This window comes from Longimicrobium sp. (assembly GCF_036399935.1).
In the GTDB taxonomy this organism is placed as follows: domain Bacteria; phylum Gemmatimonadota; class Gemmatimonadetes; order Longimicrobiales; family Longimicrobiaceae; genus Longimicrobium.
Window position 1 is genome coordinate 57,672 of record NZ_DASWMD010000007.1, and the last position, 57,671, is coordinate 115,342.

A 57,671-nucleotide genomic window follows, 5' to 3' on the forward strand; every position below is an offset into this window, starting at 1 on the left:
ACCGGCCGGTGACCAGCTGCAGCCGCCCCCCGAACCAGGCGAGCCGCCGCCCGGCTTCGAAGAACCCCTCCCCGGCGCGGCCCCGGCGCAGCAGCGAAGAGCCCAGGAACAGGTTTGAAAGAATGTGTCCTTCCTGGTGCTTGAGCGCATCCCACGCCACGTTCCAGGGCCCGGGGCTGCAGTACGCCTCCAGCACCTCGCCGGGTACCGCCTCGCGAACCTCGGGAACGGTGCGCAGCAGGCCCTGGCCGAAGTCGGCCACCAGGAACTCCATCCGCCTCTGCCGCGACTCGTACTCGCGCGAGCCGCGGCGGTCGCGCGTGCCCGCGCCCTGCGGCTCCTGCAGCGCCGCCGCGAGCACCAGTTCGCTGCTGCCGCTATGCTGGATCGCGTTGCAGACGAACTCGCGCACGATCCCGGAGAGCGCCTGCGTGAGCTCGATTCCCGCCGCGTCCACGTTCACGCCCAGCTCCCGCAGCCGGCTGACCATCTGGTCGGACACGTTCTCCAGCACGCGGCTGGTGCGCACCGCGCAATCCCCCTCGCCCAGCGCATGCGGGTCGATGGGCGGGACGGGGAGGATGCACGTCCACGTGCGGTCGGGTGCGGGCTCTCGTTCCGCACCGCCGTTCACGCCCGGCGCGGAGGGGGCTCCGCCGTCCGTCGCGTCCGCACGGGGTGCGCAGAACGCCCCGAGGTGCAGCGCATCGAACCGCTGCGCGGCGGGGGACTCCGCTGCCAGCCGCAGCTTCACCTGCGACCGGCGGAGCATGGATTCCAGGGAAAGGAACCGCCCGACGAAGAAGAGGTCGGCGGCCTGCAGGGCGGGATCGACGACGATGACGCTGCCGGCGCGGCACTCCCCGCTCTGCACTGCGTTTTCCACCTTCTGCTGGAACGTGCTCCAGCCTTCGAAACCGTACGACGGCGTTGTCGATTCCATCAGCCGGAAAGGCAGCGCAAGGGGGATCGAGGCCGCGAACTCCAAGGGGAGGGAGTGGGTAACAAACGGCTCAAACCGTATGTCGTCAACCCTTCGGCCGATCTTCGATTCCGCACCGTGGCGATGGAGCGGAACGCGGTCTTTTCCAGAGGACTGTCGTGAAGCGGTGGCTATCCGGCTACGCGGGCACGCGGCGCGGGCGCCGGGGCCAAGCCCTCGGTGAAGCCGGCGTCGAATCCCGCCCGTACGCCCTGCCGCAGCGCCGCGGCGGCGTGGGGATCGAAGCTTGCCGGGACCGGGTGGTGCTCACGATCGTCTTCCACGATGGCAATTCACCAGGATGCAGCCCACATGAAGCTGTATACGCACCTGAACTTCGGGGGAAACTGCGAGGAGGCGTTCCGCTTTTACGAGGAGCACCTCGACGGGCGGATCACGGCGATGATCAGGGTGCGCGACCTTCCCGCCCACATTCCCGGCCCGCCGGGCTCGCGTGACGCGGTGATCCACGCGCGCCTGAGCGTCGCCGGCGTCGAGCTCATCGGGAACGACGTGCCGCCCGAGCATTTCCAGCCCGTACGCAGTTCTTACCTGTATCTTTCGCTCGATTCCATCGAGCTCGCGGAGCGCGCCTACGCGGCGCTCGCGGAGGGCGGACAGGTCAGCATGCCCCTCGGCGAGACGTTCTTCGCTCCACGATTCGCGCAGCTCCGCGACCGGTTCGGCACCCTGTGGACCATCCTCTACCCGCGCCCGGCATGACCGGGCAGTGCGGACGGTCGCGGAGGTGCTGGACGGAATACCTCGGAAACAGGGGGGATGATGGCCAAACACCGCATCTTTACGACGAGCGTCGCCAGCGTCTACCCCCACTACGTCGCGAAGGCGGAGAAGAAAGGACGTACCAAGCCGGAGGTCGATGAAATCATCCGCTGGCTGACGGGGTACAGCCAGGATGCGTTCGAGGCGCAGCTGGCAGAACGCACGGACTTCGAAACCTTCTTCGCGGAAGCTCCGCGGATGAATCCCGCGCGGGCCTCGATCAAGGGTGTCGTTTGCGGTGTCCGGGTGGAAGACATCGAAGAGCCGACCATGCGGGAAATCCGCTACCTCGACAAGCTGATCGACGAGTTGGCGAAGGGCAAAGCGATGGAGAAGATCCTGCGGAACCCATAGCCGCGTACGGGACGCATCTCCCGGAGGGCATTCGTCAGCGCAACTCCCGACGCATCAGCACCCGGGGGAAGCCGTTGAGCACGGACGTGGTGTCGCTCACCTTCTGGAACCCCACCTTCTCGAACAGGGCGCGCGTGCCGACGTACGCCATAGTGAGGTCGACCTTCGCGCCCTGGTTGTCGACGGGGTATCCCTCGATGGCGGCCGCCCCCCGCGACCGCGCGAACTCGACGGCACCCTGCAGCAGGGGATGGGAGATTCCGCGCCCCCGGTGCCCTGGGCGGACGCGGATGCACCAGACGGCCCACACGTCGGCGTCCGCGCCGCCGACATGGGGGATCGTGCGGCTGTTCGCGAAGGTCGTCTCGCGGCGCGGCGCGACCGCCGCCCACCCGACGACCTCGTCCCCATCGTAGGCCAGCACGCCGATGGGCCCCTGCTCCATGAGCGCGGCGACCCGCTCGCCGCGCGCGGGGCCCTTCAGCGCGACGTTCTCCTTCGACGGAATGCGGTAGCTCAGGCACCAGCAGACGTCGGCGTCCGGCCGCTTCGGCCCCACCATCGTCGCGACGTCCTCGAACACGGTCGCCGGGCGAACCACGATCGCCATGAGCCTCTCCGCGGAATGAGGATGAGTGAAGCCCCGCCTGGACGGGTGGCGGTGCGCGGAGAATGTAGCGGCCAGCGCGGGGCGTGCGTCAAGCGAACACAAGGGGCGCGGGGGATGATCTCCCCTGCGCCCTGTCCATTTACATCGGTGCCGTGCTGGCCAGGCTCGGCTGATCCGGGACGGGCAGGGAATCCGCGTGCATGGCACCGATGGGGATCCCGCCAGCCGGGCCGTCCTCAACGAGCACCACCAGGCGGTGATGGCGCACACGCCCGGGGCCGGCGGAGAATCTCCGCCGGCCCCGGGTTTGGTTCAGGTGAATGCTGCACGACGGCAGCCACACCCGCCCCGTCTTACCATGAAAACAGGGTGCCGCTGTAGTTCTTGCAGCCGCCGAACGGGGTGCACAGGGTAATCTCGTAGGTTACCTGCTCCGCCTGGAAGTCCGCGGTCAGCGTAACCTCTGCCTTGAATCCCCCGAGCGAGCCCCCGAGCGTCACGGATGGCTGCTGCGCGTTGAGGACGCCGCTTCCGATGTTGACGCCGAGCAGCGTCACGTTGTAGGTGACCTGGGGAACGCTGGAATCGACGCAGTACTGGATGGTGATCGGGCCCAGCGAGAAGGAGTTGCAATACTGCTGCATGGCCTCGGGCGCCAGGTGGCCCTCCGGCAGGTGGACCAACGCGTCCACGGGTGCGCTGTTGACGGGCATTGGACGATCCTCCGCAATCAGGTGGCCGCGAGTGTGTACGTGACCTTGGCATCGTTGCCGCCGTCGGACGTGGCGGCGCAGCTGAACGCCGTGTTCGGGGTGACCGTTGCGGTGAACACGTTACTACCGATGTAGGGATTGTCGAAGTACGTGGAGACCGACTGGCCCTGCCCCTGCCCGATGTTGTACGCCACGGTTCCCTCGACGCCGGTGAGCGTCCCGTGGCTGTGTGCTTCCCACTCGCCCTGCGAGTTGGGACCGATCGTGCCGGGGGGCTGCGTTGCCCACTCGCCATGGACCAGTTCGGTCGCCTTCAGTGTCAGCACCAGGTTGGTGGTGTTGACGAAAATGGCTTTCACGCTGCGCGCTGACATGGGTTCTCTCCCTCTGATGACGTGAGCGGCGCCGAGGAGTTTCCCCGGCCGCCGCATCAAGCTTGGCGGACGGCCGTCATTCCACCGTCACCCCGCCATCATCCCGCGATCATTCCGCGCCGTTGCTCGCGATGCCGACCGCAACAAGTCGCTCGGGACGTGCTTCCGCGGCCATCCCGTCGTCGTGGGGGACGGGCGGGCTTGCCCCGCTTCCCGCCACGCACCCAGATTCCGCCGGACCATCACGCATGCTTTCAGTCGTTATCTGGGTGATCATCGATGCCCCCTCCTCCCTTTCGGCTGACGGCGCTCGGGGACCCCTATCTTTCCGGACCCGCGGGACCCGTGCAGGGACGCGCCGCGCACAAGAAGCGCATCGCCCTGCTGACGGTGCTCGCGGTCGCGCGGGGGCGCCCCGTGGGCCGCGAGCGGTTGCTCGGGCTGTTGTGGCCCGACCTCGCCCCGGATGCGGCTCGCCACAACCTTTCCGAGTCGCTGTACGTGCTGCGGAAGGAACTGGGAGAGGAAGTGGTGGGAGCGGGACCGGCGGGCGACGTGACGCTGAACCTCGACGTGGTTGCCGCGGACGTGGCCGAGCTCGGGGACGCGCTGGAGGCGGGAGACGGCGAGGGTGCGGCGCGCCTGTATCGGGGTCCGCTTCTGGACGGCTTCTATCTGCCCGATGCGCCGGAGTTCGAGCGCTGGACGGAGAGCGAGCGGGACCGCCTCGCGCGCGCGGTCGGGCAGGTGCTGGAGGGACTGGCCGAAGAAGCCGAGGGCGCGGGGAATGCCGTTTCCGCGGTCGGCTGGTGGCGGCGCCTCGCTGCCCAGGACCCTTTCAATTCGCGAGTGGCGCTCCGCCTCGTCACCGCGCTGGACGCGGCGGGAGAGCGTCCCGAGGCGCTTCGCGCTGCCCGGACGCACGCGGTGTTCCTGCGGCAGGAGTTGGGGGCGGAGCCCGATCCAGCGCTGCAGCTGCTGGTCGAGCGGCTTTCCGCGCCGGCACCGCCCCATGCACCCGCCCGCGCGCCCGAGCCGGAGCTGGTCGCCACGGACGTGGCCGCACCCGACGCGCCGGAGCCTCCGCGCGACGCGGGTCTCCCCCCCGTTCCACCGGGCCCCGGCCCCACGGCGCCGGAGGCCGGCGTGGCTCCCCGTCGCGAATCCGCGCCGGCCGTCCGCACCCGGTGGCGGAGCGCGCCCCCGCGCGTCAGGCTCGCGGCCGCCGGCGTGGGGCTGCTCCTCGGCGTGCTCGTCTCTGGCCTGCGGGCTCCCGAGTCCATGGCCCCGGAGCAGGAAGAGCTAGCCGGCGACCCGCGGCGGGTGGCGGTCCTCTCCCTCGAAGACCTGAGCCCCGGCGGCGAGCTCCGGACGCTGGCGACCGGGATCACCGACCGGCTGATCGCGGAGCTGAGCCGCGTGCCCGCGCTGGAGGTGCAGTCGCGCTCGGCGGTGGAGCCCTATCGCAATCGTACGGCGAGGTTCCCCGACCTGGTGGCCGACCTGCGCGTGGGAAGCGTGGTGGAGGGGACGCTGCAGCGCTCCGGCGACAGCGTATGGGTTTCCGTCAGCCTGGTCGATGCCGGCACCGGGCGCCGCCTGGAAACGGTCGAGGTGGGGCGGCCGCTCGGAGACGCCGTGGCACTCCAGCGCGACGTGGCCGTCGAGGTCACGAACGCGCTGCGACGGCGCGTGGGAACCGAAGTCAGGCGAAGGGCCCCCGAGCAGGGCGGGAACGCCGAGGCACGTGCCCTGGTGCGACGCGCCGGGCAGCTGCGGGACGACGCGGGGCTGGTGGCCGGCTCCGGTGACGAAATGGACGTGCGGGGCGCCCTGGACCTCCTCGCACGGGCCGATTCGCTGCTGGAACGGGCGGAGGCCGCCGACCGGGGGTGGAGCCGGCCCACCGTGGAGCGGGGGTGGATCGATCTCGCGCGCGCCCAGCTGGGGCAGGGAGTGGGGCTGGAGCGCCGGCACGCCACGGCGATCGGCCGCGCCGAGAGGGTACTGGCGCGGAGGGCGGCCGACCCGGAGGCGCTCGAACTGCGCGGCACGGCGGTGTTCCGGCAGGCGTTGGAAACGCCCGACACGGCGGTCCAGCGGGCTCGGCTGGAGGCGGCCGAGCACGACCTTCGCGCCGCCGTCGAGGCGCGGCCGTCGCTGGCGCGGGGGTGGGCCACCCTCAGCCTCGTGCTTCGCGTTCGCGGGCGGCTGGCCGAGAGCGACCTGGCCGCGCGGCGGGCGCTGCTCGAGGACGCCTACCTGGACGACGCGGCAGACATCCGGTACCGCCTGTTCTTCAGCGCGCTTTCGCTGGGCGACCACGCGCGCGCACGAGCCGAATGCGCGCAGGGAGCCCGGCAGTTCCCGGCGGACTGGCGGTTCGTGGAGTGCCGGCTCTCGCTGCTGCGCTACGACCGTTCACGTCCCCCGGACGCGGCGGCCGCATGGCGGCTGGTGGCGGAGCTGGACCGGCTCGATCCGCCCGGCGCCGCGCGGCGCTTCCGCCGCCCGTACAGCCCGGTGTACCGCAGGATGGCCGCGGCGGCCGTGTCGGCACGGGCGGGGGACGCAGACAGCGCCCGCGCGGTGGTCGCGCGGGCGCGAAAGGAGGTCGCGGGCAACGCCGACCTGGCGCTCTCGCTGGACTACGACGAGGCGTGGGTACGCCTGATGCTCGGCGACACGGCCGGCGCCCGCGGCCTGCTTCGGCGGGTGGAGCGCGGCCGCCCCGCGCTGGCGCCGTACCTGGCCCGCGATCCGGTGGCGGCCGCGGTCGGCAGGCGCCCGTAGCTGCCGCCGCTCACCGCTTGGCCGCGCCCTCCACGCGCCCGCTCTGCCGGATCAGGAACAGGTGTGGCAGGCCTTCATTCGCCAGCGTCACGTACTCCGAACCCGGCAGGTGAGCGATCGCGAAGGCCGGATCGGGCTCCGATCCGTCTTGCGCGGCAGGCTTGAGCACGGTCAGCAGTGTCTGGACGACGACGTCTGCCTGGTCGCCGTACACGGAGGCGTAGTAGGGGATCATGAACTTCTCCACCGCCGACTGGCTCCAGAACACGGCATCCGCCGCGTACGTCCCGGCGGGAATCATCTGCCCCGCCGGGACCTCCAGGTTCAGCAGGTCCACCGGGTTCGACTCGCTGCCGATGGTCGCGACCTCCACGGACGGCGACGAGCCGTAGTCCACCTTTGCAATGGGGAAGATTGCACAATCTTCACACGTCGGCTTCGCATCGTGCACCCTGATCACCAGTTGCCCGTCCTCCGGCCCCACCGTGATCCAGATGTCCTTGTACCGGTAGGCACTGGCGGTTTCGGCGACGCGCCGAAGGATGTCGTAGTTGATGTCGGGCATGGTCATGATCACGCGCTCGCATTCAGGGTGAACGACAGACCGCCGCGGCCGACCCTCCGGGCAGGCGGGATGCGCCGGAATCTCGCAAGTAGCACGCCCCTGAATCCGCCATTGTTTGCGGTGGGCGCCGCCTGCTCCGTGAGATCGTTCTGCGTGCGCGCCAGCCGAGCCGGACTGGCAACGATCTCACCTCGGCCCCGACGACCTCGTGAAGGGTACCGCCGCGGCGGGTGATGATGCACGTGTCCGCGGACAATGCCGCCAGCATGGAGAGCCCGGAGATCGTCATCGAGGATGATCCAGCCCAGTGCTCTTCCGTAGCAGGCTCGTTCCCTGCATCTTTCCCGCGTCCGGATCCCGAACCCGGGCCTGGACGGGAACCCGCCGAAGGGACCCCCCGCCATCACGTGCTCTCGCGCGCCGGCGTAACCACCACCATCCACGCCATGCTCCCCCAGCCCCTCGTGGTGCAGGTGAACGGGAGCGACGGCCGTCTCCTGGCGAACGCCTGCGCCGGGTCCTTCTCCACCGCCATATTCGAGCGATCGGGCCTGCCGGCGGCGCTGGTGCCGCCTGCCGCCGTGAGGGCCCCCTGGTTCCCGTGAACGGCGCCGACCAGCCGTCGGGCGCGGAACGCCGGCGCGCGCAGCTTCCCGAAAAGGACGTGCTGACGGTGCGCTGGCTGGCCATCCTGGGGGCGGTGGCGGTGGTCGGGTTCGGATACGTGTACCGCGTGGTGCTGCCGCACGCGCACGACCCCTGGAGCTACCGCTTCGGCGTCGCCGGGGTGTGCCTGGTGGTGGCGGGGATGTCGTTCGTCCCGGGGCGGCCCGGGTTCATTCCCGCCGTCTACACCCTGTTCGGCGTCATCACGGCGTGGGTGGTGGTGCTGCTGGGGATGAACGACTTCGCGCCGGAGTACGCGCTGGGGCTGGTGGTCATCGCCGCCATCATCAGCGCCGTCCTTCGCAGCACCCGCGCGCTGGCGGCCTACGGCGCGGCGACCATGGCGGGGGTGGCGGTGGCGGCCGCGCGCATCCCCGAGCCGCGGGTGAGCCCGCTGCTCTTCGGCAGCTACCTGGTGGTGATCCTGGTGCTGTTCTACATCGTCGTCCGCAACCGGCTGCGGGCCGAGCGCGAGATCGCCGCCAGCGAGGAGCGCTACGCCCTGGCGGCGCAGGGGGCGCACGACGGCCTGTGGGATTGGGACCTGCGCCGCGGCGCGCTGTACCTGTCCCCGCGCTGGAAGGAGATCGTGGGGTGCGCGGACGGCGAGATCGGCTCCGACCCGGCGGGGTGGTTCGACCGCATCCATCCCGACGACCGCGCGCGGGTGGACGCCGACCTCTTTCGCCGCGGCCAGGGGGCCGGCGGCCTGTTCGAGAGCGAGCACCGGGTGCGGCACAGCGACGGCGGCTGGAGGTGGGTGCTGGTGCGCGGCGTGTGGGTGACGGACTCGCGCGGCGCCATCGTGCGGATGGCGGGGTCGCAGACCGACATCAGCCAGCGCAAGCACTTCGAGGAGCAGCTGCTGCACGACGCCCTGCACGATTCGCTGACGGGGCTGCCCAACCGCGCGCTCTTCCTGGACCGGCTGGAGCGGGCCATCGCCCACACGCACCGCCATCCGGAGCGCCAGTTTGCCGTCATCTTCCTGGACCTGGACCGCTTCAAGGTCATCAACGACCGCGTGGGCCACCTGGCGGCGGACCGGGTGCTGCAGGAGGTGGCCGGGCGGCTGCTGCGCTGCCTGCGCGCGGGAGACAGCGTGGGCCGGCTGGGCGGCGACGAGTTCGCGCTGCTGCTGGAAGACACCGACAACCCGGCCGTGGCCGCGCAGCGGGTGCAGCACGAGCTGCAGGCGCCCTTCGAGGTGGCCGGCCAGCAGCTGCTGGTGACGGCCAGCCTGGGGATCGCCATCAGCTCCACCGGGTTTTCGCGTCCCGTAGACGTGCTGCGCGACGCCGACGCGGCGATGTACCGCGCCAAGGCCCGCGGGCGGGCGCGGGTGGAGATCGCCGACGCGGAGCTGCACGCGCACTCGCTGTCGCAGCTCGAGCTGGAGAGCCAGCTCCGCGAGGCGGTGGAGAACGGGGAGCTGCGGCTGCACTTTCAGCCCATCGTGGTGATGGAGTCGCGCGAGCTGGTGGGGTTCGAGGCGCTCCTGCGCTGGCAGCATCCCGGGCGCGGCCTGATCGGGCCCGAGGAGTTCATCCCGCTGGCCGAGCAGACGGGGATGATCATGCCCGTGGGCGGCTGGGCGCTGCGCGAGGGGTGCCGGCAGATGCGGGAGTGGCGAGGCGCGTACCCCGAGGCGCACCGGCTGTGGCTGAGCGTGAACCTGAGCAGCCGGCAGTTCCTGCACCCGCAGCTGGTGCAGGAGATCCACGGCGTGCTGGCCGAAACGGGCTTTCCGCCCGACCGGCTGCGGCTGGAGATCACGGAAAGCGTGATCATGGACGACCCCGCCACCGTCACCCAGGTGCTGCAGCGGCTGCGCGAGTCGGGGATCCGGATGGCGCTGGACGACTTCGGGACGGGGTACTCGTCGCTGGCCTACCTGCACCGGCTGCCGCTGGACACGCTCAAGATCGACCGCTCGTTCGTGCACCAGATGCACACCGATCCCGCCCTGCAGGCGGTGATCCAGACGGTGATCTCGCTCAGCGACTCGCTGCGGCTCGACACCGTGGCGGAGGGGGTGGAGACGGACGAGGACGCCCGCGCGCTGCACCGCATGGGCTGCCGCCTGGGCCAGGGCTTTCTCTTCTCCCGACCCCTTCCCCCCGCCGACGCCGGCCGCATTCTCGCCGCCCTCCCCGCCGTCCTCGCCGCCCGCTGAGCCCAGAGCAGTCTTCTGATCGATACTCCTGCGCAACCTCAGGCAACGGCCCGAGGTACGTCGAATCCTGTTCGAGTCCGGGGCCAGGCGGCAGGTACCCGTTGCTGGACTGTGTCTGTCGATGCCGGTAGTCGGTGATCGTGGTTCGAGCCGTGATGCGCGACGCCCTAGTGGATCATCGACTTTGACCCAAGCGCGGGCCACTACGGCGGGCGCATCGTGTTCGAATGCACCCCGCCCGACTTGGTGGCGGCGCGTCCACGCTCACCGGCAAGCGCCCGGCGCCATGCGTTAGGGCCCGGCCGGAGGCTGTCGCAACTCGCTGAGCAGTCGGTGCTTTTGAGCCTAACCCTGCGCGCACTCAGGTAGAACATTGCCCCGCAGTTCGCTGGTTCCTCTGCCGGCGGCGGTAGGACGCCCCTCAAACGACGCGTTCACGCGGGTGTCGAAGATACGCTGACTTCAGTTTGCGCAGCCGCCGAGTTCAAAGTACATCCGCGTGCCCCGCCGCATCTTGGCAAGGTATTAGAACTGACATCTATCGGATGCTTAGCTGCAGCTTGTCCTCGGGAAGCTTGTCTGGCGAATCTCCGGGATGGACTCGCAAGACTAGGCAGTGTGGTAGTAGCAATAGAGCGAACTCACGGATTTGGTGATCATGATCTGTCAACAGTTCCGCGACCTCTTCCTTCGAGATCTGTGCTCCGAGCACCTCACAGACTGCCGCTCTGGATCTCGCATCGTTGTACAGCCAAGCGAAATCACGCAGTGTGATCTTCGACCACTGCTCCCTCTGGAGTCGAAAGACGATATCCCACTTCGTCACCGGGCAAGGCGTGTTTCCGGCTTGGGTGATCGCCTGCATTTGTTGCTGTGTTACTGCAAAGGCACGCATCAGTTCTTTACGTGGGCTGGTAATTTATGTGCGCCCGACGTACACGGGCCTGCTGGAGCCGATCCGCAGGCGATGACGGCGCGGCGCGCGGGGGCAGCGGCGGATGGCTGCACCCTGGCGGGGATGCCGCCGAGGCGTTGCGAACGTTGATTATGGACAACTCGTTGGGGAAAGGGAATGCCGGGGCGGGACGAGGGCCTGCAGAGAGCGGCGACGTAGAGGGTGATAAATCGAAACGGCGGGGCGAAACGAATCCGTTCGCTTCGCCTCGGCGCGCATCCCGCATTTCCACGAATTTATCATCAAAAAGGTTGGGGAACTCCCCATCCAGCGTCTCCACCAAGCACATACCTGCCGCTGCGGACCAGCCGATGGTGCGGATGATCACAAGGTCATACCCGTGCCTGCGCAATTTAGTTAGCGAACGTACGCACGGCTGAGGGTAACGCACCTGTATTCGACTCTTGATGAAATTTCCTTCCTGCTGCTCACTCACAACACCGAATGGCCCACCACCGACGGCTCATTCTCGCTGCGAATGCCAATTAGTACAATCAGCGCTCGTGCAAGAGTCTTGTGACGTAACTATACCGGCCACATATTATCGAGGGACCGAGCTGTCCTTCGGCGATCCGCCACCCGGAGTTGTAGCGACAAGGCATGGCCGTCTGCATACCCTTATCTGTCCGGGTCAGGTTTCTGTTAGGCCGCATCTTCATCGTTCATCCCTTTTTTACCGATGGAGCCCACGAATGGCGTACACCCAGAAGATTGGTGCCAACAATCCCGGTGTGATTCTATTACTTGTGGATCAGTCTGGCTCCATGAGTGATGATTTCCAGGGGCATGGGCCGAAGTCGGCGGCGGCCGCCCTCGCGGTTAACCGGGTGATATACGAGATCCAGGAAGCTAGCCAGGCAGGCGAGTACATCAAGGATCGATGCATGGTGGGCGTGATCGGCTACGGTGCGCGCGTAGTGCCCATTGCTGCAGGGATGATTTCGGAGTTAGCGGCCCAGCCCAAGCGGGTGGAGCAACTGCAGAAAAAGATCGGCGACGGGGCCGGCGGGCTGGTGGAGATCCAAATCGAGATGCCAGTGTGGGTAGATCCGGTCTCCGAGAACGGCACGCCGATGGCCGAGGCGTTCGGCGTTGCGCACGATCTACTGCTCAAGTCATGGATCCCGGCGCACCCGGACTCCTTTCCCCCGGTGGTGATCAACATCACCGACGGCGAGCCGAACGATATGGACGCCGCGCGGGCGCAGGCGAGGCGGCTCATGCAACTGCGCACCAGCGACGGCAACCTGCTGCTGTTTAACGCGCACATCTCCAGCAAGCACTCCGTGGAGGCCCGCCTGCCCCACTCGCCCACGCAGTTGCCCGACAAATACGCCAACTTCCTTTTCGACATCTCCAGCCCACTCCCCGACACGCTGATGGGGGAGGCGGAGAAGGTCGGATTCTCGCCGCAGACCGGCGCGCGCGCGTACGTTTTTAACGCGGGCCCTGAAACCCTCATCAAGTTGCTCACGTTCGGCTCTTCCGCAATGCGCTGAACCCCCATCGGCAGGAGCCCGGAATATGCTGAGCGTGGTTGGCCGTTCACAGGCGGAACCCCGGGATCGCGGGCGATCACACGCTGGCGCCGTGTCCCTGTACTTCGGCGTTCGGTTGGCAGCCAAGGCCGGGGAAAGCCCGCATGACTGCCAAGACGCGTGGTGGGTGAACCCCGCGGAGATGCGCGTAGCCGTATCAGACGGTGCGGCGCGGTCGCTCTTTCCGCGCGAATGGGCATGGCTGCTGGTGCGCGCCTTCTGCGGGGGTGAGAACGGCGCGGCGCGCCTGCCCACCACCGCAGCGGAGTGGCAACGCTGGCTAGATGGCCCACGCAGGCAGTGGTTGGGGCAGGTGCGGGAACGGATCGAGCGCTCTCCGAATCGACTGCTGCTTCACAACCGCCTCGTGCAACGACATCCCGCCGCGGCCACGCTAGCCGGGTTGGTGCTCACCCCCACGCTACAGGAAGTGCGATGGGAGAGCACCACGCTGGGCGATACTTGCATCCTGCACTTCTTCGGCCGCACTGTCGTGTCCCACCCGGTGTCCCAGTCGGTTCAGTTCGACAGCCACCCCCTTGCGCTGCTTAGCGTTTCGGACCCGAGCCGCGAGCGCGTTCCCTCGGTGCGCTATGGCGTCGCGGCCCCGGGCGATCTGCTAGTGCTTGCCACCGACGCCTTGGCCAAGTACCTGCTGGTGCAACACGAAGGCGGCAGGGACGTGCGCCGGATGGTGCTGGAGTGGATGGCGGACGAGAACGACGCATTGTTCGAATCCCGGCTGGCTCGCGCCCGCGACTATCGCGCGGCGGGCGGCGGTGTCAGCCCGCTGTACCTGGAAGACGACGACATCACCTTGATGGTGATCTCTGTCGGTGATCGGCAGCCAGGCCTTCATCCGCTCGAGCAGGCAGTACCTCCGCCCATTCCAACCGCTAGCCCCGACTTGGCGGGCGAGGTGGCCGTCGCAAGGCATGAGGTGGGCGGCTTCTCGGACGACTGGCTCGCCACCCGGCCTGGAGCGGACCTGCTGGGGGGTCAGACCGCCGAGGTCCCCGCAACGCTGCCAGCGATCCACTCGCATTTCGCCGCCGCCGCCGTTCGGGATGAGTGGACGGAGATCCAAGGTTCGCTCCGAACGCCGCCGACCGCACACTCGGAGAAAACCGACTCGGTCGCTGACGGAGGGCAGGGGGAGTTCGAATCTGCAGGGGCGCATGGCGACCATGCGCGCCTAATCTGGCCACGATCGCGCTGGGGCGCGTTCATGCGCGTGTGGCTCAGGCGCCTAGCTTGGCGGTGGCTACTGCGGTTCACCTACAAGCGGGTGCTCGTCGCTCTCGGCTTGAGTTTGGCCAGCAACGTATACTTGCTGGAGCAGGCTCGCGAGCAGGATCAGGAACAGCCGCGCGTAAGGTCGCGCGCCGACCACGCGGACAATGACCCGGTTCAGGATACTGACTTAGAGCGGCCCTCCAATCCCCCGCGTCTCGTACCCGGAACCATGTTGTTCTCCGCGCCGGGGGAGAAGACCGGGATCTTCAAAGTAGGGAATGACAGCTTGGCTGCTCACCCGCGCTCCGTTAAGAATGGGTGGGCCGAGATCACGTTGGAGGGGTGGGTCGCAAGGGCGGATTCGCTGGGAAAGGACAGCGTGGAGATCACTACTGCCGTGCGGTTGCGCGAGGATCCGTCAACAAGCCTGGGGCGCTCCTTGGGAACGCTGCAGCCAGGAGCCCGGCTGGAGAAGCTGGGGGAGCGCGACAAATGGTACCATGTGCGGCTGCGCAGCTTCGTGCGGCTTTGATGGCAACGAGCCGCCGACATACCGAGAAGGACTGAGCAATGGCGCCGCGTATTTATCCATCCCTCCAAGACTACAACATCGCTGTCGAGCACCTGCCCCGCTTTGCTCGCGAGCAGCGGTTGCTTCACTGCATACCGCGTCGATCGACAGGGGGCAAGCTGGTAGCCTATAGCGGGGGGTATTCGAGGGTGTACGCGGTCGATCTGGGCGGCCGCACGTATGCACTGCGCTGCTGGACGGCGGATGTAGGCGACGCGCGCGAGCGGTATCGGCACATCAGCGCCCATTTCCGCGCCAACCCGCTGCCGTACTTCGTGGAATTTGAGTACCTCGAAAATGCGCTCGTCTCCAAGAACGAGTGCTTTCCCGTTCTATGGATGGAGTGGGCGCACGGGTTGCGCCTACGCGACTTCATCGCACAGAATGTGGGCAACCCCACCGCGATGCATACGGTGGCGGAATCGTTTCGGGAAATGGTCGCCGACCTGCACGCGCGGCAGATCTCGCATGGCGACTTACAGGACGAGAACATCATAGTGCAGACGGCGGGCGCGCCGGGCGGCACGCGGCTGCGCCTTATCGACTACGATAGCGTGTACGTACCTTCGCTGCAGGGATATCCGGACCAGATCATCGGGGTGAGCAACTACCAGCACCCTCGGCGCAATGCGCTGCGCGTGGCCAGCCAGTGCGCTGACTACTTCTCGGAATTGGTGATCTACTTGTCGTTGCTGGCCTACGCGGGGAATCCCTCCCTCTGGGATCCCGCGCGTGACAAACAATTGCTCTTCACCGAGCACGATTTTGCGGCGCCGAACAAGTCCGCGGCTCTCCAGAAATTACAGTTTATGTCTGGGAGCGTGGTGCCGCTTTCCAAGCTCTTGGCGGCTTGGTGTCGCGAGCCTGATGTATCGCGGCTGCAGCCGCTGGAGGAAGTGCTCGCGGACGTGGTGGCCTCGCCCGCGTTCCCGGCCGATTTCTTGGTTCCGCGCGCGGCAGCCTCACGCGCCGGCACCGCTGCGCCTCCGGACCCGTTTCCCTCGGACTTCCTGCAGCCCCCGCCGCCGCGGTCCGCTACGGCGGCCTCGGGAACGGCCGACATCATCACCATCGACTGGAACCAGTTCTTTGCCCAACCAGGGCTCGTACCCGTACAGTCCGCGAAGCCTGCTCAGCCCGTGCAGGCGTCTAGGCCCGCACTGGCGCAGTGGGACGAGTTCTTCAGCACACCCCCGGCTCTCCCGGTGGCGCGTCCGGCTCCTTCCCCGACCCGGTTAGCCCCGCCGTCTGCGGCCCCTCCCGCGCCCCCTCCTCCTGCGGTCACGGCCAGCAGCAGCTCCCCAACGGTGGTGATTGCCATTGTTATTCTAGCGGTGCTGCTCCTCTTGGCCTTCCTGGTCCTCAGAAACACTGACCTGTTTAGCGGGAGCGCCGGATGATTCCTACTGCCCCTTCCCAGGCTGACCGCGCGGCTCAACCCATTTTGCTGCCGCCATCGGAGCCCGGCTCCACGGGCGGGCCCTCCCCTTCCGCGTAGCGCGGCGGGGCTGGCACCGCGCCCGCCACCTCGCGCGCATACGCGTCCTCCTGCGGGCGCGTATCCGAACCCTCTTCACGAGCGGAGGGCTGTTCGCGTGAAGCTTCGCCGCGCGCGTCTCTTGCCGTCATCCACTGCCCATGTAACTGGGCAAAGGCGCGGAGCAGATCACCCTTGCCGCCAGGGAATCCGAGCACCATCCGGCCGTCTTCCGTCTGGGCCCACATTGAGATGGCTTGATGCACCACGCCGGGCTCACTGATCTCGTGAAGGTGCTGGTAGTCCTCGGCGCCGAAGCCGTTCGCCTGGCCGGGTTCGGCCGTCCACTCCACCACTTGGGCCGGCAGGGCCACCGCAATGTGCGGATGGCTCAGCACCACCTCGCTCAACCAGCTCTTTGCGCGTTCACGGTCGCCGTAGCGAGCCCACAGCAGGTACTGCAGTGGGGCATCCGCTGGCGGGTGGAGCGTACCTTCCAGCCGGTCCTGTGCGCGTTGCGCCAACACCCGCCCGATCGCGTCGTGATGGCCGGAGTCATCTGAGAGCAGGCGCATGGCCCGGAACACGGCAGCCCCCATGGAGAACGGCTCCGCGAAGCGTGCCAAATCGGCGGCGAAGTTCGTTCGCCCTGTCTGGTGCACTCGGGCGATGAGGGCGCTGAACAGAGCTGGGGTACCAGGATCAGCGCCGCACGCTGCTCCGGCGTGGGTCGCGATTGCCCGGGCAATCTGCGATGCCGCCTGCCCGGGTAGGTGGTGGCGCATAAGCCGCGCGTGGAACTCGCGAGACCCCACGCTCGCCAGCACCGTGGTTAAACGCGGGCCCAAGGCCTCGGCCGCGTGCTCATAAGCCAGCCCTACCAATTCTTTAATGTCTTGGTCGCTGATGTCACCAGGGAGCAGGGTGTAAGTAAAGCAGCGGTCAAAGTACGGTTCACAGCATACTCGCTGTTCCCGGATCCATCGTGGCTGGTCGGATGCGGGGAGCTCGCCTCGTGCCAAGGCGCTCAACTGCGGGAACAGCGTGCGTAGTAGCCACTCCGCCTCCTCGCGCTCTGCCGGGGCGAGCGCACGCAACCGAATCCCGATCCCAGCCTCGAATCGGCGGCTCTGGCGGTCTATTTCACTGACTCCCGCCACGTCCGGGAGTTCGATCAGGAACTCGCGCGAGGTCCTGACGGCGTCGTAGATGGATGGATAGCAGATCCGCATCCCCTCCACGAGCACTTGGTCAACCGTGTTCACCTCGCCGTGCAGCGCGGGGACTGAGAACTTAACCAAGTTCAGGAAGCGGTGAGCGATGCGCGGATTGGACAAGGCGGAGCCAAAGCCCTGCCGCGCCTTTTCCTCCAGTTCTGCGGCCTCAGCGGGGGAGAGTTGCGTTCCTGCGTCCCCCAATGCGCGGTGGATCGCGGCCAAGCAGTGCTTCTGTAGCCGCTTGCGGTTCATCGCCGGCAGGTGCAGCGGCACCTGGACAATTTTTTCCAAGAAGCGCGTGCCCGCGTGGCGTGAATCGTACGCCTTGCCCAAGGCTCGTGACACCAGGCGCGGGTCAAAGGCCAGGACAAAGGTGGTATGGTGAAAGTCTGCAGTCAGCTTCACCAGCCGGAAGACGGCGCGGATCTCTGCCTTTTCCAGCCTGTCAAGGTCATCCATCAGGACTACCACGTGCTGGCCACGGCTCTCAAGGGCTGCATCGATGCGACGCTTTTCACGGTCTAGGTCCGGCGCTGAAAGCCGGCGTGAGAAGCGTCGAAGAGCGTGCCCTGGGCTTATTTCCAGGCCGCCACCCCCGGCCGCGCTACCGAACACTGCGGTGACAAGGAGAGAGAGGAACTCTAGAACGCGTGCGAAGCTCCTGCGCAGTCGACTGCGGTACGGCGGATCCAGTTGCTGCGCAAAGTGCTCGAAGAAGCTCCTCAGCAGCGCCTCTTCACCATTGAACCGCCACGGATTGAATCGCACCACGACCATCTCGGGCCTTTGTCGGAGCCGGTGCTCAATAAAATTCAGGACAGTAGTCTTGCCATCGCCCCAAGCTCCGTACAGACCCAAGACCACGCTGCCCTTACCTGTGCGCCCCCGGATACGTTCAACGACCCGCCCGGCAAACTCGTCGCGCTGGTAGTGGTCTGCACGAGGATGCGTGATGGGATCGTCGTGGGAAAGAAGTAGGTCTTCTGGCCGGCCGCGCGAGATCGCCGATTTCCACGGCTCCGTGCCGGTTTCGTGAAGTTGTACCATGGCAGGGTCTCCTATCAAACGACGCCCATTTAAAGCCGCATTCACCTATATTATAGAGTCCTATCGATTTGAACGGAAGGAATTTCGTTTGGCAACCCAACGCACGTGGGAACTTCGCCGGAACGTTGGCTGGATCGCTCGTCTTCGCGAGCGCAGAGCAGCGATGTTCAAATGAGTTCAGGCTGTGTTGCGTTTCTCCGCCTGTATACCGGGGGGTTGGCCACGTCCGCCCTGAAGGCTTGGCGCGGCCGGCCTCGTGGCGTCACGGAGGGATGGCGCAGCAATTGTAAGCGTGCCGTCGCTGCTGCGCTGCCACTGTCCAGAAGTCGGGGGCAGCGGCTCAGGCGTGAAGCATGCCACCCGCTGATCCGCGACCACCCGCGCAGACTACTCACCGATGTTCAGCCGGAGTTCCTGGGGTCCCGTGAACGTGAGTGGAGCGATGCGAACGTAGATAGGAATTGTCGGTGGCGGTCCGGCGGCCTTTGTGCCGCGCGCCTGTTGCACGCCGCGATTGGAGTCTGATGAGCGTGTCCACCCGGGTGAGTCACTCGTCGTGACTTGTGTGTTTACCCCGGCCGCAGCTCCGGTTCTGCGGGGCGACGGAGGCTGAGGAGTGCCTGCCCGGCTACTGGGTTTGGGAGTCGCCCGCGGCAACACCCTCGGCTACCCCCCGGTCCGGTGGCGCGCCGCTGAATACCCGATTGAGGTGCGGTAGGGCGGCCTGGCCCAGTCGCTGGCACGGCACGTTTCCGAGCCCTTCCGCGCGTACGGGACCGAGCGCGAGGCGCTGGACGCGCTGTGCGTCCGGGCAAGCCCCGCGGGAATTGGGGCCACCCGCTGATCGGCACGACCCGGAGAGTGGCGCCGCGGGGCTGGCTCTGCGCACCTGCCGGGCAGCGATCCGCTAGGGTGCGCGGGGGATCGGAACGTTGGACCAGGCGGGCGGGGCAAAGACGTGGCCCGCGCCCACTCCCACCGCGCCGCCGAACAGGGCACCGACACCCGCTCCGGCGGGAGCCACGAGCACCCCCCAGCCGCCCCGCGAGGCCAGGACCCCGCCGAGCAGCAGCCCCCCGCCGACGGCCCCTACCGCGCCGCCGATGCGCCTTCCGCGGGCGCGGTCCGGGCCCAGGCTCACCTGCAGGCGGGTGAGCTCCGCCCGCGACAGGCGCGGCGGTGCATCCCCGCCGCGCAGGGAGAGGGAATCGGTGTCGAAGTCCGTCAGGCGTGCCCGGGTGAGGGGACGGCCGGCGGTGGCGAAGCGCACCACGGCCCCCCGGCCAGGCTGCACCGTGCCGCCGGGAAGGCCCCGCGAAACGTCCAGCGGCTCGGGCGCACGCGGCGGCCCCTCGCGCGCGTACATCACGCCGCCCACGGTCGAGAGAAAGATCAGCGTGGTCATGAACGTGGGCACGAACTCCTCGTCTCCCGCCACGGAGCCCAGCCCGGCCCCGGCGCTGACCCCCACGACCAGGAAGGCGTACCTGAACAGCCTGCCCCGCGGCGAGCCTGGCACCTCCAGGCGCGCGATGGAGCCCGCCGGCACCTGCGCCAGCCCCATTCCGGGCGAGACGATCCGCAGCGTGTCGCCCCGCGCGGCGACGATGATGCCGGGAACCCCCGCTTCTTGCCCGTCGCGCAGGTACAGCGTGACGGGTGAGCCGCTGGTGAGCGGGCGCGGTTCGTCCTGCGCCTGGGCGGCGGCGGGAGCGGCCGCCAGGAGGGCGGCCCAGAGCAGCAGGTACATCATGGCCAGGGGCCCGGGGTGAGTGGATGCGCCTCCGCCGACGCGATCACGGGCTCGGCTCCCGTCGCAGGTAGACCGCGCGCAGCTCGGGGGGAAACCTCTCGATGGCGTAGCGCAGCATCGTCCGGGGCATGGTGCGGTGGTGCCGGCGGAGGAAGGTCTCTTCGGTGGCGCGGTCGCGGTTGCCCACCTCGCGCAGCATCCATCCGACGGCCTTGTGGATCAGGTCGTGCCGGTCGTCCACCAGCATCCCCGCGATCCGCAGCGTGGTGCCGAAATCGTCATGGCGGGTGAAGTGCTGCGTTGCGAGGATGGCGATCCGCCGCTCCCACAGCGAGTCGGACCGCGCCAGCTCCTCCAGCACCGTGCGGTCCCCCGCCTGCAGGTGCGCGCCGACCACGTGCGGCGCGGACGAATACACCAGGTCCCAGTTATTGATGTACTCGGTGTTCGCCAGGTACAGCCGGTAGATGGCCTCGCGCGTATCCTCGCCGCCGCGGGGGTAGGCGTCCGCGAGCAGCAGGCAGGCGAGCAGCCGCGCCTCGTGCCAGGGGGAGCGCAGCAGCTCCGCCGTGCGCTCCAGCGGCAGGCCGCGGTACTCGCGGACCAGCCCGCGCAGCACGGGCACGCGAATGCCGAGAAACCGGTCGCCCTCCGCGTACTCGCCCGGCCCGGTGCGGAAGTAGCCTGCGACGAACCGCGCATGCTCGGGATCGCCCAGCGCCTGGAGGCGCGCGGCGATCTCATCCGCGGTGGCGGTCGGGTTCGTCTTCACGGGTGGTGCTTACTGGAATTGGGAGCGAAACGCGTCGAGGTCGGCTCGCAGCGCCGCGACCTCGGCACGGAGTTCTTCGACGGTACGCTCCAGCGCGGCGACCCGGTCGTCCTCCGGACCGGCACGGCGGGTGGAGACGGGCCGCTCTTCCTCCGCCGCGGACCCCTCGGCCTGCGCCGGCTCGCCGGCGAGAAGGTGCGCGTAGCGGACCTCCTTCTGCCCCGGGCGTCGGGCGAGGCGCGCGACGAGGGGCTCCGGCTCCCGCGCGATCAGCGAGTCCAGCAGGTTCTCGAGGTCGGCCAGGTCGGCGAACGGGTGCAGCCGCTCGGTGCGCGCGTACAGCTCCCCCGGCGTCTGCGGCCCGCGCAGCATGAGCACGCCCAGCACGGCGAGCTCGGGCCGTACGAGCCTCAGCTCTTCGTCCAGCCGGTGCTCGAACTTGGTCACCCGCGAACCCGCCCGCTGAATCTGCCGCAGCAGCCCCCGGCGGCGGAGGGCGACCGTCGCCGGGACCAGCGCGTCCTCGTCCAGCCGCATCACGGGTTCGCGGTTGGTCGTCTGGTTGCACGCCGCCAGGAGGGCGTTCAGGGATAGCGGGTAGTTGTCGGGCGTCGTGACCTCCTTCTCCAGGAGCGAGCCGAGGATACGCACTTCTACGTCTGTCAGCGGGGGATGCACGGCGGGGTTCTCCTCCGGTCGATCAGCGGGTATCGCGCGACCGCCGGGCGCACTCGCCGGCACGAGGGTCTACGCTGGATGGATCTCCGGCAGGATTGCGGGGATCGTGCCGAAGCCGGCTGGCTGCCGTTGCATCGAATCCCCTTACCAGGACGGGTCCCCTCGCGTAGGCGAGAGGACCCGTTCTCCGCTGGGCCGGGATGGGTGATCCGCCGTGCGTCAGGCCGCCGAGGCCGTCCTCGCCGGGGCAAGGGGAGCGGCGAGGGCGTCGGCCAGCCAGGCGGGGCGCGTGGTGCCGGCCTCTTCCATGATCTCCACCGCTTCGTCGCCCTCGATGGTCTCGCGCTCCAGCAGGGCCACGGCCAGCGCGGCCAGCGGCTCGCGATTGGCCTGGACGACCTCGCGGGTGCGGGCGTACAGCCGCTCCAGGATTCCCTTGACCTCGCGGTCCATCCGCGCGTGGGCTTCGGGGCTGAGGCTTCCCGCCTCGCCGTCGTGGACGAGCAGGCCGGTGTCGTCGCCCATCCCCAGCTGGTACACCATCTTGCGTGCGATGCCGTTCACCTGCTGAAGGTCGTTCTGCGCGCCGCTGGTGATGGCCAGCGGGCCGAACACCAGCTCCTCGGCCGCGCGCCCCGCCAGCCCCTTCATGATCAGCGCCTCCAGGTAGCTGCGCCGGTACAGGAAGCGGTCGTCGGAGGGCGAGAAGTAGGCGACGCCCATGGCCTGCCCGCGCGGCTGGATGGTCACCTTGTGAAGCCCGTCCTCGGGGGCGCACAGCACGCCCACCAGGGCGTGGCCGGCCTCGTGGTACGCCACCGTGCACCGCTCCTGGTCCATCGCGCGGAATCCCTTGCGCTCCTTGCCCAGCAGCAGCCGGTCGCGCGCGGCGTCCACGTGCGCCCAACGGACGGAAGGCTCCTGCTCGCGCGCGGCGGCGATGGCCGCTTCGTTCAGCAGGTTGGCCAGCTCGGCGCCGGTTGACCCGGGGGTCAGCCGCGCCAGGCGCCCCAGGTCCACTTCCTCATGGAGGGGAATGCCGCGCCGTCCGACGTGGAGCTTCAGGATCTCCTCGCGCCCGCCGGAGGTGGGCGGGCTGACGGTGATCATGCGGTCGAAGCGGCCGGGACGCTTCAGCGCCTCGTCCAGGTCGTCCGGTCGGTTCGTGGCGGCGATGACGACCACGCCCGCCAGCGGGTCGAAGCCGTCCATCTCCACCAGCAGCTGGTTGAGCGTGCGGTCGTCCTCGTTGTGGCTGCGGTTGCGCCCGCGCTTGCCGCCCAGCGCGTCGATCTCGTCGATGAAGATCACCCCACCCTTCTTCCGCGCCCGCTTGAACAGCGTCTTGATGCGGTGCGCGCCCATGCCCACCAGGAAGCCGGTGACTTCGGAGCCGGAGATGGAAAAGAAGGGCACGCCCGCCTCGCCCGCCACGGCACGCGCCAGCAGCGTCTTGCCCGTCCCCGGCGGCCCCACCAGGAGCGCGCCCTTGGGGATCCGCGCGCCCAGCCGGGCGAAGCGCTCGGGGGCGCGAAGGAAGTCCACCATCTCGCGCAGCTCGTCGGCCGCGCCCTGCGTGCCCGCCACGTCGTCGAACGTCACGTCCGACGCGCCGGTGCCGCCCAGCTCCTCGCCGGCGCCCTGGTGGAACTGGCGGAACAGGAACCATCCCGCGCCCACCAGGAGCGCCAGCGTCAGCAGCCCGCGCAGCACGCTCTCGGGCGTGGCGCGGGTGGGCGGGGAGGCGAGGGTGAGCTCGACCCCCGCGGCCTCGGCGCGCGCGGCCAGCCCGTCGATCTCCTCCACCGGGAAGGCCACGGCGAAGTCGGGCTTGGCGCCGTTGGCCCCGCCCGCCGCGCCGGCCCACTCGCCCAGGATCACGTCGCCGGGGCGCACGGTGAGGGCCGACACCTTCTTCTGCGTGACGGCGCTGAGCAGCTCGGTGTAGGCGATGCGCGGCAGCTCCGGCGCGCGCACGGCCCACCAGGCCCAGACGGCGACGGCGGCGAGCACCAGCACGGCCATGCCGATGCCCGCCCGCATCAGCCAGGCGGGAACGCGGGGAGAGACGCCGCCCGGGGCCGGCTTGCCCGTGGCGGTGCCCGCGGAGCCGGCCGGCTGCTTGGAGGTGTGTTTTTCGCCGAGTGACGACATGCCGCCGAAACTGCTGAAAGAGAAAAACGCCGCCGAGATGCTCCCGCCGGCGAAGGTGTCACGAATGATTGAACCCGCGCCCCGCCCCGGGGTTCCGGGTGCCGCAAACGGCGGCGGGGCAGCGGGTTGTAAACTAATGAATTTGGCTCTCGCGGGGGAGTGCCGGCGGGGAGCGCCGCGGGGCTGCGCGGCGCGGCCGGCTACTGGTTTCGCGTGCAGCCCAGGCGGGGCGGCGGGGGATCCCCCTTCCCGCGGCGCCAGCGGCGGCAGGCGGGCAGGTCGTCCGCGGGATGGGGCGTGGCCATCAGGCCGTCCGTCGCGGGGGTGATGGCGATTCCCTGGCCGGTCCGGTACGGGGGCCAGGGGTCGCCGGGCGCCACCCACGCCCGGTGCACGCGGCCGGAGGAGTCTCGCGCGGTCAGGGAGTAGTTCGACGTCCGGGAGCCCTCGCGGCGGCCGGGCGCGAGCGCGACGGAGGGCCAGGAGGGTCGCGCGGTGCCGCCGGCGGCGCGCACCGTATCCACCGGCACCCACTCCACGCGGCGGTAGCGGTAGAAGGGGACGTACACCGGCACGGTGCGGTACACCGGCTGGCGTTCGCTGACGGTCTCGTACGTGGTGTCCGTGCGCGTGACCGGCACCCGCACCGTCTCGCGGCGGCGGCTGGGCACGTACCTGGTGTCCATGCACTCCTTGTCCTCGAAGTAGCCGTTCCCCAGGTCGCGCGTGCCGCACACGGTCGTGGAGGTGACGTGCTCGCCTCCGTCCTCCACCCAGCGCTGCTCGTTCCGGTGGCCGACCACGACCTCCGAATACCGGGGCACCTGGCGCGACACCATTTCGTACCGCTCCAGCTCCTGCGTCTGCCCATCCACCACCCGCGCCGTGTCGACCTCCACGGCGCTGTCCGCCAGCGTGCGGCCGGAGTCCGGCACCAGCCGCCGTTCCTCCACCACCACCCCGTGCTCCCACGCCACGGACTCCACCACGGCGGGAATCAGCTCGGGCGGGCGCTGCCGCGGCTTCCACTCGTCGGCGACCGCGGCCACGAACCAAACCAGGACCCCCGCGGCCACGACCAACGCGCGCAGCCCGGGGCGCCACCACCCGGATCCTTGGGCGCGCAGACGCGGGGGCGAGGGGGCGGACGGAGTGCCCCGCGGGACGAGCGGGGACGCGGTCGCATCCGCCCGCGGCGCGCCGCATCCCCCGCACGACGTCAGTCCCGCACGGTTGGTGGCGGCGCACTGCGTGCAGGCCCAGTCCGGGCCGGACCGGGCCTCGGCCAGCCGCGCGGGGTCGGTGATGGCGGGGGCGCCGTCGGCAAGGTAGAACCGGGTGCCGGCCGGGCGCGGCCTGCCGCAGCCGGGGCAGTCCACGTGGCGGCCGTAGATGGCGCGGGAGCCACAGCTGGTGCAATCCCAGCGACCTTCTCGAATGGCCATGGCGACGACGGGGAGGGGGTCCAGCAGGGGGGCGGGCGTGGTGCCCGGAACGGCGCAGAAAAGGAAGGTGCGCACAAACGCCGGAACAGGCAAGAGCCATGGCCCGGGAGTCGCGTTGACACGCCCACGGGCGCCATCTATGTTGCCGCCACAGCCGGCCCGGCATGGACGATCCGTCGCGGGGCGGCCCCCAAAACTCGTACTCTGGCCTGGACATGATAGACAAGATCACCGTCGTCGGCGCCGGCAACGTGGGCGCCACCGCCGCCCAGCGCGTCGCCGAAAAGGAGCTCGCGCGCCACGTGGTGCTCATCGACATCGCCGAGGGCATTCCGCAGGGCAAGGGGCTCGACCAGTGGGAGAGTGCCCCCATCGAGCTCTTCGACACCCGCGTGACGGGCAGCAACGGCTACGAGGAGTCGGCCGGGTCGGGCATCTACATCGTCACCGCCGGCATCGCCCGCAAGCCGGGGATGAGCCGCGACGACCTGCTGAACACCAACGCCGGCATCGTCCGCTCGGTCTGCGAGAACATCGCCCGCGTGTCGCCCGACGCCATCATCATCATGGTCAGCAACCCGCTGGACGTGATGTGCTACGTGGCCATGGAAGCGTCCGGGTTTCCCCGCGAGCGCATCATCGGCATGGCGGGCGTGCTGGATACGGCGCGCTACCGCTCGTTCCTGGCGGAGGCGATCGACGTCAGCGTCGAGGACATCCAGGCGATGGTGCTGGGCGGCCACGGCGACACCATGGTGCCGCTGATCAGCTACACGACGGTGAGCGGCATTCCCATCACGCAGCTGATCGACCGCGAGAAGCTGGACGCCATCGTGGACCGCGCCCGCAACGGCGGCGCCGAGATCGTGAAGTACCTGAAGACGGGGAGCGCCTACTACGCCCCGTCGAGCGGCGCGGTGCAGATGGCCGAGGCCATCGTCAAGGACAAGAAGCGCATCCTTCCCTGCGCGGCGTTCCTGCAGGGCGAGTACGGGATGAGCGGCCTGTTCCTGGGCGTGCCCTGCAAGCTGGGCCGCACCGGGCTGGAGCAGGTGCTGGAGGTGACGCTGACCGACGACGAGCGCGCCGCGCTGGAAAAGAGCGCCGAGGCCGTTCGCGAGCCCATGCGCGTGCTGGGCGCCAAGGTCTGATCCACCGCGCGCCGCCGCGCCGCGCTTCCTCCGGGGGCGCGGCGCGGCGGCCGTTGGGAACCCGATACGGAGTACCTGCACATGGCAACCGACTTCCGGAACCGCTCCCTGGCCCAGGGGCTCCGCTACAAGGGGAGCACCGGGATGTGGACCTGGCTCCTGCACCGCGTGACGGGGCTGGGCATCCTGGCGTTCCTGATCGTGCACGTCGCCGACACGGCGGCGGTGGTGTACTGGCCGGACTTCTACGACCACACCCTCGACATCTACCGCAGCCCGCTCTTCCGGGTGGCGGAGCTCATCATCTTCTTCTCCGTCCTGTACCACGCGCTGAACGGCACGCGCATCATCCTCCAGGACTTCTGGCCCATCGCCATGCTCCACCAGCGGCGCCTGGCCTTCGGCGCGCTGGGGCTGACGGCGCTGTTCATCATCCCCGTCGCCTACATCATGCTGGCGCCCCTGTTCGGCCTGCGTGAGGAGCCGGGCGCCGAGCGGCACCGCCAGCGGCAGATGCAGCAGGGCGGGGGATACGAGGCGCAGGCCGCGCCCGCCGTGGCGCCGGTGAGCATGGAGGCGCCGCGATGAGCACCGTGATCGACGAGGTGCCGGCGGAGGGCGGGCGCGGCGCACCGCGCCCGGGGGGCGGCTACGACCAGCCTTTGATGCAGAAGAAGGGCAAGTTCGAGCTGTACAGCTGGGTGTTCATGCGCATCTCGGGGATTCTCCTGCTCTTCATGGCGCTGTACCACCTGTACTGGTGGAACATCGTGGTGGGGGTGGAGCACCTGAGCGCCGACCTGGTGCTGGAGCGCTGGAACCAGCCGCTGTGGCGCCTTTACAACGTGGCGCTGGCCGCCTTCGCCCTGCTGCACGGGCTGAACGGCGCGCGCTACTCCATCGAGGACTACGTCCGCAAGCCGCAGCCACGAAAGATCGTAAAGGCGGTGGTGTACGGCGTGGTCCTGCTGTCCCTGGCCTGGGGAATCTTCGCCCTGATGACCTACGACTTTTCCGCCGCGGCGCGCCGATGATCCACACTCACACGTACGACGCGCTGGTGGTGGGTGGCGGCGGCGCGGGAATGATGTCGGCCATCTACCTGTCGCGCACCCCGGGGCTGCGCACGGCCGTCATCAGCAAGCTGTATCCGACGAGGTCCCACACGGGCGCCGCGCAGGGCGGGGTGTGCGCCGCGCTGGCCAACCTGGAAGAGGACCACCCGGAGTGGCACGCCTTCGACACCGTGAAGGGCTCCGACTACCTGGGTGACCAGGACGCCATCGCGGCGATGTGCGAGGAGGCCATTCCGGTGATCATCGAGCTGGAGCACATGGGGCTCCCGTTCAGCCGCACCCCGGACGGCAAGATCGCCCAGCGCCCCTTCGGCGGGCACACGCACCACTTCGGACAGGGCCCGGTGCGCCGCAGCTGCTACGCGGCCGACCGCACGGGGCACATGATCCTGCAGACGCTCTATCAGAACTGCATCAAGGGCGGTGTAGAGTTCTTCGACGAGTTCCAGGTGATGGACGTGATCCTGGCCGACGACGGGCGCTGCTGCGGGTGCATCGCGTACGAGGTGGCGACGGGCGACCTTCACATCTTTCACGCCAAGGCCGTGGAATTCGCCACGGGCGGCTTCGGGCGGGTGTGGTCGATTACGTCCAACGCGCACGCCAACACGGGTGACGGCGTGGCCATCGCCCTCCGGCGGGGAATTCCGCTGGAAGACATGGAGTTCTACCAGTTCCACCCCACGGGCATCTACCGCCTGGGAATCCTGATCACCGAGGGCGTGCGCGGCGAGGGCGGCATCCTGCGCAACGACCACGGTGAGCGCTTCATGGAGCGCTACGCGCCCACCATGAAGGACCTGGCGTCGCGCGACGTGGTGTCGCGCGCCATCAGCATGGAAATCCGCGAGGGGCGGGGGATCAACGGCAAGAAGATGGTCTACCTCGACGCCACGCACCTGGGCGCCGACGTGATCGAGAACAAGCTTCCCGACATTGCCGACTTCTGCCGCACCTACCTGGGCATCGACCCGGTGAAGGAGCCCATGCCCATTCAGCCCACGGCGCACTACGCCATGGGCGGCATTCCCACGGACGCCAACTGCCGCGTGGTACGCGACGTGAACAACACCGTCCTTCCCGGGATGTACGCGGCCGGCGAGACGGCGTGCGTCTCCGTGCACGGCGCCAACCGGCTGGGCACCAACTCGCTGCTGGACCTGGTGGTGTTCGGGCGCCGCGGCGGGCTGGCCATGGCCGAGTTCTGCCAGACTGCCGACCTGCCGCCGCTGCCCAAGAACCCGGAGGCGTTCGCGCGCGAGCAGCTGGACCGGCTGCTGGGCGTAAAGGGCGGGGGCGAGCCCGCGGCCCGCATCCGCGACGAGATGCAGGACGTGATGCAGGACGACGTGGGCATCTACCGCACCGGCGAGGGAATGGCGAACGCGCTGGCCAAGGTGCGCGAGCTCAAGGAGCGCTTCAAGGGCGTGTCGGTGAGCGACAAGGGTTCGCGCTTCAACACCGACCTGCTCGAGGCGTGGGAGCTGGCCAACCTGCTGGACCTGGCCGAGGTGACGGCGCTGAGCGCCGTGAACCGCACCGAGAGCCGCGGCGCCCACATGCGCGAGGACTTCCAGTCGCGCGACGACGCCAACTGGCTGAAGCACACGTTCGTCACGCAGCGCGACGGGCAGATGGACATCACCTATAAGCCGGTGACCATCACCCAGTTCCAGCCCAAGGAGAGGGTGTACTGATGGCGGCGCCGAAGACGATCAAGCCGAGTGCCGGCGGGGGCGGCAAGGCGGCGGCGAAGCTCGCGACGGGCAAGCGCATTGTGCTGCGCCTGTACCGCTTCAACCCGGATGTCGACGAAAAGCCGGTGTACCGTGAGTACACGGTGACGGCCGACCCTACGGACCGCGTGCTCGACGCGCTGAACCAGGTGAAGTGGTACGAGGACGGCTCGCTCACCTACCGGCGCAGCTGCGCCCACGGCATCTGCGGGTCCGACGCCATGCGCATCAACGGCGTGAACCGCCTTGCGTGCAAGGTGCTGATCCGCGACGTGGGCGAGCACGTGACCATCGAGCCGCTGATGGGCTTTCGCGTGATCAAGGACATGGTGGTGGACATGGAGCCGTTCTTCGCCCAGTACCGCTCCGTGCTGCCGTTCCTGATCAACGATTCGCCGGTGCCGTCCACGGGCCGCGAGCGCCTGCAGTCGGTGCACGACCGCGAAAAGTTCGACGACACCACCAAGTGCATCCTGTGCGCGGCCTGCACCACCAGTTGCCCCAGCTTCTGGGCCGACGAGAACTTCGTGGGCCCGGCGGCCATCGTGAACGCGCACCGCTTCATCTTCGACTCGCGCGACACGAACGCCAACGAGCGGCTGGACATTCTGAACGACCGAGAAGGGGTGTGGCGGTGCCGCACGATCTTCAACTGCACCGAGGCCTGCCCCCGCGAGATCCGCATCACCAAGGCGATCGGCGAGGTGAAGAAGGCGATCCTCAAGGGCAGCCGCGACATCCCCATCCGCCAGCCCGCGACGTCGCACGGCTAGGTACGCATCGTTTCGGCAACACGAACCGGCCCCGCGGCATCGCCGCGGGGCCGGTTTCCTTCAATATCGGCGAATGAGCATGGATGTTTATCAGGAAGCAGCGGCTTTCCGTCGAGCACTCGGCATCGTAGCACCCATGGCGAGAGCCAGCGCATTCCTTTGGTTTCCTCGCGGGAGTTGCGGTGATGCCACCGATCTACTCGGCACCTACCTCCGGGAGAGAGGTGCCGGGAAATTTTACTACGTCTTGGGGGAGAAGCATCAATCGGAATGCGACGGCGGGTATCTCTCGCATGCATGGCTGGAGCGGGACGGTGTGATCACCGACATCACCGCAGACCAGTTTCCTGAGATCTCCGAGCCGGTCATCGTTACTACGGATTCACCTTGGCATCGTACATTCACAGCGCGTAGGCCTCGTAATGCTGATTTTCGTGCGGCTGGGAGCCCTGAGCTACATCTCCCGAGAGATGTTTACGATCAGGTGCTGGAGTTGATCTTTCCCTAACGCAGCTGTTGCACTGTCGCAGGATGATGCTGCGGGCCGGTATGTTTTCGTTGTTGGTCAATTCAGTATGGCCGCAGTCGCTCATCCTGGACCCCGAGCGGTTCAGCTTGAAGACGGCGATAGGCGTGTGGCGCTACCGCACCATATCTTCAACTGCGCCGAGGCCTGCTCGCGCGAGATCGGCATCACCAAGGCGATCGGCGAGGTGAAGAAGGCCATCCTCAAGGGCAGCCCCGACATCCCTATCCACCTGCCGACGACGGCGCACGGCTGAGGATGCGTCGCTCGACAGTACACAACCGGCCCCGTAGCAATGCTGCCGCGTGGCCGATGGCGTACATATCCAAAATCCGCACCACGGCTCGATGCGCATCCAATTGCGTCGTGTCATTGTTGCTTGACGTGGGGAACGCGGGGCATTATCTGGAAATGAGCGGGTTCGGCCATGCGAGCGCCAGGTTTTATTCTGCCGCCCGTGTGCCGGAACGGCGAGGGCGTAATCAGCGTTGGGTGTCGGGCGGAATTCTGTCCACTCAACAACAAGTTAGGCGGCTCCACACCCAAATATCTCGGGGATATTAGCGTGCTTGATTGGTTGATCGTTCCAAATGTTGGTCATGGCCTCTGTGCCTCCTTGGTTTCCCATCCGTTCGATGTTCTCCAAATCGACGTGGGTGCGAAGAGCCCAGAGCGTGCGTGGCATGCCTTTTCGGCGCTCCCGCGCCCCCAGACCTTGGTAATCTCTCACTTCCACTGGGACCACTACTCAGGTCTGTTCGCTGCCCCGCCCGGTCGTGTACTCAGTCTCCGCCGCGTTTACTTCCCGCGCCTACCAGACTTCCCTGAGCGGCCGCAGTTGGCGCGGGCTCTTTGGGCTACTTTTGCACGTGCATTGGGCGGCAGGACCGGACTTCCTGCCGGTGATCTACGGAATCTGATCAGCAACATGAACAGTCAGCCTTGGGAGTCGGTCCCAGTTTCAGCAGGAGACTTCATTCAGAGCGGCCAGCGCGAGTTGGAGGTTCTCTGGCCTCCCCGTGACCTCGACACTGTGGTTTTCCGTAATGCAGTATCATCCGCTTTGGACGCCGTGGAAGATGCGCGAGGTGAAGATAGTCTACTCGATGAACTCCTTGATGAGGCAGGAGAGCGGCGCGAGTACAATCCGTTCGAGCAGCGAGAGGCCGAGGTTCGAGAGCCGGCTTGCCAGGATGGAAGAAGTGACCGAGAGAAACAATCCTTACGTACCGCCACTCGTGTTGCGCTTACAAGACTCACTGCCGTAGCGAACCACGTGTGCATTGCCGCGCACCTGCCCAACCGGTTCCTCTTTCTAGGAGATCTAGGAGAAAAGAACTTGGAAGTACTATCGAATGATCTCGCGCGCCGTAGACATCGGTGGTACTCCATTGCGTTGAGTGCGCATCATGGAACTCATTGGAGCGAAGAACTCTCGACGCTAGTACCCACAATGGTGGTTTCCTCTTGTGGCGGATATTTAAGCGCGAAGCACCGCTGGCAGTATTCCATCTGGGGCGAAATGCTTTGGCGAACCGACCACCACGGCGGTCTCACCCTGCCAATGAATTGAATAAATGAGCCGCCTCACCACGGCGCTGCAGGCGATAGACGGCCAAGCATTGTTCCCTCGCCAAGGCTGAAATCATGACTGAGTCACGTACAGCAGTTTTCCTAGACACCATGATTTATCTCCACTACCGTCACGTGGAGGAGGTCGACTGGCTATCATTGCTCGCCAGCCGGCACATTGTGATCGTCGTACCTCGTATCACCGTTCGTGAACTCGATAAGCACAAGGATTCTCATCCTTCTCGCGATATTCGAGAGCGGGCGCGACGCATTCTCCAGCGGATCGAGGGATGGCAACAGTCGAGTGAGCTCCGTGAAGGAGTGCGCATCGAAACGTACCCCAAGCTCCCGCGAATTGATCTGAGTGAGCACGATCTCGATCCAAGCAGAGCCGACGACGTACTCATAGCTACGATTCTGCAGTTCCGCAGAGACAACCCCGATCTTGATGTTCTGCTGGTGACGCAGGATACCACGCCTAAGCTCACGGCGCGGCCACTTGGAATTGCTGTGTCCAGCCTGCCTGAAGAACTAAGGCTCCACGCTGCAATTGATCCTGTCGAACAAGAGAACCGAGACCTTCGGCGCCAGCTTGACCGACTCCGGGCCGCAACTCCGAAGTTGGCCCTCCAATTCATCACAAAATCGGAGACTCAGTCTAGTCACACTCTACGTATTAACTTGGCTCGACCGCCCGGGAGCCCTGAGCTATTCATCGCGGAGCAAGCAGCTGAATTGGAGCGGAAGTATCCCCCACTTACCAAGAGCAACTCCACAGGCGGTGCAACGACCATCGCGGCGGCACTCGCAATCATGGGGGGGATTCCCGAGTCGGAATTCGCTCGTTATAACCGCGATCGCATCCAGTATTTCGAGGCGTTCGCGGAATACCTCCGTAGTGATTGGGAGCGGCGTATAGCCGAAAGACTTTCAATCGACATCGAAATTCAGATTGTAAACAGCGGAACAGCGCCTGCCGAAGATGTGGATGTGCACCTGCATTTCCCCGACGGGTTCCTGCTAGTAGATAAAGATTCCGTCCCCGAGCCTGCGAAAGCGCCTAGCCCACCGGTAAGGCCCCGCACGCAATCGGAGTTGTTCCAGGAGTCTATGAGGAGCTTTCACTTGTATCAGCCGTCATACGAGTCGCTGTTTCGAGGCACCTCTGGCGTGGCGCGAGAACGCAACGTTTCGTATCCGCACATCGAGGAAACGGGTAGCTACGACGTGGACTGGCACGTGAAGCGGGTCAAGCACCAACAGCCAATCATCCTCGATCCACTTCGCGCTACTTTCGAATCCTTCGATGATGTGCGTAGCTTCGGTATAGAGTATCGCCTTCTCGCTGCGAACGTCCCTGAACCCATCGAGGGAAAACTCAACGTCGTTGTAGAAACGGCGAAGAAGTAAGGACGTGCCTGTGGAGTTCTTCGATTCCAGTAGCAGTGGTGTGGTGCAGATAGCTGCCCGGCCGAGGATGCCCAACAATTGAATGCAGGCGACGAACCCCCGTCCATGTTTTTAGCATTCCCCAAATCTTGCTAATGCGGGTTCGCGCCTGATCCTACACATCAGGCCGCTGGGCAAGCATCGCGGCAGCCGCAGGCCTCTGCGGCTGCCGTGTAATCCTCACGCAAGCGGCGCCACTCCCCGCGCCTGAGCCCACTGCATCGCCACATCCCTCGCCTCGCGTAGGCTGGTGCCGAACTCCAGCACCGATTCCGCGACGAGCAGATCCATCGCCAGCTCGTCTTCCGGTGCGTAGCGGGCGAGTTTGATCGAGGAGTTCGCCACCGCTACGAGTGCGCCGAACCTGTCCGTCAGGATCTCCAGGAGCCGCATCGGCGAGGGCGGGTGCTGCTGCTGTTCCATGCTGAACCTCCAAGCTCTTGACCCTGACCGCAGGGCAGGGCTACTGTTTGGGTGCGAGCGGCCGTCGGGTCGGTCGTCTGTGAGGCTGGCCGATTTCTTCTTGGAGGGAGAGCGGGCAGCCTCGCTCTTTCGCCCTGCTGGACACAAGCTAGTATCCGTGCGGCTGGGTGCCCACCCGTTCGTGTCCAAATGCATGGATTTCAAGGAAGCGAGTTCCCGGCTGACTGACGGACACACGCTCGTCGACATCGCAGCAGAGACAGGAATGTCGGAGGCCACGGTGCGCCGCGCGCGGCTCGACCCGAGCAGTCCAGCTTACCGGTCGCCACCGCCGAACTGGAAAGAGGCTATAATCAGACTAGCCGAGCAGCGGATCGAAAGCCTTCGCGTGCTAATCAGCACGCTACGCAGGTGAGGCGCTGACAGGCTCAATCCGCTAATCGGGTCGCAGCCCAACAATCTGCTGGCAGGGGATGGTCCGGACATGCTTTTCGCCCGAAGACGGGCCTCTGCGCGCAGGCCCCGCGCGTGTTTTTCCCGCAGGGCTTCATCGATCAGGAGTTTCTCATGCGCAAAACCGCGTCCCCGAAGCCGCTTTCGTTGACCCTGCTGCTCGCGGCACTAACGGCATGCCGGGGCGACATGGCGGATCCCCCCACCCCGGTCCTCGAAGCAAGCGCGGCGGGCCAGTCGCAGGGCCAGCGGCCAGACCGATCCGCCGAGGCGCACGGTCCGCGCATCGCGCAGCAAGTCCCGGACTTCGGCGGCTGGTTCTTCGACGAGAATGGGGACCTGAACGTCTGGGTCCGGGACGCCGACGTGCACCGTACCCGTGCGCGCGGCGTCGTCGCCCAGGTGGCCGCGGAGGTGGGGCTGATTCCCGCGAAGCCAGGCTACAGGATCATCATCCGTGAGGGGCGCCACGGCTGGCAGGAGCTCAGCGACTGGCGCGACCAGATCGAGGCAGTCGCGGGCGGAATCGAAGGGGTCCGCTGGGTGGATCTGGACGAGAGGATCAACCGGATCGCCGTGGGGGTGATCTCCGGGCGTGCGCGAGCGCAGGTCCGGCAACAGGCGGACGAGCTCGGAATTGCGACATCCGCGCTGAGCATCCAGTCTGTGGGCGCCGGAGGCGCTGGACTGCAATGATCCTTGCACTCTCAATCCGGATAATCCGGATTGCAACACCGATCAGTGCGAGCTGAACCTGCACCACCCCTCCAGGGGCGCGCGGATCGACCCTTCTCGACGCGAGCCGCCCAGTGCTGCGGATCGTCCGGGATCAGGTGACCAGCACAATCTTGGTGGCTCGGGGAAACGACTGGACAAAGTTGGAACCACCGGCTGGACCTCGGGACTCGTCCAGGACGTCTGCCGTACGGAGTACCAGACCGTGCCGGACAAGCGCAGGCACACGACTGCAGGGGATGCGGGACCTTGCATGCTTCAGCCGGACGGAAGCGTTGCGCGCTGGCCCGCACCCCTGGACCTTGGGCGTGCGGTGAGGATGCACGATGGATCTGTGCATCCCCGCCTTCTTGGTACGTTGGATGGTTCAGGCTTGCGCGGACCCCGATCCGGACAGATCATTGACGCATTCACCAGGTGTTTCGTGCGCGCGAGCTCACCAGCACCGTGTGGGGGAACACGCGGCGGAGCCGGAGACGCGCCGCGGGGCCGTACGATTGCGCGCGCCGAATCCGTGCGCCGCGCGCCCGTGCCGAGAGCTCCGAGCCTCAGACACCCCGAAGTACTCCTTGTTTTCGATTTCCTTTCCTGCACCTCCCGCGACACACGTTACAATGCGCCCGATGACGAGCCTCGCACGCCTGCTGATCCCCATCTCCATACTCGTGGGGGCCGCGTGCGGAAAGGATGGAACGGGGACGGACCGCACTCCCGAACCGCCGGTAGCGCCCAGCTTCGTGGAGATCGCCAGCGACCCGGGCGACTTCGTGGGTCGAGGGCAATCCTACCGCTACACCAAGTCGGACGCGGTGCTGGCCGTACAGGCGACCGGGGGGAAGATCACGGTGCGGGTGGAGGGCGACCAGCAGTGGGATGGGGAGTTCATATTGCCCAGCAAGCACAACAAGGTCGTCCCCGGCACCTTCACCGGCCTCAGCCGTTCCCCGTTCCACGATCCCGCCGCCGGTGGTTTGAGCTGGGCCGGAGAAGGGCGTGGGTGCAACAAGCTCTCGGCGTCGCTCACGGTGGAGCGCGCCACCTACGAGGCGGACCAGCTCACCGCCCTCGAGCTTCGCTTCGAGCAGCACTGCGAGGGGAGTACTCCCGCCCTGCGCGGGAGGATCCAGTGGTCGGCCGCGGATCCGACGATTCCACCAGGTCCGGTGAACCCGCCCCCGAGCACCCTGTGGCGCGCGGCCCCGGGATTGGTTCCCGCGACGGGCAACTACGTCTACCTGCAGAGCGACGTCGGCGACTTCATCGCGGGAGGGAGGTCGTACACGTACCCCGGTGGCGCACTGTCCGTGACCACGTCGGGGGGACTTCTATCGGTGGTCGTCACCGCCAATGAATCCTGGCGCGGCGACTTCCAGGCGATGAACAGCCTGACCGAACTGAAGCCCGGGTACTATGGCGACCTTCGCCGCTACCCCTTCCACAATCGCCTGAAGGGCGGCATGGCGTGGGGCGGGGAGGGACGCGGCTGCAACATGCTCACCGGGTGGTTCGTCGTCGATCAGGTCACCTACGCTGGCGGGAACCTGACCGAGATCGCGCTGCGCTTCGAGCAGCACTGCGAAGGGGGCGGCCCCGCGCTGCGCGGCCAGATCCGCTGGTCCGCGGCGGACGTTCCTCCGCTGCCCCTTCCGGTGAACCCGCCTCCCAGCACGCTCTGGCGGGCGGATGCCGCAGCGGTCCCCGCCAGCGGCAGCTACGTATACCTGAAGAGCGATGCGGGCGACTTCGTCGGCGGGGGGAGGACGCACCTCTACCAGACCGGCGCGTTTTCCGTGAGCGGCAGCGACGGCCTCATGACCGTCACCGTCGCCGCGGACGAGAACTGGCGGGGCGAGTTCAAGGCGATGAACCACCTGACCGAGCTGAAGCCGGGTTACTACGGTGACCTCCGCAGGTACCCCTTCCACAACCCGCTGGCGGGCGGCCTGGCCTGGAGTGGGCAGGGGCGTGGGTGCAACACGCTGTCCGGCTGGTTCGTCGTGGACCGGGTCGTCTACACCGCGGGCAAGATCACCGACATCGAGCTGCGCTTCGAGCAGCACTGCGAAGGGGGCGGCCCCGCCCTTCGCGGCCAGATCCGCTGGTCCGCGGCGGACGTCGCCCCTCCGCCCGAGCCGGTGAATCCGCCGCCGAGCACGCTCTGGCGCGCGGATGCCTCCGCGGTCCCGGCCAGCGGCAGCTACGTCTATCTCAAGAGCGATGCGGGCGACTTCGTCGGAGGGGGGAGGACGTACCTGTATCAGACGGGTGCATTTTCCGTCAGCAGCAACGCCGGACTCCTCACCGTTACCGTCGCCGCGGACGAGAACTGGCGGGGCGAGTTCAAGGCGATGAACAATCTGGACGAGCTGAAGCCCGGTTATTATGGCGACCTGCGCCGCTACCCCTTCCACAATCCGCTGAAGGGCGGCCTCTCCTGGGGCGGACAGGGCGGCTGCAACACGCTCACCGGGTGGTTTGTTGTCGATCGGGTCACCTACACCGGCGGGAACCTGAGTTCCGTCGAGCTGCGCTTCGAGCAGCACTGCGAGGGGGGCGGCCCCGCACTTCGCGGCCAGATCCGCTGGTCCGCGACGGACGTCGCCCCTCCGCCCGAGCCGGTGAATCCGCCGCCGAGCACGCTCTGGCGCGCGGATGCCTCCGCGGTCCCGGCCAGCGGCAGCTACGTCTATCTCAAGAGTGATGCGGGCGACTTCGTCGGAGGGGGGAGGACGCACCTCTACCAGACCGGCGCGTTTTCCGTGAGCGGCAGCGACGGCCTCATGACCGTCACCGTCGCCGCGGACGAGAACTGGCGGGGCGAGTTCAAGGCGATGAACCACCTGACGGAGCTGAAGCCGGGTTACTATGGTGACCTCCGCCGGTACCCCTTCCACAACCCGCTGAAAGGCGGGCTGGACTGGGGCGGGCAGGGGCGTGGGTGCAACACGCTGTCCGGCTGGTTCGTCGTGGACCGGGTCGTCTACACCGCGGGCAAGATTACCGAGGTCGAGCTGCGCTTCGAGCAGCACTGCGAGGGTGGCGGCCCCGCGCTACGCGGGCAGATCCGCTGGTCCGCGCCGGCGAGCTGATGGGCTCAGGCGGGAGGAAATCCCCGATAGGATCGCCAGCAGGGGGGACCCTGATCGTGCAGGACGGCGCGTACGCAAACACCACCCCGCTCCGTATGGGCGCCGCACCCGACCGCCCAAGCATCTATGCAGTTGTCGTTCGCCTACCAGGGTACCGCACGTGGCGCCGTTCCCGGGTCCGCGTGCCGCGACGGCCCTGCACAGTCCGCACGACCTTTGTCCGCGCGGTCCTCCAGCCCGCACCCTGAGCCCGTGAAGCGTTAGGCGTTAGGCCCGCGATCCCCCACGTGATATTCCAATTATGCATCGCCTTCCAGCGCGCTCACTCGTCGATATCTCGCTCTCCGAGGACGCATTCCGCTCTGATTTTGAGATCACCGACAAGTACCAAGGGTTCTCCGCCGAGCTCGTGCGCCTGGCCCTCTTGGGAATTGCTGGATACGGCTTCTTGCTTTCGAACCTAGCGCTCAATAATGCGCAGCCGTCGGATTTTTTCGAGAAGCTCGTGAAATTTCGATGGCTACTGGGGGTGGGTGTTGTTTCTCTCGGTGTTGCTGCCGCATCGGCGCTTGCCCATCGGTTTTTCTCTACCGACTGCCTTTCTCATCAAGTAACCATTCTGCGCCTGCTGAAGCGAGCCAACGCTGAGCACTGGACACCCGAAGAAAAGGCCGCTGACCGCGAGCGCCTTACGCGAGAGCGTGAAGAGCAGATGCACGATCTAAGACGATGCCGCCGTCTTCTCTGGGTTGCAGCTGGAGCTTTGGTTCTAGGCGCCTCGGCCGTAGTCTTGAGTTTCGCCGCTGTCCTGCTGGCTTAAGCGAGAACGCTCCAGACGCCAAAAGACACGTGAAGTTTACATCCCTTGAACGTACGCCTGACGTCGGATAACGACGATGAGCCCCATCCTCAACTGTACGCCGCGGCAGCATGCGCATAGTCGTCGAGCATCTACGTAACGTTGTGAACACTCTCCGCGTTGGCACGATTCCGATGCGTATACGTATGTGATTGACGCATTATCCGCGGTCCTGCAGCCAGCCGTTCGAGCGCTAGATCCGCATCACCAAGGCGATCAGCGAGGTGAAGAAGGCGATCCTCAAGGGCAGCCGCGACATCTTCATCCGCCAGCCGGCGACGTCGCACGGCTGAGGGCGCGGCGCCGCTCGACGGAACACGACTGGCCCGCGGCATCGCCGCAGGGCCGGTCTTTTTGTAGGCCGACAGGTGCCAAACAGGTGGTCCCGTCCGCTGCCAGCGGCAGACGGGCCCTATCGTCGCTCTGGCGGCATTTTTGATTATTGTGGCCAACGGGCCTCACGCCGATCGAACGTTGCTGCCTCCAAGGAATAATATTTGCCCCCAAAGGTGTTTAGTCGATTCCGTGAGTAGCTGCGGAATTTTCATGTCGACGCAGAAAGTGATGGTATGTTGCACCTCAATCGATGGTACACAGTAGTGATCCTGCCGGCCTTGCTGGTTCTGGAGACCCACCCAGCCGAGGGCCAGCCAGCGCATGCAGCTGGACGGGCACCTGAGCAGCAGCGCGTCACCGCTCGCCGATTTCCGACCCTCGACGCTGAGTTCGCTCACATGGCGACGGTCGTTCCCGGTGGTTTCGGCGGCTGGTTCTACGATGAACGGGGACGCCCGAATGTCTGGCTGATGGATCCGACCAAGCGCAGCAGCAGTAACCGCGCTCCTACCCGCACTGCAAAACCGTAGGGTCAGCGTGGGAGAGCGTGGCCGGCCGGACGTAGCAAATATTCAGATCCTTCAGGCCCAGTACGACTTCCCAACTCTGTTGCAGTATCGTTCACAGGTCAACGCCGCGGTCGCAAGTTTTCCCGGCCTGGTGTCGTTGGACGTGCAGGAACGTACGAACCGCGTAGTGGTGGGTGTAGAAGACGATGAAACCGCTGCAAGAGTTAGGGGGGCTGTGGTCCAGCTTGGCATAACTGCCGAGGCTGTGACGATCATCCAGCAACCGCGCCAAGCTGCCGTAACCACTCTTTCCGACTCCGGTACGTACCCGGCGGCTTCAAGGTGGAATGGGCCTCGTCCAGCGGAAACACATACGGATGCACTTTGGGATTCAGTGCGTGGCGGAATACAGCCGCGGGATGGCAGCAGACTTTCGTCACGGCAGCTCACTGCAGCTCACGCCGGGGGGAGCTCGACAATACACCATTCTACCAGGCGGTTCGCAGGTCTTCGGCGTACATCGGCAAAGAAATTCTCGACCCGCCATTCACGACCGATACTTTCAACTGCGAGGCAAATTATCTGTGCAGGTGGAGTGACGCGCTGCTCGGGTTGTGGGAACGCGACCGATGGTCGTATGGCAGGATCGCTCGTACGAGCCTGTCGTTTCCGACTACAATCAACAGCACGTATCCGGAATACAACATCGCTGGAGAGATCTCGTATCCGGAGTGGGGGGAAATCCTGCACAAGCAAGGCTATGTAGCCGGGTGGCAGTCCGGCAAGATCAGCCAGACCTGCATCTTCTCTTATCCACAGGTCGGCAAACAGTTGGCGTGCCAGGACATCTTCGATATTCGTGCAGCAGAGGGAGACAGCGGCGGTCCCGTATTCTCGATGCACCCGACGGCCTCGGGATGGGTGTATCTGCGGGGGATCCTCTGGGGTTCAGCCGGGGGAATGAGTGCGTGGTACAACATTGAGCGGGATCTCGGGACGTTGTACGCGTACGATTGCGTTGAGGGCAACCCGGATTTCCCGAATTGTTGACGAGCAGCGTGGCGGAGCACGCCTGAACGGGACTTCGCTTCGCCTGGACCGATCCAGCCTTTCTCGGCTGGACCCTGTCCCTCCCCCTCACCGGACAACCACTGGAGAGCCATGCGGGTCCAGAAACGTGTGACTGCTTCGCTTGCTGTCCTTGCGATGGCTTGCGCCGCCCCGCATGAAGCAACGCTACAGCCGCAACCGGCCGTCGGCACACATCTGCCCATTCAGACGGATCGTCGAACGTATACGCTTCGGCGAGCCGCCGAGGGCGATCCCGAGGAGTTCTTCGAGATTGTAGCCGTGTACCGCAATTCGACTGAGAGAACCGTGCACCTGGCAGAGTGCGAGCGGATGCCCCCGCAGTGGTGGCTAGAGAAACGGATCGATGGTGAATGGGTTCGCGCCTATGAGCCATTGTGTTCGCCGGTCGCACCGGAAAGACTCCAAACGCTCGCGCCAGGCGCCACACGGACGGATACGCTGCGGGTTCGGCATTACGCCAGTGGGCATCCCCGCTTTTCCGTGGTAGATATCCTTGGAGACTATCGATTGGTATACCAGGTGTACGCGAGTTACAACTCTAACCGGCGTCCTTCGGGCGAGAGAATACCCGAGCTACCCGTCTCGAATGAATTTCGTGTTGATCGGGCCCCGAGTGTTACTGGCGGCAAGCTCTGACGTCGTTCCGGCGGCGGCGCAGATGGTCTCTCGCGTTGCGATCCCTTTTCCGCACGAGGCTGAATGGATGTAAGAAGGCTCCATGATGCGTCGACGAACGTTTGAGCGCGAGGTCCGCATCACCAAGGCGAATCCGTGAGGTAAAGAAGGCCATGCTCAAGGGCAGCCGCGACATCCCCACCAGCGAGCCCGTCGACGTCACACGGCTGAAGACGGCGCGCTCGATGGACAGTTGACGGTCTGCCCCGCGGCGATTTCGCTGCGGGGCTTTGGTTCGGCGGGGTAAACGTTCGGGAGCGCGGATGCATCCAACGGATGCCCGCGATCTCTGACCCTTGAACCCCAGGACGCTGGAATGCCGACCTCCAGTCGTAGGCTCGAGCCACCGCCTCGAGATCCCACATCGGCGCGCCGCGCAAGTTCCACCGTTCGGCGCTTCCGCCGGCTTGGCGCGCTCGCTGTCACGATCGTGTCGGCCGGGTGCTTGCCGGCGCGTGGACCCGTACGCGCAGTCGTGGAAGTGCAAGCGACGGCTCCCGCCCCGGGACACGTTGTGTATGAGACGGACGTCGGTCTGGACCTCGCGGCGGGAACGCTGAATGGGCGGTCTACCATTCGCCTCGTATTGTCCGACAGCTCGGCGCGACGCGTGAAGCTGCTGCTCAACCGAGGGCTGCAGGTCCGGAGCATCACCGGAACGGGAGTGCGGGCTCACCGGGTAGAAGCGTCTGACCTCGCCCCCGTGTGGAACACCGTCGTGATCGAGATCGACTCGGCCGCGGCCCCAGGTTCACCCGTGTCGCTCGACATCGCGTGGTCGGGAAAGCCGGAGTTCTCGTCCGACGGCATCAACCGGATCACCCCCGAGTACGTGGAGCTGAACCTGGATTCGAATTGGCACCCCGTGGTCGCCTCGCTCGACCACGTGATGACCGGGACCTTGCGGATCGGCCTGCCCTCTGGCTGGCGGGTGGCCGCGAGCGGCGGAGTGGCGTTCACGGATGGGGCACACCTCGTCCGCAACACCGTTCCGCAGGTGGATGTGGCGTTTTCGGCGGCCCCTGACTTCCATGCGGCGCGCTCCGGCCACTTTACCGCACTGTATCGCGGCGCAGGTGGGGATGCCGCCGAGCCGATCCTGCGCGCGGCGGAGAACTGTGCGGCGTACCTGGACTCACGCTTCGGCGTTCGGGAGCGGCTGCCGCAGGGAACCCTGGTGCTCGCGGGGCGAACCGGGCCAGGGTACGCGCGAAAGAATTATATCGTGCTCAGCCAGATCGACCCCAGCGATTCCGTGGCGGTGCACGGGTTTCTGTGTCACGAGCTGGCGCACTTCTGGACGCGTAGCGCGGGATCGTTCTCGCCGCACCACTGGATGATGGAAGCCTTCGCCGAGTACGCCTCCGCTCGGTTCCTGCGGGAGAGATTCGGTGAGGCGGTGTTCCAGGCGCAGGTAGCACGGTGGGAAGAGGGCGGGCGGGCGCACGGCCCCGTGTGGACACCGGAAAGCACACGCCGGCCAACGTACTTCCTGATGTACCGGCGAGGCCCTTGGCTGCTTTCCCGGCTGGAGGAAAGGATTGGTACCGAGCGGTTCGACCTGTTCCTGCAGCGCTACATGACCGAGCACGTGCAGACGACGCCGGAACTGCTGCAGCACCTGGAAGAAGTAGCGGGATCCGACGTGCGCGAATGGTTGCGTGCCGAGCTTGCCCGAGCGCCGGCTGGCTCCGGCTGATTCCCAGCCCCGATTGCGCACCTCCTCCGCTTGACCCGCGCCGCCGAGCAGGGCTACTGTAAGAGGCTTCTCGCATATTGCCAACGCTGGACTGACCGGCGAGTGGCGTTCAGCGCCTCACCGGCGAAAGCTCAGCACGCGACAGATGACCGCGGCTGATGCACGGCCGGGCATCCTTTCGACCTGGAAGTTCGTCGCGGCCCTGCACGCCTGAACCCGTCCCAGTGAGGCCGGCCCTTCTGAACGAGCGCCGAAAGTGGATGAGACTCGCTCTCTGTTGAGGCACTTCCTCGCGGCACTCGCCTACCGCACACAGAAAGCTCTTCGCGATGCACCCCCGAGCTTCGCCGAGTTCCAGGCGGGCTCCGGCGTCCGGACGCCGTGCGAGTTAGTCCGCCACATGGCCAGTGTGCTGGGGTATGCGCGTACATTCTTTGTCGGTGGAGTGTTTCGCGCTGAGCCCCTGCCGAGCTTCGAGAGTGAGATCGAGCGGTTCCACGAGATCATCGCCGATCTCGCAGCACATCTCGCCTCGGGAACACCGATACGGGAGATTTCCTACGAGCAATTGCTCCAGGGGCCGTTCTCCGACGCAATGACACACGCAGGACAAATCGCACTGCTCCGAAGGCAGGCCGGCGCCCCAGTTCCTTCGGAGAACTTTCTCTTTGCGCAAATCTCTCCTGAGCGCCTGGGCTCCCGACAGCCCGGTGCGGCAGCCCCGACCCCGGTATGGCTGGGCAAAGTAGTGCACTGGGCCTGGAAGTTGGCCCGTTGGCAGAACCGGTTCCGGGCGGGCAAGTCCTCCCGCGGCCAACCTTAGGTCACAATCGATGCAGAGCTGAGCATATTTCTGAACCAGTGGCATTCTCGACGACCTCGCCGAAGCCCCATCGCCGGTAGCCCCACCCCATCCAAGGTAGTACATGGACGCGCGCCGTCTGCTCCCCACCCTCCTCCTTACCGCCTGTGCCTCCTCCTCCACAGCGCCGCGGGCCACACCCGCGCCGCCGCCCGACGTGGTGGCATTCGTCGGCGTGCACCTGCTGCCGATGGACGCACCGCAGGTACTGCGCGATCAGACGGTGGTGGTACGCGATGGGCGCATCGCGACGGTGGGACCCGCGGCGACGACGCCGGTGCCAGCCGACGCGCGCCGGATCGAGGGGCGCGGCCGCTACCTGATGCCCGGGTTGTCGGACATGCACGTGCACCTCGCGGCGGACGGGGAGCGCCTCCGCGACGAGATGCTGCTCTACTTGGCCAACGGCGTGACGACGGTGCGCAACATGGACGGCCGCCCCGTCCACCTGGCCTGGCGGGAGCGGGAGCGGGTAGCGGCCGGCTCGGCGGCGGGGCCCGCGATCCGGAGTTGCGGGCCGCAGCTCTTCGGCCGCGTCTCGGTGCTCGGACGCCCCGCGGTGGCTCCGGATCAGCCCGCCTGGCTGCGGCGGCTCTCGCGCGGCCGCTCGCCCGCCTCGGCCCGCGCCGCGGTGGCGGCGCAGCACCGCGCGGGGTACGACTGCGTGAAGCTCTACTCCGGCCCGGAGTGGTCGGCAGCCGCGTACGAGGCGGTCACCCGCGCCACTGACTCGGTGGGGCTCCCGCTGGCGGGGCACTTCGCTCGGAACCTGCCGCTCGAGGTCAACCTCCGCGGCCGGAGCTCCGTGGACCATGTGGAGGAGTTCAACTACACGCACTTCTTCCGGGTGACGAAGGCCGGCGCGTGGGCCGCCCGAGACAGCCTTCTCCCCGGGGTGGCGCGGCGGGTGGCGGACTCCGGCGTTGCGGTCACCACCACCCTCTGGTACATCCACCTTCTGCTGCAGCTCGGCGTGGCCGACAGCACGAGTGTGATCACCGCCCAGCCCGACGTGCGGTTCCTGCCCGCCTCGCGGCGAAGGGTTCTGACGGCGGAGCGGCACCCCTACTGGTCGACGCTCTCCGACGGGCAGCAGGCGTCTATGCGGAGCAATCTCCGCTTCCAGCGCCGGATGGTGCACGCTTTCCAGGCGGCAGGGGTGAGGGTGATGACCGGAACCGACGCTTCGCTGCGCTCGCTCGTGGTCCCCGGCTTCTCGCTGCACCGCGAGGTCGCCGAGCTCGTCGAGGCGGGGCTCACGCCGTACGACGCGCTGCACGCCGCGACAGCGGCGCCGGCCGCCTTCCTGGGAACGCCGGGGGGCGGAAGAGTGGTGGAGGGCGGGCGCGCCGACCTGCTTCTCCTGGAGGCCAACCCCCTCGATGACGTCCGCAACCTGGCACGGCGTGCCGGCGTGATGGCAAACGGGCGCTGGTGGCCGGAAGCGGAGCTAGCCGACAGCCTGCGCGCCGTTGAGGCACGTGCCAGCCGCCGCTGACGGGCGGGGCGATCGGGAATCCGCCCTTTCCCGATCCGTGAACGCGTAAGTCGTCCCCGTCCCGACGCGCCTGAGCTAGCAAGGGCTTTACGCGCCGGACAAACATCGGCGCAGCCGCAGGTAAGCGCTCCCGCGGCTGCCGTGTGTGTCACCCTGGTTCGTCTCAGGGGCCGAGCCTCCGGACCAACCTTCCGCGCGCCGTTTGAGGTACGGCCGATGGTTGGGTCAGGTAGACCCGTGTGACCCGTATGGCTTGTGCCCTCACCTGGAGATCGAGCGCAGGCGGTGCCCAGCGATGGGGTATTCCAGGTACTTGTAGCCGGCCCATCCGGGAATCTTTCCCGGTCCAGGCCCCGACAGCGTAACGCCTAGGAACCGGGTGTTCACCGCCACCGTGTCACCAACCTCGAGCCTTAGCGAATCCAGCGACGGCCCGTCGTCGCCGTGCAGCAGCGCCACCACCCGGTTGATGTCGCCGCTTCGCCCGGGCTGCTGGTACGCCAGCCGGTCCAGGTGCACCAGCGACACCAGCCCCTGGCGCTCACCCGCGGGATCACGCAACACCGACCGCACGACCGCTGCTTCGTTGATCAGATCGGCGGACGCTGGAGCGGGACCCTGGTACGTGCCGAAGAGGTTGCCTTCGCACGCCGGGAGCGTGAGTGCGACGCCGATTGCCACAAGGGCGATCCCAGCCTGCCTGACGTAGTTTCTGAGCCGCATCGTGGCCGTTCCTTAGCGGAAATGTACTTGTAGTTCGAGATGCCAGAGCCGATGCCCTTGTTGGTGTCCATCAAAATTTTCGCGATCAATGCGCTGCAGGAATACATTATGGCGCATAAATAACGAACCATTGGGGGAAGTCAAGAGTGCCGCTGTCGACTCGCTTGCGCGGCAGCCCCGCCACGCTGACGATTGTGTGGTTAGGCGCGGGGATCGGCGACCTGCGGCTGCCCCGGGGTACTCGTGTCCCGTGGCTGCTTTGGGCAGGCTCACCGCGCCCGGCTGGAGCGCTTCCCTTTTCCGTTGGATCCATGGCGAATGTTATCACGTACGTCCGGCCCAGGTTGGCGGGCCTGTTCTCCGCCGTGCTCACCGTGGCGCTTCTCGGCTGCGGTGCCCAACCGCCCCGGCCCGCGGGCGGAGCATCCGGCACCGACACATCTGCATGGGCCGGGACCGCACGGACGTTCCTCTCCACGCTGAACGATCGGCAGCGTGCCGCCGCCTCGTTTCCCTTCGACCATCCGGAGCGCATCCGGTGGGCGTACGTTCCGGAGAGGCGCACCGGCATCCCTCTGCAGATGATGGATGCCGGGCAGCGTGCAGCAGCGTTCGAGTTCCTGGGCACCGGTCTGAGCGAGCGCGGCACCGGGCTCGCGCGGGGCATCATCGAGCTCGAGGGCATTCTCCGCGAGCTGGAAGGAGCGGCGGGCAGCCCCTGGGGCCCCCAGCGCGATCCGGAGCTCTACTTCCTGGCACTTTTCGCCGGGCCGGATGGTGGTACGCACCCCTGGGGCTGGAGCTTCGAGGGCCATCACCTCTCGGTGAACGTTACGGATCTTGGGCCACACGGGCAGATCGTCGCGCCGCTCTTCATGGGGGCGAACCCGGCGCGCGTCCCCAGCGGCCCGCGGGCAGGGACCCGGCTGCTCGCCGCGGAAGAGGACCTCGCCTTCGAGCTGCTGCACATGCTGGATCCTGGACAGCGCGCCCGCGCCACCATCGCCGCGCAGCCCTCCGAGGACATTCTCACCCGCAACGTTTCCGTGGTGCGACCCATGGCCTTCGCCGGCCTGCCCGCGGCCGAGATGACGACTGCGCAGCAGCGGCAGCTGCGCCGGTTGCTGGAATTGTACGCCGGACGGATGGCGGACTCCGCGGCAGCCAGGCAGTTGCAGCGTATCGAAGAGGCCGGGTTCGAGCGCCTGCACTTCGTGTGGGCCGGGGCGCACCAGCCCCGCGAGCCGCACTACTACCGCATCCACGGACCTACCGTGCTGGTGGAGTACGACAACGCCCAGAGCAACGCGAACCACGTCCACACCGTCTGGCGCGATCTGGAGAACGATTTCGGAGGTGATCTGCTGAGGAGGCACTACGCACGGCAGCCTCACCGCTGAACCGGGCTTCGCGCCACGGCGCATCGAGGCGACTCCGGCCTGACCACCGGCTGCAGGGGATGCTGCGCCGTCCATGCTTTCGGCTGAACGACAGCCTTGCGTGGCGGCCCCGCACCGCTCACCCTTGTGTCGTCAGGCCGCATCGGTGTTGCTGAATTGAATGAGGCGTTCGAGAGTTGCGGGTTTGCATTCCCCTCCTACCAGGTTGGCCGCTGGCGTCAAAGCTCATGGTGCCCTGGTGTTGCGCAACTGACGAAACACGGGGGTCGCGATCCCGACACGACAGGAGAACTCCATGTTACCCACCGTATTCTCGGCACGCGCGACGCTCCCAGGCGCGGGGCTGGCCTGTCCCAAGACGGTCACCTTCAAGTTCAGGATTTCGGTACCCGCTGCAGGGACCTACTACTATCGCTACGTTCGAAGCGATGGTGCCAGGAGCGGCAAGATCTTACAAAAGACTTTCGGGGCAGCAGGGGAATACGACCTTCCCTACAACCAGGACAAGCCCGACTATTACTGGATGCTGGGCAAAACCTATTGCGGCTGGACGAGCATCCACTTCGAGAGCGTGCCGGCTGGCGACGCGGCCGTTCCTCCGTCTGGCGCGCTCGCCCACTTCACGGTGAACTGTCCCGGCGACCCGAACAACACAAAGTATCCTGCGCCGCCCGACATCGGGGCCTGGCTTGCGCAGCACCCCACCATCGCCAACGCGCTGAAGTGGCAGTCGGTCGCCAATACGATCGGATACGACACACCGACCGCAGCGCAGAAAATCTCCTATCCTGCCTGGAGCCAGGCGCAGAAAGACGACCTCGCCGCGGCGTTCCAGAACGCCTACAGCTGGTTCAGCTACGGGTCGGCCTCCAAGATGAGCGACGACGCGCCGCTGACCGACAAGCCGGAGAACCTCCTCGCGCCGCCGAACAATCCTGTCGACAGCTCGGTAGCCCTGATGAAGGTGAAACTCTCGTACGGCTGGAAGCTGTATTACGAGAGCGTGGCACATGCGCTGGCCGCCGAACTTCACGGAATCTTCCCGAACTGGTCCATCCTCTCGTACAACGCCGACTCGCTGGCTGCACTGTTCGACAGCGCCCTGATGGGTACCAACGCCGGCGACTTCCTGATCGGCACCTACCGCATCTTCGTTTCCAACAAGCGGGTCGGCAACCAGGCCCACACCGGCTACGGCCCGCCGCGGTGGATCTACAGCCAGTTCATGAAGAAGAACAACCTCATCGGCAGCACGAGGCTCGCGACGATCGGAAACGTGCTGGAGTGGGCGCGGAAGAACCTCAGGCACTTCGAAGGCACCGATACGTACGAGAATTTCTACGACATCTGGCAGTACTACGGCTATCCGCCCATCTCTTCGATCATCGCCGGAACGACCGACGTGAACAACGGCTTCGCCCGCTGGACGGCCGGCTGCCACGGGTCCCTCGGCTTCTATACCGCGGTTCTGAAAGCCGCGAACATTCCGGTGCGCCCGGTCTGGGTGTGCGGCCACGCGCTCGCGTACTTTCCCACCGAGAACCTGTACATGGATCACGGCGACGATCCGTACAACCTGAGCGTCAAGAACTCGACGAAGCCCATGACCGACTTCCTCATCGACGAAGCGACGTACAAGTCGTGGTTCACGAGCGACGTGACGGCCAACATCCTCGATGAGAACGGCCCCGCTTGCGAAAACGTCGCGAGGGTGACGACGATGCCCTGACCGGAGCCCATGCGCCGGTACCGTCCACTGCGCGGTGCAATGCACGGGGCTCTCCCTGAACCTTGTGCCGGCCGGCTGCTCCAACCCCACACTCCTGTGAGCGAATCATGAAGCCTTGCCCCTGGACCGTGATCATGCTGCTCCTGCTCTCGGTCCTCGGTGAAAGTCGGGCCGCTTCCGCGCAGAGTTCGGCTAGAGTTCGTACGTGGTGCAGATGCGGGTGATGTAAGGGGATGACATTCCCGCCATGCCTTTGGGCGGAGGAAAAGCTTGCGGGCCACCCTTGTGTCGTTAGAACGCGAATAGATCCCATCTGGAAAGGAGAAAGCCATGTCGGAGGAAAAACTCCGTTGGGAGATCGAGAAGATGAAGCTCGAGATCGAGCAGTTGAGACGTCGGTTCTACGAGCAGCCCAGCTTTTGGGTAAGTATCTTGAGCTTTGTGATCGCTCTCGGCGGAGTCGTTGGCCAGAATGCCTTATCGTCCATCCGGAAAGAACGTGCTGAGCTAGACCGCGAGAAGGCAGCGCACGTTCGCGACAGCATAAATGTTGAGGTGCAATCCCTGAATCTGCGACGCGACTCGCTAAGCCGGCGGAATGAATCCCTGCGCGCGGAAGTCATAGCACTCGAAGCCGTGAGAGCAAATCTATCGCAGCAGGTGGAGTCGGTTCACCAAGCTACGCGCCTCTTGCCGCTTCCCGCGAAAGTCCAGGAACAGATCAAGTCTGCCGGACGGGCGAGTTACACGGTGGCGGGATACTGCTACTCCGTAGCGCAAGCACAGTGTCAGTCGATGCAGCAAGCCATCCGGGACAGAGGATACACAGTCGTTCGCGGCGGACCGCTCTCTCGGCGTCCTTCTTGGCTGGCTCCCCGATCGACCGTGCTCTACTACGACGCGAATGCTGCGGCGGATGCTCAGCAGCTCGCGGGAGTCCTGCAACAGCAGACGGGCGTCAGGTTCGAAGTGTCTCAAGGCGGCGGACTCGGGGTCAGTTCCGGGCAGCAACGATATAGCTTACGCGTGCACTTCGTCGGAAGCTCGTAAACGCCAGTCATCCCGGCGGACGTGGGGCAGTTCAAGATTTCGAGAAACTTTGCGCCGGGTGCGGCCTCGCATACGTCACGGCAGCCGCAGGTGATTCCTCCTGCGGCTGCCCTGCCTGGTGTCGGTAGACCTCGCACCGGAATACGGCCATGTTCCAGCTGGAGTGCATTGACCATGTTGCCCTCTTGGTGCGCGATGTCGAGCGCTCTGTGCGCTGGTACCAGGAGGTTCTTGGGCTACGGCGGCTGTATCAGGAAGTCTGGGGGAGCTTTCCGGCTGTCGTGGGCGTGGGCGGCACCTCGCTCGCCCTCTTCCCGGTAGCGAGCCCGGCTCCCCACCCGCCACCCGGCCGCGACACGATTTGTGTGCGCCACATCGCGTTCCGTGTCGATCAGCCGAACTTCGTGGCTGCCCAGGAGGAGCTCCAGCGCCGGGGGATTCCCTTCCGCTTCCAGGACCATGATGCTGCCCATTCGGTCTACTTCGAGGATCCTGATGGGCACCAGCTCGAGATCACCACCTACCTCCCCTCGTCTGTTGTCGGCACCGCCTCAGGTGCGGCATTGCTGCATTGACGTGCATCGAAATGATTCAGGGCGTTGGATGGATTCGGTCGATGACGCCTGGAGCGATGTCGTCACCTGGCCCGACTCTCGCGCTTGGCCGAGCGTGCTCCATGGTGCGCGCGCCAGGAGGTCGTGAACGGCACGGCCCTAGACGGCGACGTTCTTTTGTCCGCTCGAGTGCGCCCGGCAACCGCTAGAACAAGAACAAGGACGCTCGATGCAGAACAGGGCCGAGTTCAAGGACAAGGTGGCGTTGGTAGTGGGCGGAGCGTCCGGCATGGGCAACGCCGTGGTGCGGCTGCTGACGGCCGAGGGCTGCCGCACTCACGTGCTCGACATCACGCCGACAGCGGACGGCTCGTTCCAGTCGTGCGACGTCCAGAACTACGACCAGGTTGGCCGGTGCGTCAGGAACGTCGTGGACCAGGAAGGCAGGATCGACCTGCTATTCGTCGCCGCGGGCGTTCACTTGTTCGCCAACATCGAGGAAACCAGCATCGAGGAGTTCGAACGAGTACTGGCCATCAACCTGAAGGGTCCTTTTTACGTACTGAAAGAAGTTCTCCCCGTGATGAGGAAGCAGCGCTACGGGAATGTCGTCCTCATGGGATCGGACCAGGTATTCGTCGGCAAGGGGTCCAGCACGGTCTATGGAATGAGCAAGGCGGCGCTGGGGCAACTCACCAAGAGCAGCGCGATCGACTACGCTCCCTACAACGTGCGGGTCAACTGCATCTGCCCCGGAACGATCGATACCCCGATGCTTGCCCCATCGATCGAACGATTTCACCAGATGAGCGGCATGCCGGTCGAGGAGATCCATGCAATGCTGCGACAGGCACAGCCGATCCAGCGGCTCGGAACGCCGGAGGAGATCGGCAGGGCCGTCCTGTTCCTGCTGTCCGATGATTGCGCGTTCATGACCGGGGCGCTGGTCAGCGCCGACGGTGGGTACACCAGTCAGTAGGCGAGCCACGGGCGCCGCGCGTCCGCAACTCACGGCTCCACACCGTCCGCAAACTGACAACCGGCTGCAGGGGATGCGGGGGCGTCCATGCTCCGGCCGACCAGACTTGCGCGCCGGCCCCGCACCCCTGACCTTTGCCTCCTTCGGCGGCTTCCGTCCCCCGTGTGCCCCCTCCCATGTGCGACTGCTCCGGTGACCAGGTCCTCATTTATGGCGCGGGCGCCCTGCTGCTGGCTGCCACGGTGTACCTGGCATGGCTCGGCTTCAGCGTTACATCCTGGCCCCAGGTCCGCGGGACGGTTACCACCTTGACGGCCGACGAGATCATTGGCGAGGACGGCTTTTCCTGGACCCTGCGTAAACTGCGGTACACGTATCAGGTGTCCCACAAGCGCTACGTAGGGAGAAGGGTGCGGTTCGGGCTGGGACATTGGCGCTTTTCCCTGGTCTATCAGGGTCATGCGGAAACCCTGTCTGTGGGACAGTCCGTTACCGTGTGGCACCATCCACGCTGGCCGCGGCTGTGCACACTCCAACCAGAAGGAATGCCTGGAGCCGTGGTGCTCGTCAGGGCGGGAGTGCTTTACATCCTGATGATTCTGGTGCTGAACGGGTGACCGCGGCCGACCCGGGCGCTGCAGCTGACGTCGCGCGCCCGCGCGCAGGCGGCGCGGGACCTCCCATCCAACGACCTGCGTGCGCCCAAGCGAGGCACACCTCTGCTGAGAGCTCGATGACCGCACCCGAAGATGCACCCGTGGCGCTGCCCGGTCCGGAGGACGGGACGCACACTCCCGTGCCGCTCGTATCCATCGTCATCCCGTGCTACGTCGCGACGCCCAAGCAGGCGGAACTGCTCGACGAGACGCTGCACACGGTGGCCGCGCAGACGTGCCGCGACTACGAGATCGTGGTGGTGGACGACGGATCGCCCCTCGACGTCGCCGCCATCACCGCCCGGCACGCCGGCACGGTCACGCTGCGGCAGGCCAACGGCGGATCGGCCGTGGCCCGCAACACCGGCATCCGTGCGAGCCGCGGCCGGTACTTCGTGTTTCTCGATGCCGACGACCACCTGCTGCCCCAGGCCCTGGAGGCGGGGCTCCGTGCGTTCGCGGAGCATCCCGAATGCGGATTCGTCATCGGACGGCGCGAGGAGATGACGTACGAGGGAACTCCCGTCCCGTGGGGCGTGGCCAGCCTGCCGCGCGAACCCTGGCTGTACGACATCCTGCTCGGCTTCGACTGGTACATCATCCCGCCCTCCTCGGCGATGTTCCGGCGCGAGGCCGTGGAGGCCGTAGGGGGCTTTCGCGATCCCTGGGGCGCGGACGACCTGGACTTCTACCTGCGGGTGGCGCGCGCGTACCCGGCCTGGTGCTACGAGGAGCCCGCGGTGACGCGCTACCGCCGCTACAGCGCCAGCTCGTCCCGCGACGGGGAGCGCATGCTGCGTAGCATTCGTACCGTCTACGACCGCCAGTGGCCGCTGGTGCAGGGCGACCCGGCGGCCGAAGCGGCGTTCCATCGCGGGCTGGCGGCGCTGACGAAGATCTTCGTGGACTGCCTGGCGGAGAACTTCAGCGACGGCGTCCGGGCGAGAAACTGGCGCCGGGTACTGCGCACCGGATTCCTGTTCGCGGGTGAAAAGGGCCGCGCCGCCCTGGGGCTGCGCTCGTGATGCCGGCTTCTGCGGCCATGGACGAGCGGAGGAGCCAGGCACACCTCCGCCGGGCGTACTTCCGGCCTGGCGATCGGCTGCCCGGTATGCGGGCCCGCCCGTGCTTAGGCCGGCGACAGCCTCGCGCGCCGGGCGCTCACCCCTGAACCTCGAGTGATCCGGTGCCACATCGGCTTCTCCGACTGCGGCGCGCGTACCTGGCAGGGTTCGCGCTCGTGGTGTTCACCCCCATAGCCTGTAGCGATCGATCGAGCCCGCCCCCGGGCGCGGCGGCGGATGCTGTCGTCCGCGACGCCGCGCCGTCTGCTGGCGCCTGCCCGGTGGCCAGCGGCGCCCGCCTCGCGGCCGACACCCTCGCCGGGCTCCCGGCGCGAGCGCCGCTCGACGTGCTCTGGCAGCTCTGCCCGACGGCTCGCGTGGACACGGTGGGCGTTGGCGGAACGACCCCGCCGGCGCTGCGCTTCGACGCGCCCGGCGTGACGCTCTGGGCGATCCAGACGGAATACGACGTCTACGGCGACAGCCTTCACCGGGCCGAACCCGCGGACTTGTGGGCGGCGACCGGGGACAGCCTGCGGTTCCCCGACGGCACGCTCATCCCCATGCGCGCCGGCGCGGTGCGGGCACTCGATTCGGCCGGGGTCATCGTCGTGGATCACGGGGATGATGGGACCGGCTCGTACATCGTGCTGTGCCGGTTCCCGCACCTGGCGATGGTCGTCGGCAACGTGTGGCCCACCTTCGCCCGGTCCGGCGTCGTCCCGCTCTCGCGCGCGACGGCGAGTGACACGACCCGGGTATGGCGGGTAGAAGTCGATCCGCGCCGGCCGAGCGACCCGGCGATCGGCCAGGCGTGCGCCGGTGCGCCGCCCACCTGACCTTGCGGTGAAGCTGGCGATGCAGTCCGTCCACGCTTCGGCCGCACGGCAGTCTTGCGCGGCGGCCCCGCAACGCGGTGAGGGGCGGACGGCCGTTGGAGTACCTGCCCGAAACCTCCAGCGCCAGCAGCCGTAGGGCAGGGATGATCTCTCTCGGCTGGACCCACACCATCGCGGCTTCGACCGCGCTCGTAGCGGGCGCGGCGGTGCTCCTGACCCGCAAGGGCACGCGTCGCCACCGGCAGGTCGGGTGGGTATACGTGGTGAGCATGCTCCTGCTCAACGGGACCGCGCTCCTGATCTATCGCCTGTTCGGGCGGTTCGGACCGTTCCACGTGGGCGCCATCTTCAGCTTCGTCACCGTCGTAGCAGGCACCGCCGCGGCGCTCGGAGCACGCCGGGCGCGGGCGCGCCGCGATCCCGTGGCGCGTGCACGTGCACTGGAGCGGCACTACCAGTGGATGACGTGGTCCTACGTGGGCTTGGCCGCGGCTGCCGTGTCGGAAATTGCCACGCGAATGCCGGCGCTGCGGCCGCGCCCGGGGCAGGGGATGGCGTTCGGCATCACGGTGGCCGTGGCCACGCTCCTGGTGATCGGGGTCGGCGCGCAGCTGATCCGGCGCCGCCGAACAGCGCTCCTCGCGCCATACCGGCCGGCGACCGGAGGCCGTCCGTAGCTGAACCGGAGCGTTCGCCGGCACCGCGATTTTCCCCCACCTGCAACCGGAGCGAGGCCTATGTGCCGAAACATCAAGACACTGGCCAACTTCGAGCCGCCCGCCACCGATGCCGAGGTGCGCGCGTCCGCACTTCAGTTCGTGCGGAAACTGAGCGGGACGACGCACCCTTCACGCGCGAACGAAGAGGCCTTCGATCGGGCGGTTGAAGAGATCACCGCGAGTGCGCGACGACTCGTCGACTCCATCGAGACGAAGTCCTCGCCGCGGAACCGCGAGGATGAGTTGCGGAAGGCTCGAATGCAGACGGCGCGGCGCTTCGGCACCTCTGCCTGACACGGGTTGCAGCGCACGCGGATACTGAATCGGAGGCGAGGAATGCACTTCAGCATCACGACGGACGTCGACGCTCCCCCGGAAGTGGTGTTTGCGGTGCTGAACGAGGTGGAGCGCTGGCCCGAGTGGACGCCCACGGTCACGCGGGTAGAGCGGCTGGGTGACGACGGCGCCCCGTTGGCCCTCGGCCACCGTCTGCGCATCGTGCAGCCCAAGGTGCCGCCCGCCGAGTGGACGGTCACGGCGCTCGAACCCGGGCGAGGGTTTCGGCTCTTCAGCCGCTCTCCCGGCGCGACCGTCGAGGCGAATCACTGGGCAGAGCCGATGCCCGGGGGCCTCCGCTCCCGGGTGACGCTCTCCGTGACGTTCGCCGGCTTCCTGGGGCGGGTCATCGGCTGGATGATGCGGGGGCTCAACGAGCGGTACCTTGCCGAGGAAGCGGCCGGGCTCAAGCGCCGAAGCGAGGAGCGAGCCCGGGGTGCGGGGTGAACGCCACTGAACTGGAGTCCTCGGTCTCATGGAAAGAGTCTCTCCGCTCGTCAGGGAATACGTTGCGGCCGTGTTTCCGGCGGACCAAGCCGGCGTTCTTGAGCAGCTAGGGACGCTCCGCGAGCCGCCAGCGGAACAAAGCTGGGCCGAACTTCGCGAGCGAGTGCAAATGGCCGCGCTTCTGCGCTCCAGGGGCGATCGCGCCCAGCTGGATGCGGCGCTCGCCCGAGGGGCTGCCGACTGGCGAGACCTACTTGTGGGAGCCGGGCTCGCCGGCAGTAATTGGCGAGCCGTGCTGGAGCGCGCCACCCGGCGTGAGTTGCCGCAGGACGAGGGCTCGGCGCCGGCGAGTACATCCTGACCGATGCCGGCCAGGCTTTCGGACACTCTCCACCCTGCGCAAATGACCCTTTGTCGCGGCACATCTGCTTTCGGTGCGCATGCGGGCGCGGCGAGTTCGCCGCCTCCTCGCGGTTCACCACGCTCTTTTGCGACGATGCTCTCCAGGTCCTGGAAAGCCGGGGCCTGGACAACCCGTTTCGATACCTTCCGGACGACACGGAAGTAGAGGGTGCGGAGTTCTTCCGCTGGTGGGAGACGGTGATCGAGCGACTCGAAGCCGCACCGGAGCCGCTTCCCGTCCTGTTCCAGATCTGGCGAGTCCTGGCGGACGGAGAGACCTGGGCGAGTGACGCCGGGTACTTTCGGTGGGGCGGGGAAACGTACGGCGTGGAATCCGTCTACGAGGAGCTGATTGTCTGGAAGCTCGATCTCGCGGAGTGGGCGGCACGCAGCCGGTGGGTTCCCTACTCACCACCCATGCTCGACGGCGTGGTGCCGAAGATTGGTCCTGCTTCGCGCGCGGACAGGAATGGAGAGCAGATGTACAGCCTCTCCGCGGCGGACTTCGAGCAGCTGTTCCGGGACACACCGCTCCGGTTGGAGCAGGGAGGATTTCTCGAGTTCTTCCGCACGGAGATCGAGGAAGCACGGAGTGCCGCCCGGCACGCGGCCGAATCTGGAGAGCGGGTCGTGCTCTACACGTATTGAGCGCAGCGCAACGATGGCGCTGGTTGCCACGCGACGGGCCGGACAGGTTTTCGGCTGTGCGTCGCCAGCCGCTTGGCACCCGCAGGGTTTCCTCCCGCGGCTGCAGTGTGGCCCTCCGGCCGTCCATGGATTTCATCTCCCCTCGACGTGTCGCTTCGTCCTGAATCCTCTCCCGCGGCCGTGTGGAAGTGACGCAAGCGACCATGCGCCAGCACGACCGGGCGAGTTGGGCCGCCGCGCAGGGATGAATTGGAACTTTCTAGGGTCCGTGTCGGAACGTTCCACCGGCGATTTTGCTGGATTTCGGGCGGGTTTCTGCGTGGGAACTGTGGTGATGCATGGCGTGTAGCCTGACGCGTCCGTATCCATCCACACTCCTTCACGGAGCCATGCCCATGCGTCTTTCTCGTCTGATTCCCGTCACCGCCGCCGCCGTTCTCGCCACGGTGCCGGCACACGCGCAGCAGTGGGGCGGGCCGCTGTTCAGCTCGCCGCTGGAGCAGTCGCGGTTCGAGATCTTGTCCAGCGACGCGAACGGAGCGGGGCAGGGTCTCGCCGTCGCGGTCAGGCCCTTCGCGGCTCGTGCGGACCTGCGCCTGCGGGTCGGCATCATGGACGGGATGGGTACGGGTCCGTTCAGCCAGGGCACCGCGGGCGTGGCCGGCAGGCGCGCCATCGCGTACATGGCCGGGATCGACTACGCGATGCCGCTGAACCCGCAGGCCGGCGGACCCGTACGCGCTTCGCTGGTCA

Annotated in this window: 50 protein-coding genes (2 of these 50 cut by a window edge); 36 read left to right on the forward strand and 14 right to left on the reverse strand. The window is 66.8% G+C overall.

Annotation, left to right across the window (positions count from 1 at the left end; genetic code table 11):
- A protein-coding gene (locus VGB24_RS02455) for a hypothetical protein (RefSeq protein ID WP_331071366.1) crosses the window boundary here: on the reverse strand, positions 1-943 show its 5' end (the start). 4,427 nt of this gene lie to the left of the window's left edge; 943 of the gene's 5,370 nt are visible here — the first part of the coding sequence; it begins with the start codon at positions 941-943; its stop codon lies beyond the left edge, outside the window.
- 170 nt (positions 944-1,113) lie between these two features.
- A complete protein-coding gene (locus VGB24_RS02460; RefSeq protein ID WP_331071367.1) occupies positions 1,114-1,266 on the reverse strand; it encodes a hypothetical protein in 153 nt (50 codons plus the stop codon).
- 28 nt (positions 1,267-1,294) lie between these two features.
- Here VGB24_RS02460 and VGB24_RS02465 point away from each other — a divergent pair, with 28 nt between their 5' ends.
- Together VGB24_RS02465 and VGB24_RS02470 are read left to right on the forward strand one after the other, a co-directional pair.
- Entirely contained in the window at positions 1,295-1,705 is a 411-nt protein-coding gene (locus tag VGB24_RS02465) for a VOC family protein (RefSeq protein WP_331071368.1), read from the forward strand.
- A 60-nt stretch (positions 1,706-1,765) separates the two neighbouring features.
- Entirely contained in the window at positions 1,766-2,119 is a 354-nt protein-coding gene (locus VGB24_RS02470) for a DUF2200 domain-containing protein (protein ID WP_349263885.1), read from the forward strand.
- Between the two features lie 34 nt (positions 2,120-2,153).
- Here the strand turns inward: VGB24_RS02470 and VGB24_RS02475 are convergent, their stop codons facing one another.
- The 3 genes from VGB24_RS02475 to VGB24_RS02485 form a co-directional block, all read right to left on the reverse strand.
- Complete coding sequence (locus VGB24_RS02475; RefSeq protein WP_331071370.1) at positions 2,154-2,729, reverse strand: GNAT family N-acetyltransferase; 576 nt, start codon at positions 2,727-2,729, stop codon at positions 2,154-2,156.
- Between the two features lie 353 nt (positions 2,730-3,082).
- Positions 3,083-3,442: a hypothetical protein gene (locus VGB24_RS02480; RefSeq protein ID WP_331071371.1), complete on the reverse strand. Its 360-nt coding sequence runs from the start codon at positions 3,440-3,442 to the stop codon at positions 3,083-3,085.
- 17 nt (positions 3,443-3,459) lie between these two features.
- Entirely contained in the window at positions 3,460-3,816 is a 357-nt protein-coding gene (locus tag VGB24_RS02485; protein WP_331071372.1) for a hypothetical protein, read from the reverse strand.
- Positions 3,817-4,095: 279 nt separating this feature from the next.
- On the opposite strand from VGB24_RS02485, the gene VGB24_RS02490 reads away from it, so the two are divergent.
- On the forward strand, positions 4,096-6,609 hold the full coding sequence (locus tag VGB24_RS02490) for a BTAD domain-containing putative transcriptional regulator (RefSeq protein ID WP_331071373.1): 2,514 nt from the start codon (positions 4,096-4,098) through the stop codon (positions 6,607-6,609).
- 10 nt (positions 6,610-6,619) lie between these two features.
- On the opposite strand, the gene VGB24_RS02495 is transcribed toward VGB24_RS02490, so the two are convergent.
- The gene (locus VGB24_RS02495; RefSeq protein WP_331071374.1) at positions 6,620-7,180 is read right to left on the reverse strand and encodes a hypothetical protein; all 561 of its coding nucleotides are present in this window, start codon (positions 7,178-7,180) and stop codon (positions 6,620-6,622) included.
- Between the two features lie 401 nt (positions 7,181-7,581).
- Here VGB24_RS02495 and VGB24_RS02500 point away from each other — a divergent pair, with 401 nt between their 5' ends.
- The 5 genes from VGB24_RS02500 to VGB24_RS02520 all read left to right on the forward strand — a co-directional run bounded on the left by VGB24_RS02500 (position 7,582) and on the right by VGB24_RS02520 (position 15,716).
- Positions 7,582-7,779: a hypothetical protein gene (locus tag VGB24_RS02500; RefSeq protein WP_331071375.1), complete on the forward strand. Its 198-nt coding sequence runs from the start codon at positions 7,582-7,584 to the stop codon at positions 7,777-7,779.
- Complete coding sequence (locus VGB24_RS02505) at positions 7,776-10,016, forward strand: putative bifunctional diguanylate cyclase/phosphodiesterase (RefSeq protein WP_331071376.1); 2,241 nt, start codon at positions 7,776-7,778, stop codon at positions 10,014-10,016. Before VGB24_RS02500 ends, VGB24_RS02505 begins: the two co-directional genes overlap by 4 nt.
- Before the next feature lie 1,647 nt (positions 10,017-11,663).
- Positions 11,664-12,470: a vWA domain-containing protein gene (locus VGB24_RS02510; protein ID WP_331071377.1), complete on the forward strand. Its 807-nt coding sequence runs from the start codon at positions 11,664-11,666 to the stop codon at positions 12,468-12,470.
- 91 nt (positions 12,471-12,561) lie between these two features.
- On the forward strand, positions 12,562-14,277 hold the full coding sequence (locus VGB24_RS02515; RefSeq protein WP_331071378.1) for a protein phosphatase 2C domain-containing protein: 1,716 nt from the start codon (positions 12,562-12,564) through the stop codon (positions 14,275-14,277).
- A gap of 38 nt (positions 14,278-14,315) precedes the next feature.
- Positions 14,316-15,716: a lipopolysaccharide kinase InaA family protein gene (locus VGB24_RS02520; RefSeq protein ID WP_331071379.1), complete on the forward strand. Its 1,401-nt coding sequence runs from the start codon at positions 14,316-14,318 to the stop codon at positions 15,714-15,716.
- 34 nt (positions 15,717-15,750) lie between these two features.
- On the opposite strand, the gene VGB24_RS02525 is transcribed toward VGB24_RS02520, so the two are convergent.
- The 6 genes from VGB24_RS02525 to VGB24_RS02550 all read right to left on the reverse strand — a co-directional run bounded on the left by VGB24_RS02525 (position 15,751) and on the right by VGB24_RS02550 (position 24,859).
- Positions 15,751-18,057 carry a KAP family P-loop NTPase fold protein gene (locus VGB24_RS02525; RefSeq protein WP_331071380.1) on the reverse strand — a complete coding sequence of 769 codons (2,307 nt, stop codon included), beginning with the start codon at positions 18,055-18,057 and terminating at the stop codon, positions 15,751-15,753.
- Positions 18,058-18,964: 907 nt separating this feature from the next.
- On the reverse strand, positions 18,965-19,810 hold the full coding sequence (locus VGB24_RS02530; RefSeq protein ID WP_331071381.1) for a hypothetical protein: 846 nt from the start codon (positions 19,808-19,810) through the stop codon (positions 18,965-18,967).
- Between the two features lie 43 nt (positions 19,811-19,853).
- Positions 19,854-20,582, reverse strand: a complete 729-nt coding sequence (locus VGB24_RS02535; RefSeq protein ID WP_331071382.1) for a DNA alkylation repair protein — start codon at positions 20,580-20,582, stop codon at positions 19,854-19,856.
- Between the two features lie 9 nt (positions 20,583-20,591).
- Positions 20,592-21,260: a YceH family protein gene (locus VGB24_RS02540; protein ID WP_349263883.1), complete on the reverse strand. Its 669-nt coding sequence runs from the start codon at positions 21,258-21,260 to the stop codon at positions 20,592-20,594.
- 219 nt (positions 21,261-21,479) lie between these two features.
- The gene (locus tag VGB24_RS02545; RefSeq protein ID WP_331071384.1) at positions 21,480-23,414 is read right to left on the reverse strand and encodes an ATP-dependent metallopeptidase FtsH/Yme1/Tma family protein; all 1,935 of its coding nucleotides are present in this window, start codon (positions 23,412-23,414) and stop codon (positions 21,480-21,482) included.
- A gap of 200 nt (positions 23,415-23,614) precedes the next feature.
- Positions 23,615-24,859: a hypothetical protein gene (locus VGB24_RS02550; protein WP_331071385.1), complete on the reverse strand. Its 1,245-nt coding sequence runs from the start codon at positions 24,857-24,859 to the stop codon at positions 23,615-23,617.
- Between the two features lie 215 nt (positions 24,860-25,074).
- Here VGB24_RS02550 and mdh point away from each other — a divergent pair, with 215 nt between their 5' ends.
- The 7 genes from mdh (at position 25,075) to VGB24_RS02585 (ending at position 33,103) form a co-directional block, all read left to right on the forward strand.
- A complete protein-coding gene (gene mdh, locus VGB24_RS02555; RefSeq protein WP_331071386.1) occupies positions 25,075-26,010 on the forward strand; it encodes a malate dehydrogenase in 936 nt (311 codons plus the stop codon).
- Between the two features lie 81 nt (positions 26,011-26,091).
- Positions 26,092-26,598 carry a succinate dehydrogenase, cytochrome b556 subunit gene (gene sdhC, locus VGB24_RS02560; protein WP_331071387.1) on the forward strand — a complete coding sequence of 169 codons (507 nt, stop codon included), beginning with the start codon at positions 26,092-26,094 and terminating at the stop codon, positions 26,596-26,598.
- Positions 26,595-27,044, forward strand: coding sequence for a hypothetical protein (locus VGB24_RS02565; protein ID WP_331071388.1), 450 nt, complete (start codon positions 26,595-26,597; stop codon positions 27,042-27,044). Before sdhC ends, VGB24_RS02565 begins: the two co-directional genes overlap by 4 nt.
- Positions 27,041-28,783: a succinate dehydrogenase flavoprotein subunit gene (sdhA, locus tag VGB24_RS02570; RefSeq protein WP_331071389.1), complete on the forward strand. Its 1,743-nt coding sequence runs from the start codon at positions 27,041-27,043 to the stop codon at positions 28,781-28,783. Before VGB24_RS02565 ends, sdhA begins: the two co-directional genes overlap by 4 nt.
- On the forward strand, positions 28,783-29,595 hold the full coding sequence (locus tag VGB24_RS02575; protein ID WP_331071390.1) for a succinate dehydrogenase iron-sulfur subunit: 813 nt from the start codon (positions 28,783-28,785) through the stop codon (positions 29,593-29,595). Before sdhA ends, VGB24_RS02575 begins: the two co-directional genes overlap by 1 nt.
- Before the next feature lie 635 nt (positions 29,596-30,230).
- Complete coding sequence (locus VGB24_RS02580) at positions 30,231-30,377, forward strand: hypothetical protein (RefSeq protein ID WP_331071391.1); 147 nt, start codon at positions 30,231-30,233, stop codon at positions 30,375-30,377.
- A 1,391-nt stretch (positions 30,378-31,768) separates the two neighbouring features.
- Complete coding sequence (locus tag VGB24_RS02585; protein ID WP_331071392.1) at positions 31,769-33,103, forward strand: PIN domain-containing protein; 1,335 nt, start codon at positions 31,769-31,771, stop codon at positions 33,101-33,103.
- A gap of 219 nt (positions 33,104-33,322) precedes the next feature.
- On the opposite strand, the gene VGB24_RS02590 is transcribed toward VGB24_RS02585, so the two are convergent.
- Positions 33,323-33,565, reverse strand: a complete 243-nt coding sequence (locus tag VGB24_RS02590) for a hypothetical protein (protein ID WP_331071393.1) — start codon at positions 33,563-33,565, stop codon at positions 33,323-33,325.
- A 567-nt stretch (positions 33,566-34,132) separates the two neighbouring features.
- Here VGB24_RS02590 and VGB24_RS02595 point away from each other — a divergent pair.
- From VGB24_RS02595 to VGB24_RS02630, 8 genes are all read left to right on the forward strand, one after another.
- Positions 34,133-34,714 carry a hypothetical protein gene (locus VGB24_RS02595; RefSeq protein WP_331071394.1) on the forward strand — a complete coding sequence of 194 codons (582 nt, stop codon included), beginning with the start codon at positions 34,133-34,135 and terminating at the stop codon, positions 34,712-34,714.
- A 662-nt stretch (positions 34,715-35,376) separates the two neighbouring features.
- Positions 35,377-37,842 carry a hypothetical protein gene (locus tag VGB24_RS02600; RefSeq protein WP_331071395.1) on the forward strand — a complete coding sequence of 822 codons (2,466 nt, stop codon included), beginning with the start codon at positions 35,377-35,379 and terminating at the stop codon, positions 37,840-37,842.
- A gap of 301 nt (positions 37,843-38,143) precedes the next feature.
- Positions 38,144-38,662: a hypothetical protein gene (locus VGB24_RS02605; protein WP_331071396.1), complete on the forward strand. Its 519-nt coding sequence runs from the start codon at positions 38,144-38,146 to the stop codon at positions 38,660-38,662.
- A gap of 1,226 nt (positions 38,663-39,888) precedes the next feature.
- On the forward strand, positions 39,889-40,596 hold the full coding sequence (locus VGB24_RS02610) for a hypothetical protein (protein WP_331071397.1): 708 nt from the start codon (positions 39,889-39,891) through the stop codon (positions 40,594-40,596).
- Positions 40,597-41,375: 779 nt separating this feature from the next.
- Entirely contained in the window at positions 41,376-41,510 is a 135-nt protein-coding gene (locus tag VGB24_RS02615) for a hypothetical protein (protein WP_331071398.1), read from the forward strand.
- A 413-nt stretch (positions 41,511-41,923) separates the two neighbouring features.
- Positions 41,924-43,012: a M1 family aminopeptidase gene (locus tag VGB24_RS02620; protein ID WP_331071399.1), complete on the forward strand. Its 1,089-nt coding sequence runs from the start codon at positions 41,924-41,926 to the stop codon at positions 43,010-43,012.
- 256 nt (positions 43,013-43,268) lie between these two features.
- Positions 43,269-43,835 carry a hypothetical protein gene (locus tag VGB24_RS02625; protein WP_331071400.1) on the forward strand — a complete coding sequence of 189 codons (567 nt, stop codon included), beginning with the start codon at positions 43,269-43,271 and terminating at the stop codon, positions 43,833-43,835.
- 103 nt (positions 43,836-43,938) lie between these two features.
- On the forward strand, positions 43,939-45,372 hold the full coding sequence (locus VGB24_RS02630; RefSeq protein ID WP_331071401.1) for an amidohydrolase family protein: 1,434 nt from the start codon (positions 43,939-43,941) through the stop codon (positions 45,370-45,372).
- Between the two features lie 261 nt (positions 45,373-45,633).
- Here the strand turns inward: VGB24_RS02630 and VGB24_RS02635 are convergent, their stop codons facing one another.
- Positions 45,634-46,095 carry a hypothetical protein gene (locus VGB24_RS02635; protein ID WP_331071402.1) on the reverse strand — a complete coding sequence of 154 codons (462 nt, stop codon included), beginning with the start codon at positions 46,093-46,095 and terminating at the stop codon, positions 45,634-45,636.
- A gap of 311 nt (positions 46,096-46,406) precedes the next feature.
- On the opposite strand from VGB24_RS02635, the gene VGB24_RS02640 reads away from it, so the two are divergent.
- The 13 genes from VGB24_RS02640 to VGB24_RS02700 form a co-directional block, all read left to right on the forward strand.
- A complete protein-coding gene (locus VGB24_RS02640) occupies positions 46,407-47,495 on the forward strand; it encodes a DUF3500 domain-containing protein (RefSeq protein WP_331071403.1) in 1,089 nt (362 codons plus the stop codon).
- Between the two features lie 295 nt (positions 47,496-47,790).
- Complete coding sequence (locus VGB24_RS02645; RefSeq protein WP_331071404.1) at positions 47,791-49,224, forward strand: hypothetical protein; 1,434 nt, start codon at positions 47,791-47,793, stop codon at positions 49,222-49,224.
- Positions 49,225-49,554: 330 nt separating this feature from the next.
- A complete protein-coding gene (locus VGB24_RS02650; RefSeq protein ID WP_331071405.1) occupies positions 49,555-50,274 on the forward strand; it encodes a hypothetical protein in 720 nt (239 codons plus the stop codon).
- A 149-nt stretch (positions 50,275-50,423) separates the two neighbouring features.
- Positions 50,424-50,849, forward strand: coding sequence for a VOC family protein (locus tag VGB24_RS02655; RefSeq protein WP_331071406.1), 426 nt, complete (start codon positions 50,424-50,426; stop codon positions 50,847-50,849).
- A 208-nt stretch (positions 50,850-51,057) separates the two neighbouring features.
- Complete coding sequence (locus VGB24_RS02660) at positions 51,058-51,807, forward strand: SDR family oxidoreductase (RefSeq protein ID WP_331071407.1); 750 nt, start codon at positions 51,058-51,060, stop codon at positions 51,805-51,807.
- Between the two features lie 176 nt (positions 51,808-51,983).
- Positions 51,984-52,424: a DUF3592 domain-containing protein gene (locus tag VGB24_RS02665; RefSeq protein ID WP_331071408.1), complete on the forward strand. Its 441-nt coding sequence runs from the start codon at positions 51,984-51,986 to the stop codon at positions 52,422-52,424.
- A gap of 116 nt (positions 52,425-52,540) precedes the next feature.
- Positions 52,541-53,488 carry a glycosyltransferase family A protein gene (locus tag VGB24_RS02670; protein ID WP_331071409.1) on the forward strand — a complete coding sequence of 316 codons (948 nt, stop codon included), beginning with the start codon at positions 52,541-52,543 and terminating at the stop codon, positions 53,486-53,488.
- A gap of 161 nt (positions 53,489-53,649) precedes the next feature.
- On the forward strand, positions 53,650-54,366 hold the full coding sequence (locus VGB24_RS02675) for a hypothetical protein (protein ID WP_331071410.1): 717 nt from the start codon (positions 53,650-53,652) through the stop codon (positions 54,364-54,366).
- Between the two features lie 143 nt (positions 54,367-54,509).
- Positions 54,510-55,043: a DUF2306 domain-containing protein gene (locus VGB24_RS02680; protein WP_331071411.1), complete on the forward strand. Its 534-nt coding sequence runs from the start codon at positions 54,510-54,512 to the stop codon at positions 55,041-55,043.
- 60 nt (positions 55,044-55,103) lie between these two features.
- Positions 55,104-55,379 carry a DUF2277 domain-containing protein gene (locus tag VGB24_RS02685; RefSeq protein WP_331071412.1) on the forward strand — a complete coding sequence of 92 codons (276 nt, stop codon included), beginning with the start codon at positions 55,104-55,106 and terminating at the stop codon, positions 55,377-55,379.
- Positions 55,380-55,421: 42 nt separating this feature from the next.
- A complete protein-coding gene (locus VGB24_RS02690; RefSeq protein ID WP_331071413.1) occupies positions 55,422-55,868 on the forward strand; it encodes an SRPBCC family protein in 447 nt (148 codons plus the stop codon).
- Positions 55,869-56,279: 411 nt separating this feature from the next.
- The gene (locus VGB24_RS02695) at positions 56,280-56,918 is read left to right on the forward strand and encodes a hypothetical protein (protein WP_331071414.1); all 639 of its coding nucleotides are present in this window, start codon (positions 56,280-56,282) and stop codon (positions 56,916-56,918) included.
- Positions 56,919-57,313: 395 nt separating this feature from the next.
- Positions 57,314-57,671 carry the 5' portion of a hypothetical protein gene (locus tag VGB24_RS02700; RefSeq protein WP_331071415.1) on the forward strand. 269 nt of this gene lie beyond the right edge of the window, so the window shows 358 of its 627 coding nt (coding positions 1-358); its start codon is at positions 57,314-57,316; its stop codon lies beyond the right edge, outside the window.

What these genes read in the sequence shown, in the direction of transcription:
- VGB24_RS02465 (WP_331071368.1), top strand. Translation starts at nt 1,295, where the DNA reads ATGAAGCTGTATACGCACCTGAACTTCGGGGGAAACTGCGAGGAGGCG.
- VGB24_RS02470 (WP_349263885.1), top strand. Translation starts at nt 1,766, where the DNA reads ATGGCCAAACACCGCATCTTTACGACGAGCGTCGCCAGCGTCTACCCC.
- VGB24_RS02475 (WP_331071370.1), bottom strand. Translation starts at nt 2,729, where the DNA reads ATGGCGATCGTGGTTCGCCCGGCGACCGTGTTCGAGGACGTCGCGACG.
- VGB24_RS02480 (WP_331071371.1), bottom strand. Translation starts at nt 3,442, where the DNA reads ATGCCCGTCAACAGCGCACCCGTGGACGCGTTGGTCCACCTGCCGGAG.
- VGB24_RS02485 (WP_331071372.1), bottom strand. Translation starts at nt 3,816, where the DNA reads ATGTCAGCGCGCAGCGTGAAAGCCATTTTCGTCAACACCACCAACCTG.
- VGB24_RS02490 (WP_331071373.1), top strand. Translation starts at nt 4,096, where the DNA reads ATGCCCCCTCCTCCCTTTCGGCTGACGGCGCTCGGGGACCCCTATCTT.
- VGB24_RS02495 (WP_331071374.1), bottom strand. Translation starts at nt 7,180, where the DNA reads ATGACCATGCCCGACATCAACTACGACATCCTTCGGCGCGTCGCCGAA.
- VGB24_RS02510 (WP_331071377.1), top strand. Translation starts at nt 11,664, where the DNA reads ATGGCGTACACCCAGAAGATTGGTGCCAACAATCCCGGTGTGATTCTA.
- VGB24_RS02520 (WP_331071379.1), top strand. Translation starts at nt 14,316, where the DNA reads ATGGCGCCGCGTATTTATCCATCCCTCCAAGACTACAACATCGCTGTC.
- VGB24_RS02525 (WP_331071380.1), bottom strand. Translation starts at nt 18,057, where the DNA reads ATGGTACAACTTCACGAAACCGGCACGGAGCCGTGGAAATCGGCGATC.
- VGB24_RS02530 (WP_331071381.1), bottom strand. Translation starts at nt 19,810, where the DNA reads ATGATGTACCTGCTGCTCTGGGCCGCCCTCCTGGCGGCCGCTCCCGCC.
- VGB24_RS02545 (WP_331071384.1), bottom strand. Translation starts at nt 23,414, where the DNA reads ATGTCGTCACTCGGCGAAAAACACACCTCCAAGCAGCCGGCCGGCTCC.
- VGB24_RS02550 (WP_331071385.1), bottom strand. Translation starts at nt 24,859, where the DNA reads ATGGCCATTCGAGAAGGTCGCTGGGATTGCACCAGCTGTGGCTCCCGC.
- mdh (WP_331071386.1), top strand. Translation starts at nt 25,075, where the DNA reads ATGATAGACAAGATCACCGTCGTCGGCGCCGGCAACGTGGGCGCCACC.
- sdhC (WP_331071387.1), top strand. Translation starts at nt 26,092, where the DNA reads ATGGCAACCGACTTCCGGAACCGCTCCCTGGCCCAGGGGCTCCGCTAC.
- VGB24_RS02565 (WP_331071388.1), top strand. Translation starts at nt 26,595, where the DNA reads ATGAGCACCGTGATCGACGAGGTGCCGGCGGAGGGCGGGCGCGGCGCA.
- sdhA (WP_331071389.1), top strand. Translation starts at nt 27,041, where the DNA reads ATGATCCACACTCACACGTACGACGCGCTGGTGGTGGGTGGCGGCGGC.
- VGB24_RS02575 (WP_331071390.1), top strand. Translation starts at nt 28,783, where the DNA reads ATGGCGGCGCCGAAGACGATCAAGCCGAGTGCCGGCGGGGGCGGCAAG.
- VGB24_RS02585 (WP_331071392.1), top strand. Translation starts at nt 31,769, where the DNA reads ATGACTGAGTCACGTACAGCAGTTTTCCTAGACACCATGATTTATCTC.
- VGB24_RS02590 (WP_331071393.1), bottom strand. Translation starts at nt 33,565, where the DNA reads ATGGAACAGCAGCAGCACCCGCCCTCGCCGATGCGGCTCCTGGAGATC.
- VGB24_RS02595 (WP_331071394.1), top strand. Translation starts at nt 34,133, where the DNA reads ATGCGCAAAACCGCGTCCCCGAAGCCGCTTTCGTTGACCCTGCTGCTC.
- VGB24_RS02600 (WP_331071395.1), top strand. Translation starts at nt 35,377, where the DNA reads ATGACGAGCCTCGCACGCCTGCTGATCCCCATCTCCATACTCGTGGGG.
- VGB24_RS02605 (WP_331071396.1), top strand. Translation starts at nt 38,144, where the DNA reads ATGCATCGCCTTCCAGCGCGCTCACTCGTCGATATCTCGCTCTCCGAG.
- VGB24_RS02630 (WP_331071401.1), top strand. Translation starts at nt 43,939, where the DNA reads ATGGACGCGCGCCGTCTGCTCCCCACCCTCCTCCTTACCGCCTGTGCC.
- VGB24_RS02635 (WP_331071402.1), bottom strand. Translation starts at nt 46,095, where the DNA reads ATGCGGCTCAGAAACTACGTCAGGCAGGCTGGGATCGCCCTTGTGGCA.
- VGB24_RS02640 (WP_331071403.1), top strand. Translation starts at nt 46,407, where the DNA reads ATGGCGAATGTTATCACGTACGTCCGGCCCAGGTTGGCGGGCCTGTTC.
- VGB24_RS02645 (WP_331071404.1), top strand. Translation starts at nt 47,791, where the DNA reads ATGTTACCCACCGTATTCTCGGCACGCGCGACGCTCCCAGGCGCGGGG.
- VGB24_RS02650 (WP_331071405.1), top strand. Translation starts at nt 49,555, where the DNA reads ATGTCGGAGGAAAAACTCCGTTGGGAGATCGAGAAGATGAAGCTCGAG.
- VGB24_RS02655 (WP_331071406.1), top strand. Translation starts at nt 50,424, where the DNA reads ATGTTCCAGCTGGAGTGCATTGACCATGTTGCCCTCTTGGTGCGCGAT.
- VGB24_RS02660 (WP_331071407.1), top strand. Translation starts at nt 51,058, where the DNA reads ATGCAGAACAGGGCCGAGTTCAAGGACAAGGTGGCGTTGGTAGTGGGC.
- VGB24_RS02665 (WP_331071408.1), top strand. Translation starts at nt 51,984, where the DNA reads ATGTGCGACTGCTCCGGTGACCAGGTCCTCATTTATGGCGCGGGCGCC.
- VGB24_RS02670 (WP_331071409.1), top strand. Translation starts at nt 52,541, where the DNA reads ATGACCGCACCCGAAGATGCACCCGTGGCGCTGCCCGGTCCGGAGGAC.
- VGB24_RS02680 (WP_331071411.1), top strand. Translation starts at nt 54,510, where the DNA reads ATGATCTCTCTCGGCTGGACCCACACCATCGCGGCTTCGACCGCGCTC.
- VGB24_RS02685 (WP_331071412.1), top strand. Translation starts at nt 55,104, where the DNA reads ATGTGCCGAAACATCAAGACACTGGCCAACTTCGAGCCGCCCGCCACC.
- VGB24_RS02690 (WP_331071413.1), top strand. Translation starts at nt 55,422, where the DNA reads ATGCACTTCAGCATCACGACGGACGTCGACGCTCCCCCGGAAGTGGTG.